The sequence below is a fragment of the Micromonospora sp. NPDC004551 genome, assembly GCF_040609975.1.
GTDB lineage: Bacteria > Actinomycetota > Actinomycetes > Mycobacteriales > Micromonosporaceae > Micromonospora.
Window position 1 is genome coordinate 110,230 of record NZ_JBEXLM010000015.1, and the last position, 48,958, is coordinate 159,187.

The following is a 48,958-nucleotide window of genomic DNA, read 5'->3' on the forward strand; positions in this document are numbered from 1 at the left end:
CTGCGGGCCGCCGGGGCGTACGGGGTGGCCGTGGTCGGTGCGCTGTCCGGCAGCCCCGACCCCGCCCGCACCACGGCCGAGCTGATCGCGGCGCTTACGTGCTGACCCGGCCGGACGTCGCCATCGTGGGGGCGGGACCGGTCGGGCTGGCGATCGCGTGGCGCTGTGCGTCGTGGGGGCTGCGCGTGACCGTCCACGATCCCGCTCCCGGCTCCGGGGCCTCGCACGTCGCCGCCGGGATGCTCTCCCCGGTCGCCGAGGCGTACTTCGGCGAGCACGAGCTGACCGGCCTGCTGGCCGAGTCCGCCGCCCGCTGGCCCCGCTTCGCCGCCGACCTGGCCGAGCCGGCCGGCGCCGACGTCGGATACCGCGCCGACGGGACCCTGGTGGTCGGGCTCACCGCCGACGACGTGGCCGAGGCGCGGCGGCTCTGGTCGTACCAGCAGGGTCTGGGACTGCCGATCACGCCGCTGCGCCCCTCGGAGCTGCGGGATCGCGAGCCGGCGCTGTCCCCACGGGTGCGCGGCGGCGCGGTCGCCCCCGGCGACCACCAGGTCGACCCTCGCCGGCTGGTCCCCGCGCTGCGGGCGGCGGCCGAGCGGGCCGGCGCGGTGCTGCGCCCGGACCGGGTCGGCGCGCTGTCCGAGGTGGACGCCGCGGTCACGGTGGTCGCGGCCGGCTGCGGCGCCGCCGCGCTGACCGGGCTGCCGGTCCGGCCCGTCAAGGGTCAGGTGCTCCGGCTCCGCGCGCCCGGTCGCGGCACGCCGGACTTCCGGCACGTGATCCGGGGGTACGCCGACGGCGAATCGATCTATCTGGTGCCCCGGGACAGCGGCGAGGTGGTGGTCGGGGCGACCGTCGAGGAGCGCGCCGACACCGAGGTGGCCGCCGGTGCGGTGCTCCGGCTGCTCCGCGCCGCCGTGGACCTGGTGCCGGAACTGGCCGAGTACGACCTGGTCGAGGCGACCGCCGGGCTGCGCCCCGGCACCCCGGACAACGCGCCGATCATCGGGCCGCTGCCCGGCCGCCCCGGCGTGCTCGTCGCCACCGGGCACCACCGGCACGGCATCGTGCTCACCCCGGTCACCGCGGACCTGGTCACCGAGCTGATCGTCACGGGCGAGGCGGATCCGCTGCTCGCCCCCTTCACCCCCGACCGGTTCGGGAAGGAGCCCAGGTGGAACTGATCGTCAACGGCGCGGGACGGGAGCTCCCCGGCGGCTCGACCGTCGCCGACGTGGTCCGCGCGGTCACCACTCAGGAGCGCGGCCTGGCGGTCGCGGTGAACGGCGAGGTGGTGCCGCGCGGCGGCTGGCCGGCGACCGTGCTGCGCGACGGCGACCGGGTCGAGGTGCTCAGCGCCGCGCAGGGCGGGTGAGCCGGATGGCCTTCGAGATCGGCGGCGTCGGCTTCAACTCCCGGCTCATCCTCGGCACCGGCGGCGCGGCCAACCTGCACGTGCTGGAGCAGGCCATCCGCGCCTCCGGCACCGAGCTGGTCACCCTGGCGCTGCGCCGGGTGGACACCGCGACGGGCGCCGCCGGCGGACTGCTCGACCTGCTGGACCGCTGCGGCGTACGGCTGCTGCCGAACACGGCCGGCTGCCACACCGCGTCCGAGGCCGCGAAGGTGGCGCACCTGGCCCGGGAGGCGTTCGGCACCGACTGGGTGAAGCTGGAGGTGATCGGCGACGAGCGCACGCTGCTGCCCGACGGGGTGGAGCTGCTGCGCGCCGCCGAGGAACTGGTGGCCGACGGGTTCACCGTGCTGCCGTACACCTCGGACGATCCGATCCTGGCCCGCCGGCTGGCCGACGTGGGCTGCGCGGCCGTCATGCCGGCCGGCGCGCCGATCGGCTCCGGGCTGGGGGTGAGCAACCCGCACCACATCCGGCTGATCCGGCAGGGCGTGGACGTGCCGGTGATCCTCGACGCCGGCATCGGCACCGCCTCCGACGCCGCGCTCGCCATGGAGCTGGGCTGCGACGCCGTGCTGCTGGCCAGCGCGGTCACCCGGGCCGCCGACCCGGTGGCGATGGCCACCGCCATGCGGCACGCGGTGCGGGCGGGGCGGCTGGCGTACGGCGCGGGGCGGATCGCCCGCCGCTTCCACGCCCTCGCCTCCACTCCCGACGAGGGAAGGCCCGACCTGTGACGGCACGCGCTTCCGCCGGTCTCGGGGCGCACCCGTCCGCCATCTCGGGCGGTGCCGTGCCGTCGGGCGTGGTCCTGCTGACCGACCGGTGGCAGGCGCGGCGCCCCCTGACCGAGGTCGTCGAGGCGGTCGTGGCCGGGGGAGTGCGCTGGGTGGTGCTGCGGGAGAAGGACCTGTCCCGGGCCGACCGGGCCGCTCTGGCCGCCGAGCTGCGCGCGATCCTCGCCGACGCCGGCGGCCGGCTGATCGTCGCCGGGCCCGACCCGCTCGACGGCGACGCCGTCCACCTGCCGGCCGCCGGCCCGTACCCGCCGCCGGCCGCCGGACTGGTCGGCCGCTCCTGCCATGACGCCACCGAGCTGGCCCGACTGACCACGGAGGACTACGTGACCCTGTCGCCGGTCTTCCCGACGCGGACCAAACCCGGCTACGGGCCACCCCTGCACCCGGCCGGGCTCCGCGAGCTGATCGCCACCAGCCCCGTGCCGGTGCTCGCCCTCGGCGGCATCGAGACTCCGGCGCAGGTCCGGGAGTGCATCGGGGCCGGCGCCGCCGGAGCGGCCGTGCTCGGCGCACTCATGCGCGCCGACGATCCCGCCGACGTGGCCGCCGCACTCACGGCCGCCCACGGCGCAGCTCGTCGCGCCGGCCATGCCGCGGTCCACCGAGCGGCGGATCTGGCCGGTCGCGAGGCGGTTCACCCAGGGGCTGGTCGGGCCGGTCACGGGGCGGCCCGACCAGCCACCACCCCGGCGGCAGCCTCCCGCCCCAACCAAGGAAATTAAGTGACCCCGAAGACAACACTCACGATCGCCGGATCCGATTCCGGCGGCGGCGCCGGCATCCAGGCCGACCTCAAGGTCTTCGCCGCCCTCGGCGCCTACGGCACCAGCGTGATCACCGCGGTCACCGCGCAGAACACCCGGGGCGTGGACACCGTCCTGCCCCTGCCGCCGCAGACCGTGCGCGACCAGCTCGACAGCGTGCTGGGCGACTTCGACGTACGCGCCGTGAAGACCGGCATGCTCGGCACCCCGGCGGTCGCCGAGGCGGTGGCCGGGGCGGCGGAGGCGGGCCGGCTGCCTCACCTGGTCGTCGACCCGGTGCTGGTCGCCACGAGCGGGCACCGGCTCGGCGTGGTGTCGGCGGTCGAGCGGCTCCTCCCGTACGCCGAGGTGGCGACGCCGAACTGCGCGGAGGCCGCGGCCCTCACCGGACGCCCGGTGACCACGGTCGAGGAGATGGTCGCGGCGGCCGAGGCGCTGGCCGCCGCCGGCCCGGCGCACGTCGTGGTGACTGGCGGCGACGTCGACGCGGCCGGCGAGTCGGTGGACGTGCTGGCCGGCGGCGGCGCGACCACGCTGCTGCGCGCGCCCCGGGTGCCGACCCGGCACAACCACGGCACCGGCTGCTCGTTCTCGGCGGCCATCGCCGTCCGGTTGGCGGCCGGCGACCCGGTGCCGGTCGCGGTGGCCGCCGCCAAGGAGTACGTGACCCGCGCGCTGACCGGCGCGCGGCACTGGAAGTTGGGCGCGGGACGCGGCCCGCTGGACCACTTCGGCTGGTCCGCTTGAGCGACAGGGAGGCTGTCATGCACGCACGTCGCAAGGTCTACGTCGAGGGGTCACGGCCGGACCTCCGGGTGCCGTTCGCCGAGGTGGAACTGACCGGGGGCAACCCTCCGGTCCGGCTCTACGACACGTCGGGCCCGGGCTCGGAGCCGGAGGTGGGGCTGCCGCCGCTGCGCGGACCGTGGATCGCGGAGCGCGGGGACGTGGCTCCGGTGCGGGGCGCCGGCACGCCGCTGGCGGGGAGCCGTCCGACTCAGCTCGCCTACGCCCGGGCCGGAGTGGTCACGCCGGAGATGGAGTTCGTGGCGATCCGGGAGGGGGTCGCGCCGGAGTTCGTCCGGGACGAGATCGCGGCCGGGCGGGCCGTGCTGCCGCTCAACGTCAACCACCCGGAGTGCGAGCCGGCGATCATCGGCAAGGCGTTCCTGGTGAAGGTCAACGCCAACATCGGCACCTCGGCGGTGACCTCCTCCGTCGCCGAGGAGGTGGAGAAGCTGACCTGGGCCACCCGGTGGGGCGCGGACACCGTCATGGACCTGTCCACCGGGAAGCGGATCCACGAGACCCGCGAGGCGATCGTGCGGAACTCGCCGGTGCCGATCGGCACCGTGCCGATCTACCAGGCGCTGGAGAAGGTGGGCGGCGACCCGGTGAAGCTGAGCTGGGAGGTGTTCCGGGAGACCGTTGTCGAGCAGGCCGAGCAGGGCGTCGACTACATGACCGTGCACGCCGGGGTGCGGCTGCCGTACGTGCCCCTCGCCGTGGACCGGGTGACCGGCATCGTCTCCCGCGGCGGCTCGATCATGGCGGCCTGGTGCCTGGCGCACCACGAGGAGAACTTCCTCTACACCCACTTCGAGGAGCTGTGCGCGCTGCTCGCCCGGTACGACGTGACGTTCTCGCTCGGGGACGGGCTGCGGCCCGGCTCGATCGCGGACGCCAACGACGAGGCGCAGTTCGCGGAGCTGCGCACCCTCGGCGAGCTGACGAGGATCGCCTGGGCGCACGACGTGCAGGTGATGATCGAGGGCCCCGGCCACGTGCCGATGCACAAGATCAAGGAGAACGTGGACCTCCAGCAGGAGTGGTGCCACGAGGCCCCGTTCTACACGCTCGGCCCGCTGACCACGGACATCGCGCCCGCGTACGACCACATCACCTCGGCCATCGGCGCCGCGATGATCGGCATGTTCGGCACCGCGATGCTCTGCTACGTCACCCCGAAGGAGCACCTCGGGCTGCCCGACCGGGACGACGTGAAGGCGGGCGTGATCGCGTACAAGATCGCGGCGCACGCGGCCGACCTGGCGAAGGGGCACCCCGGTGCGCAGGCCTGGGACGACGCGCTCTCCAAGGCGCGGTTCGAGTTCCGCTGGGAGGACCAGTTCAACCTGGCGCTGGACCCGGAGACCGCCCGCTCGTACCACGACGCGACGCTGCCGGCCGAGCCGGCGAAGACCGCGCACTTCTGCTCGATGTGCGGGCCGAAGTTCTGCTCCATGAAGATCACCCAGGAGCTGAAGGAGTACGCGGCGCGCGGCATGAAGGACAAGTCCGAGGAGTTCGTGGCCGGCGGGTCCCGGGTCTACCTTCCGCTGGCCTGAGCCTCACCGGCCCTGCGGGGTCCGCGGGTCGCCGGCTCGGGCGTAGCGCCCGGTGCCGGGCTCCGGGGTCCGCCCGCTTGAGCGCTCGCCCGGGGCCGGGCCGCTGGTCGGCTCGCCCCCGGGCAGGGCTCAGTCGCGGTGGTGCCGGCCGGTACGCAGCGACCGGGCGTCGTCCGCGTCGTCGTCGGAGGCGAGGCCGGCGACCCAGTCGACGTACTCCTCGTCCTTCGCGGCGAGCGGCTCGGACTCGCGGTCGACCTCACCCGGCTCGCCGCCCTTGCCCCGGTTGCGCCGGAACAGGCCGCGCCGGGCCTTCGACTTCCCGCCGGTCGCCTCGGGGGTCGGGTCGGCCCCGGACCGGTCGGCGTGCCGGCCGGGTTCGCTGCCGGCCACCTCGGCTGCCGGACCGTCCCAGAGGATCGGACGGGTGGCCTCCCGGGCCCGATCGGTGCCGCCGGTGGACTCCTGGAGCCGCCCGATGGGTGCGGTGGTCTCCGGGGCGCGGCCGGTGCTGCTGATGGCCCCCGGGGTGCGGTCGGTGCTGCCGTTGCTCTCCGGGGTGCGGCCGGTGGCCGGCGGGTCGGCGGGGCGGGCGTTGGCGAGGGCGTCCCAGCCGGTGCTCCGGCCCAGGTCGGGCAGGGCCCGGTGCCGGGGACGCGGGGCCGGATCGGGCCGGGTGGTGCCGGCGGTGCCGGTGCCGCCGGGAGCCCCGGGGGTGGCGGTGCCGTCGGGGGTGCCGTCCCGGCCGGCGGCCGGGGCACCAGGTGCGGCCGGCTCGGTGCCGCGCGGCGCGACGGGCCAGTTCGCGGCGGGGGCGACCGGCCAGGCCGGCCGGACGTTGCCGGGGGTCGCGTCCTCGAACATCGGGATGCGCGGCCGGGGCGACGTCGGGGGCGAGGGTAGCTCGGCGGGCGCCGGCTCCGGGTCGAAGAAGAAGTTCCGCCGCTCGCCGGCGCCCGGCCTGCTGCCGCCGCCCGGAACGGCCCCGGCCGGCGCCTGCGGCGCGTCCGTGGACCCTGCCTCACGGGCCGGATCCGCGCTGGTCGACGCCGTCCCGGCGGCGGCGGTCTCCGGGGCGGCCGGCGTGGTGCCGGCCCGCTCGGAGATGCGGTCCGGCGTGGTGTCGGCCGGCGCGAAGGTGCGATCGGCTGTGGTGTCGGCCCGCTGGGAGGTGCGGTCGGCCGTGGTGCCGTTCCGTTCGGAGATGCGGTCCGTCGTGGTGCCGGCTTTCTCGGAGGTGCCGCCAGGGGTGCTCTCGGCCGGCTCGGAGGCGCGGTCCCGCTTGCTTGCGGTCCGGTCGCTGGTCCGGTCCGGGGTGGTGGTTGCCGGCCCGGCCGTGGTGTCCGGTGTGGTCGCGGTCGGCCCGGCGGTGCTGTCCGACGTGGTGGTGGTCGGCTCGGTGGCAGCGCGGTCCGGGGTGGTCCGGCTGGTGCGCGGCTTGCGGGTGCGCTTGGCGCGGCCGGTCCCCGCCGGAGCGGATGCGCCGGCGGCCTCCGCGGCCGGGGTGCCCGCGACGGTGGCGTCGTCCACGGAGGGGGTCGTCGGTGCGGCGTCATCGGCGGAGCGGGGCGCGGGCGTCGTGGCCCGGCTGCGCTTGGATCGCGTCGTCCGCGTCGGGGTCGCCTCCGTCCCAGACTCGGTGGTGGAGGCTGCGGCCACCTCGCGTTCGGCCGCGGACACCGGGGCCGCACCGTCCGGCAGGTCGGCCGCCGGGTTCGGCGACACGGACGGCGCTCCGGTCCGGCCAGGTGTCCTCGTGGCCTCGGCGTGCGCTGCGGTGGGGTGCGCCGGCTCCGCCGTCGGAGCGGGACGCGTTGCCGGCTCGGCCGGCGGTGTCGGGCGGCCGGCGGCGAGCACGTCGATGGCGGAGGTCCGCCGGCCCGGAGGCGGCGACCCGGGGAGCTGGCCGAGGCTGGTGTCGTCGGCCGACCGGTCCCGGCGCGCCACGTCCGGACCCTGGTCCGGGGCGGATGCCGGTTCGTGATTGTCCGACGCCAGCTCGTGGGCCACGCCCGGCGTCATCTCGGCCGGCGCGGGCCGAACCTCCGGCTCCGCGGCCAGGTGCCGCGCCGTGGCCTCGCCCCCCACGGAACCCGGCTGGGCAGCCGGCCGGTCGGCATCGCGCGCGTCCGGGACCGGGCCGGTCATGGCGCCGGCGACGGTGGGGGCCGCCTCGACGACCGGCGGCACGTCGCGCGGGCCCGACCCGTACGCAGGGGTCGGTTCGTCCCGGTCGGCCGGCTGCGCGGCGGCGGGGCGATCGATGGACCGGCGGGTGAGCCCGGCCGGCACGGGCGCCGGGGTGACCCCGCCGGCCGCCGGCCAGTCCCAGTGCGCGGGGCTCGGCGCCCCCGCGGCGCGCGTGGTCACCGGGTCGGCGGGAGCCCTGTCGGCTGCGTCGTGGACCTCGGGCGACGGCGGCAGCGGCTGGAGGATGTCGGTCGGTTCGATGGCGTCGGGCCGGTCGGCCGTGGTCACCGGCCGGGGCAGCACCGTGGTGGCGGTCGAGCCGAGCGCTCCGGCGGCGACCGCGATCAGCGCGCCGTAGTAGGGCGCGAGCTGGTAGCGGTCGGCCGCGGTGCCGGGCCCGGCGGTCAGGTAGGCGAACGCCAGCAGGACCGGGCCGGCCGCCCCGGCCGCGCCGCCGACCAGCGGCAGGTGGCCGGCCCGGCGAGCCAGCGCGCCGACCGCCGCGCCGGCCAGCAGGGCCAGCGTGGGCAGCAGCAGCATGGCCAGGCGCTGGGCCGCGGCCGGGTCCAGCCAGGACGGTTCGAGGACGCCGAGGCGTACGGTCGGCAGGGTGCCGCTGGAGGCGACCGACGGCGCGACCGAGACCAGGGCGAGCAGCCAGACGGCCGTCGCGGTGAGCACGATGTTCCACCCGAACGGCGGCTTGAGCAGCACGGCGATCGCCGTGCCCGCTCCGACCACGGCGCCGAGGATGGCGCAGATGCCGACCGCCCACACCGGGTCGACGGTGCCGCCCAGCTCCGCGGCCCGGGCCGGCTGCATGGAGAGCGGGGCGACCACGATCGCGCCCAGTCCGCTGAGGCCGGCGATGGAGAGCACCTCGGTGGTGCCGGCCGGGGAGGCGCCCCGGCGGGTGAGTCGGTCGGTGAGGACGGCCCCGGCGACCGTGGCGACCGCGGCGAACCAGCCGACCCAGGCGAGCTGGGCGGGCCACCGGTTGACCGAGTCGTCGACGAACGCGCCGTCGAGGCGTACGACGCCGAAGCCGTACGCGATGCCGAGCTGGCCGGCCCCGGCCAGCACGCTCACCCCGAGCGCCGTGAGCAGCAGCCTGCCCCACGTCCGAAAGGCCATGTCGGGCACGTTACGGGCCGGTGCGGCCGGCCGCTACTTACTCGCCGAGGTTGGTGTCGGCCTGGTTACTTCAGTTCGACCAGCCGGGCCAGGTACGTGGTGTCACCGACGTTGGTCAGCATGTGCACGGCACCGGGGTCGCGGTAGACCACCCCGCCGGTGGGCTCGTCGGCGTCGATGGTCGTGCCGTCGATCGTCTGCACCACGTTCTTCGCGCCCTCGATCGCCACCACCAGGTACGGGTGGTCGTGCCGGTGCAGTGGCTGCCGCTCGCCCGGCTCCAGGCGGATGTGCCAGACGCGTACCTTGTCGTTCTCGAACACGATCTCCTGGCCCACCGGGCCGAGTTCGAGGTCGGCGGAGAGTTCGGTCATCGTGGTCCGTCCAGTTGGGGGAGCACCTCGGCGGCGATGAGCTCCACGTGGTCGAGGTCGTCGAAGTCGATCAGCCGCAGGTGGACCCGGGTGGCTCCGATCGCGGCGAACTCGCCGAGCCGGTCGACGAGCTGGGCGGGGGAGCCGACCACCGGGTCCTCCGGCGGGAGCGCGCTCTTGACGTGCAGCGGCGCGGCCCGGCGCTGCGCGTCCGCGTCGGTACGCCCGATCGCCACCACGATCCCGGCGGAGAGCACGAGCGGCGCGCGCCCGGAATCGGTGCGCCCGGTCCGGTCGCACGCCTCGCGGACCCGCTCGTAGGCGGCGGCCGTCTCGGCGACGGTCTTGAACGGCATGTTGAACTCGTCGGCGTACCGGGCGGCGAGCTCCGGAGTGCGCTTCGGGCCCCGGCCGCCGACGATGACCGGCGGGCCGGGCTGCTGCACCGGCTTGGGCAGCGCGGGCGCGTCGACGAGCCGGTAGTGGTCCCCGGTGAAGCTGTAGGTCTCGCCGAGTGGGGTGCGCCACAGCCCGGTGACGATCTCCAGCTGCTCGGCCAGCCGGTCGAACCGCTCGGTCACCGCCGGGAACGGGATGCCGTAGGCGGTGTGCTCGCGCTCGAACCAGCCGGCGCCGATGCCCAGCTCGACCCGGCCCCCGCTCATCTGGTCGACCTGGGCGACCATCACGGCCAGCGGCCCGGGCAGCCGGAAGGTGGCGGAGGTGACCAGGGTGCCGAGCCGGATCCGGGAGGTCTCCCGGGCCAGCGCGGCGAGCGTCAGCCAGGCGTCGGTGGGGCCGGGCAGCGCGGGCTCGTCGCCCATCGCGCGGTAGTGGTCGGCCCGGAAGAAGCCCTCGAAGCCGGTCTCCTCGACCAGCCGGGCGAACCGGAGCTGGTCGTCGTAGCTCGCCCCGCGGTGCGGCTCGGTGAAGACGGACACCCGCATGGTCAGCGACCTCCCGCCACGACGCCGCCGGTGGCGTCGCGCTCCATCAGCAGTTCGTGCAGCTCGGCGCTGATCCGGGCCACCTCGGCCAGGTGCGCGTGGCGGCCCAGGGTGCGGGGCCGCGGCACGGCCACCTCGACCACCTCGCGGATCCGGCCGGGGCGCGGGCTGAGCACGACGACCCGGTCGGCGAGCAGCACCGCCTCGTCGATCGAGTGGGTGACGAAGACGATGGTCGCCTTCGTCTCCATGTGCACCCGCTGGAGCTCGCCGGAGAGCTCCTCCCGGGTGAGCGCGTCGAGCGCGGAGAAGGGCTCGTCCATGAGCATCACCCGGGGCTCGCCGATCAGCGACCGGCAGAGCGAGACCCGCTGCTGCATGCCGCCGGAGAGCTCGTGCGGGAGACGCTTCTCGAAGCCGCCCAGCCCGGCCATCTCCAGCAGCTCGCGGGCCCGGTCGCGGTGCTTGGCCCGGCTCCAGCCGAAGATCTCCACGGGCAGCAGGACGTTGTCCAGCACCGTGCGCCAGGGCAGCAGCGCGGGCCGCTGGAACAGCATGGCAATGTCCCGGCGGGGCTTCGTGATCGGCGTGCCGGCCACGGTGATCTCGCCGTCGGTGACCGGGAGCAGGCCGGCGATCATGCGGAGCAGGGTGGACTTGCCGCACCCGGAGCGGCCGAGGACGGCGACGAACTCGCCCTCCGCGACGTCGAGGTCGATGCCGCGCAGCGCCTCGACGCGGCCCGAACGGCCGTCGAAGGTGCGCGACACCCCGGACAGTCGGATCATCTCCCGCCGGCTCCCTTCCAAGGTCGCGATCGCGAGCCGGGCTAGCGTAGCGGGCCGGGCTCCCTATAGCACCATCCAGGGTGGACGTCAGTCTCCTTTCCGTCAGGCAACTTCGTTTCCGTTCCGCAACCCGGACGCCCACTCGCCGTCATCGGCCTTCTCGTACGCTGTTGCGCGCGAAGAGTCCCCTCACGACGGTCCCGTCGGCTGCCCCCTCCTGCCGACACCGTCGGACCCACGACCCGACCGGGCGAACATGTCCTGGTCGGAAAGGACATGGTGCACTGATGAGAAGGCTGACCCGTACGGTCGCCGCCGCGGCGCTGGCCACCGCCCTCGCCCTCGTCGGCGGTTGCAGCAGCGACTCGGACAAGTCGGACGACGCCAAGACCGGCAACGGTGCGGCACTGGAGAAGGTGACCTACCTCACCTCGTTCGGCAACTTCGGCCGTGACTCCTACGCCTGGGTGGCGAAGGAGAAGGGCTTCTTCAAGGAGGCCGGCTTCGACGTCGACATCAAGCCCGGGCAGGGCACCGGTTCGGTCATCCAGACCATCACCGGCGGCCAGGCCGACTTCGGCCCGATCGACCTGACCGGCGGCATCCTCCAGCTCGGCAACGGCCAGGCCAAGGACTTCGTCGCGGTGGCGGCGATCCAGCAGCGCACCATGGCCGCCATCGTGTCCGTCGAGGGCAAGAACATCGCCACCCCGAAGGACCTCGAGGGCAAGAAGCTCGCGGACACCCCCACCTCCGTCGTGCGCAACCTCTTCCCGACGTACGCCCGGCTGGCCGGCATCGACGCCAGCAAGGTGACCTGGGTCAACGGTGAGGCGCAGGGCCTCATCGGCATGCTCGGCTCCGGCGCGGTCGACGGCATCGGCCAGTTCGTGGTCGGCCAGCCCACCGTCGAGGCGGTGGCCAAGAAGAAGCCCGTCCTGCTGCCCTACAGCAACGTGATGCAGGACCTCTACGGCAACGCGCTGATCACCTCCACCAAGATCGCCAAGGAGAAGCCGGAGATGGTCAAGCGCTTCACCGCAGCGCTGCTCAAGGGCCTCGAATACTCGCTGGCCCACCCGGACGAGGCGGGCGAGATCCTGAAGAAGAACGTGCCGGCAGCCAACCCGGCCGCGTCCTCCGCCGAGCTCCAGCTGATGGCCGCGTACGTCCGCTCCAGCAACTCCGGCACCGCGATCGGCACGCTGGACAGCGGCCGGGTCGCCAAGAGCATCGCGCTGCTCCAGGGTGCGGGTGCGCTCAAGCAGAACCTCACCCCCGACCAGATCATCGATTTCAACCTCGCGCCGAAGGCCTGACCGGCCGGCTCGGGCAACGGGGGTGCGGCCCGCCGGGACACCCGGTGGGGCGCACCCCCTTCGCGTGCCGGTCGTCGTGCCGGCCGAGAGAGGAGGACACGTTGACGCAGTTGACCGGGACCCGGGCCGAGGCGCCGGCGCCGGCGGAGCCCACCGCCGCCCCGCGCCGGCTCCCCGTACGCCCGGCGGCGGTGGGCCTGCCGGCGCTCGGACTCGTCATCGCGGTGGCCGTCTGGTGGCTGGTCACGTCGGGCCTGCACCTGGTCCACCCGGCCGCGCTGCCGCCGCCGCAGGCGGTGTGGCGCTCGCTGGTCGGCACCACCGAGGTGCTGCTGCCGGCGCTGGGCATCACCACCTGGATGACCCTGCTCGGCTTCCTGCTCTCGACGCTCGCCGGGGTGCTCATCGGGATGGCGCTGGCCGCGTCCAGCCGGGTGGAGCGGATGTTCGCCCCGCTGCTGGTGGCGGTCAACGCGGTGCCGAAGATCGCCTTCGGTCCGCTGCTGGTGGTCGCCGTGGGCTGGGGCCAGAAGCCCATCCTGACCATGGTGTTCCTGCTCTGCTTCTTCCCGATCGTGCTGTCCACGGCGACCGGGCTGACCACCACCCCCGCGGACCTGGCCGAGCTGGGCCGCTCGCTGAACGCGTCCTGGTGGCAGGCGTTCCGGAAGGTGCGCCTCCCGGCCGCGCTGCCGCAGATCTTCGTGGGGCTGAAGGTGGCCATGCCGCTGGCCGCCATCGGTGCGGTGATCGGGGAGTTCTATTCGGACCGGCCGGGGCTGGGCTTCCAGATCCTCCAGTACAACGGCGTGGGTGACACCGCGACGGCGTGGGCGGCCATCGTGCTGGTGGCGGTGATGAGCATCCTGCTCTACTCGGCCCTCAGCCTGGTCGAGCGCCTCGCCCTGCCGTGGGTGCGGGCCACCACCTCCGCCCGCTGACCCCGTCGCCCCGGCCGGAAGCGGGCGCTTCCGGCCGGGGCCCACGGCGGCTAGCCCGCCAGGCGCCAGCGCCCGCCTCGGGCGACGAGCGTGGTCAGCGCCTGCGGCATGAGGCCGGAGTGGTTGTCCGGGGTCATCCGGATCGGCCCGGAGAGGCCGTCGAGCTGTGCGGTCTCCAGGACCTCGCGCAGGGCGCCCCGGTCGACCCGGCCCGGCTCGCCGCCGGCCCGCAGTTCGGCGTCGGCGATGAGCTGCACGGCGTCCGCGGCGAACGAGGAGTAGCCGTTGTAGCCGCCGAACCGGGCGGTGTATTCCTGGAACCACTGCCGCCGGGCGGCCTTGGCCGGGGTGGTGGCGATGACGTCGTCGATCACCATGGTCTGGGTGAAGATCAGCGTGGCCTGCTCGGTGGACCGGGCGGAGGCGCCCAGGAAGAGGTCACCGGCCGCCGAGGCGTCGAAGAAGAGGGGTTTCGTGTAGCGGCTCTGCCGGGCGGTGGAGGCCGCCAGCGCCGCCTGCTCGGGCGGGGTCCAGACGATCAGCGCGTCGGGCTTCTTGGCGACCAGGCTGTCGATCTGGGTGCTGACCTCGGTGTCGGTGGTCCGCACCGATTCCGCGCGGGACAGCTTGATGCCGGCCTTGGTGAACTCGCCGTTCAACGCGGCGAGCCCCTCCTTGCCGTACTTGTCGTCGCTGTGCAGGACGGCCACCTTGCGGATGTTGCGCCGGGTCAGCTCGCTGGTGAGTGCGGCGGCGCTGTCGGCCGCATTCGGCGCCAGCTTGAAGACATAGCGGCGATCGGCGACCGGTTCGGTGACCTCCCCGGAGGAGGCGAGCGCGATGGTGGGAATGCGCTTCTCGCCGATGGTGCGGACGGCACCGATCGCACATTCGTTGCAGCCGCCCATGATGATGGCGCTCACCGACGAGTCACCGCTGAAATCGTTGATGTTCCGCAACGATTCGGCGGCGTCGGAGCGGTTGTCCTTCACCTTCAGTTCGATCTTCCGGCCACCGAGTGCGCCGGAGGAGTTCAACTGCTCGACCTTCAGTTCCAGGGCCCGCTGGTACACCTTGCCGATCGACGCGGAGGCGCCGGACAGTTCGAGGTCCGCCGCGATCACGATCGGGCTGGTGTCCTGCGGCTCCTCGCCGATCCCGCAGCCGGTGAGCGTGGCGGCCAGCATGGCCGATGCGAGCACCGCGATGCTCGCGGAGCGGATGGGGCTCAACTCAGTCCTCCAGGTGCGGCGCGGGCCGAACGCCCGATCACCGCCGCTTGTCCGTCCTCAGTGGAGGTACGGGATTCGTGTGCCGTACGGTGTGCGCGAAGCCTGCAAAACCTTGCCAATGCCGGGCCCTGTGGTCAAGCGCGGATGTCGGGAGCGGTTTCGGGACAGCTGTCCCACATGTTGGGGACACGGAACGTTAACCAACAATTACTGCGCAGATACGTCCGGCCACTCTGGAGTTACATGCCCTGTTCAGAGGGCTGGAGAAAAGAAGGTATTAGGTGATCGGATCACGGGTTGCGTCGGCCCCGACCGTTTCCTGCCTCACTGCCGCTTCCCAAACGCGATCTCGTCTGATGAAATTCCGGCCGTGCCGCGCGTGGCGCTGGCCGCTGCACCAGGCACGGGTGGGCGGGTCAAGCGTGGAAGAAACGACGGAGGCGATGTCGTGAGCACCGGACCTACGACCCTGCCCGAGAGCCCCGACGCCGATCAGCGGAACCGGCGACGGCGACTGCCTCGGCTGCGTGACGCGCGGATCCGTTCCAAGCTTGCGCTCATTCTCGTCGTTCCGGTGGCGGCTGTCATCGCACTGGCAACAATCCGACTCGTCTCGGTCGGCGAGGGCGCGTACGAGGCCAACCGGATGCGGTCGCTGACCGCGCTGTCGATCGACGTCTCGGCGCTCACCCAGGACCTGCACAAGGAGCGGATGGCCGCGGCCTCCTTCCTGGCCGCGCCGAACCAGAAGCCGGACGCCTACAACCTGCGGGTCCGCAGCACCGACGAGCGCATCGCGGCCTACCGGGACGAGCAGCGGCGGCTGGGCGACGTCCCGGCCTCGGTGCGCGACCGCCTCGACGTGATCGACGACCACCTGGAGACGCTCAACGGCACCCGCCAGGAGGTGCTGGACCGGCAGCAGATGCCCGTCTCCGAGGCGAGCCTGCGCTACGGCATCATCCTCGACGACCTCGTCGCGTACGGCGACACGCTGGCCCAGCAGCCGGGCGCGGAGGGTCTCGCCGACGCCCGTCGTGCGGTGGCCGCCTTCGCCCACGCCAAGGCGGAGGTCGCCGAGGAGGAGGCGGTCGCCTACACCGCGCTCTCCACCGGCCGGATCGACGAGGAGCAGTTCTCGTCCTTCGTGGCCACCCTGACCGGCCAGCAGGAGGCCCTGCTGTCCTTCTCCCGGGCAGCCGAGCCGGCCCAGCGGTCCCTGGTGGACCGCACCGTCTCCGGTGACGCCGTGCAGCTCGGCGACCGGGTCGCCAACGACATCTCCCGCTCGGTCGGGCAGGCCCCGCTGGTCACCCGGGACGAGGCCGCCGCGGCCGTCGGCGCGGTCGGCGACCTGATGCGGTGGGCCGAGATCCAGCTCCAGAACCAGCTGCTCGCCGACGTCGACGCGGTGCGCGCCGACGTCATCCGGCAGGCCGTCGTGGAGAGCCTGCTCGTGCTGCTCACCCTGGCCATCGCGGTGACGCTGGCCGTGGTGCTGGCCCGCTCGCTCAACGACTCGCTGCGCCGGCTGCGCGAGGGCGCGCTGGCGGTGGCGAACCACGACCTGCCCGACGCGGTGAGCCGGCTCCAGAACGTCAACGCCATCGGCGACGGCGGTGTGGACGAGATCGTCCAGCAGGTCCGGGACCCGATCAAGCTGACCAACCGCGACGAGGTCGGCCAGGTGGCGTCGGCCTTCAACGTGGTCCACCGGGAGGCGGTCCGGGTGGCGGCCGAGCAGGCCGCACTGCGCACCAGCGTCTCGGCGATGTTCCTCAACCTGGCCCGCCGTTCGCAGAGCCTGGTCGACCGGATGATCGGCGAGCTGGACGCGATCGAGCGCGGCGAGGAGGACCCGAAGCGGCTGGCCCAGCTCTTCGAGCTGGACCACCTGGCCACCCGGATGCGCCGCAACGACGAGAACCTGCTGGTGCTGGCCGGGGCCGACTCGGCCGTGCCGCGCCGAGACGACGCGCTCCTCGTCGACGTGCTGCGGGCCGCACAGTCCGAGGTGGAGCTCTACAACCGGATCGAGTTCGGCACCGTCGACACCGACATCTCGGTCGCCGCGCACGCCGTCAACGACGTGGTCCGCCTGGTCGCCGAGCTGCTCGACAACGCCACCCGGTTCTCGCCGCCGAACACCATCGTGGTGGCCGACGGCCGCCGGATCCGCGACTACGTGCTGATCCAGGTCGAGGACCGCGGCCTCGGGCTCAGCGACGAACAGCTCGACTCGCTGAACCGCCGGCTGGCGGCCCCGCCCACGGTCGATGTGGCCGCGTTCCGGCTCATGGGCCTGGCCGTGGTCAGCCGGCTCGCCTCCCGCTACGGGATCCGCGTCGAGCTGCGTCGCAACGTCGAGGGTGGCACGGTCGCCCAGGTCACCCTGCCGAACGCCACCGTGGTGCTGCCGGCGAACCGGGGCCAGGCCCCGCTGACCCGCCCGCGCCAGCCGCTCGCCGTCGAGCAGGCTCCGCTCAGCCAGGTCGGCGCCGCCGACGCGCTGGCCGGCGCCGGCCGGGCCGGCACGGCCACCCTGGCCGACCAGTGGCGCAGCACCGCCACCCCGCCGCCCGCCCGCTGGCAGGCGCCCGCCGAGGCCCGTGACACCGCCCCGCCCGTGCAGTTCGGCGGCGCGACCGGCGCGCTGCCCACCGTGCCGGCGCCCGCGGCGGTCCCCTCGGCGCCGCCCGTCTCCGCCGCCCCTGCCCCGGTGTCCGGCGCCGGTTGGTCGACGGGTGGGCCGACCCACGCGCACCCCACCCTCGATCCGCTGCCCCACCGGACCCCGGGTGGTGAGGCGGCGAGCGCCGCTCCGGCCCCGGTGGCGCCGCCGGCCTACCAGCCGGTCGCCCCGGCGGTCGAGCCCGCACCGGCGGCCCCCGTGGTGGCCCGGCCGGCCCGGCGGGCCGAGGCGCCGATCTTCCGGGAGATGGAGGCGGTCTGGTTCCGCTCGCACGGCGACGACGAGACCACCATCTTCACCCGCCCCCAGTTCGACGACGAGCCGGCGCAGCCCGCCGCCACGGCGCAGCCCGCGGCGCAGCCCGTCGCCCAGTCGCCGCTCCCGCCGCTGCCGACCCGCACCCCGGGCGCCCAGGCGGCGGGGCTGACCACGCCACCGCCGTACACCCCGCCGGTGGTTCCGTCCGCGCCGCCCGCCGCGGCCGTACCCCCGCCGGCCCCGACGCCGCCGGCGATCGACCCGGAGGCCTGGCGCACGGCGGCCGACGAGGGATGGTCGCGGGCCAGCCGGGCCGCGGAGCCCAGCAACGCCGGCACCACCCGTTCCGGCCTGCCCAAGCGGGTGCCGCAGGCCCAGCTCGTGCCCGGCGGCATCGAGCCGAAGGGCAGCCGGGCCAGCGCCCGGCGCACCCCGGACGAAGTACGCGGCCTGCTGTCGGCCTACCACCGCGGTGTGCAGCGGGGTCGGACGGCCGGCGCGGATCTGAACAGCACCTCGACCAAGGAGACGAACCGATGAACAGGCCAGCGGCCATGCAGGACATGGGTTGGCTGCTCACCAACTTCGCCGACAGCGTGGCGGGCATCGCCCACGTGGTGGCGGTGTCCGCGGACGGGCTGCTGCTCGCCTCCTCCCGCGATCTACCGGGGGACCGGGCCGACCAGCTCGCCGCGATCACCTCCGGTGTGGTGAGCCTGACCGAGGGTGCCGCCCGGATGTTCAGCGCCGGCGGGGTGCTCCAGACCGTCATCGAGATGGACAGCGGCTACCTCTTCCTCATGTCGATCAGCGACGGCTCGTCGATGGCCGTGCTGGCCGCGCGGAGCTGCGACGTCGGCCAGGTGGGCTACGAGATGGCGCTGCTGGTGGAACGGGTCGGCCAGGCGCTGGTGCCGCTGCCGAGGGACGCCGTCCGGCCCTGACCGGCAGTCCGTGACCAGGTGATCCGGAGCCCGCCGGGCTCCGTACGAGGGGAGGTGATCGCGAGATGGAACCACGACGGGACCCGCGTGGCGCGCTGGTGCGGCCCTACGCGGTCACCCGTGGCCGCACCGAGCCGTTGCAGAACATCGCGCTCGAGGCGGTGCTGTCGTGCACGCCCACCCAGTCGGCCGAGGCGCGGTTCGCCGGCCACGACAAGTACCGCATCGCCTCGGTCTGTGAGGGCCGGGCACAGTCGCTGGCGGAGATCGCCGCTTACACCCGGATGCCGCTGGGCGTCACCCGGGTGCTGGTCGCCGACATGGTGGCCGAGGGCCTGCTGACGCTACACACTGCCGCTCCCGCGACGGGGTTCGCGGCGCGGATGAACCTGCTTGGAAGGGTGCTAAGTGGACTTCGCGAACTATGACCCCGCCGGGGCGAACCGCAGCCGGGAGATCATCTCCGCGAAGATCGTCATCGCGGGCGGCTTCGGCGTGGGCAAGACCACCCTGGTCGGCGCGATCTCCGAGATCCAGCCGCTGACCACCGAGGCGCTCATGACGGCGGCCGGTGTCGGCATCGACGACCCGTCGAAGGTGCCCGGCAAGGAGACCACCACGGTCGCCATGGACTTCGGCCGGATCACCATGGCCGAGGACCTGATCCTCTATCTCTTCGGCACGCCGGGCCAGACCCGCTTCTGGTTCATGTGGGACGAGATCATCCGCGGTGCGGTGGGCGCGGCCGTCCTGGTGGACACCCGCCGGATCACCGACGCCTTCGCGCCGCTGGACTACTTCGAGAACCGCAACCTGCCGTACGTGGTGGCGCTGAACCGGTTCGACGACGCGCCGCAGTACGAGCTGGAGGAGGTCCGCGAGGCGCTGGCGATCTCGCCGGACGTGCCGCTGGTGATGTGCGACGCCCGGCGGCGCGAGTCGGTCAAGCAGGTGCTGGTGACCGTGGTCGAGCACGCCATGCTCCGGCTCCAGGCCGAGCACGGCTTCGCGGCCCCGGTCGGCTGAACCCTCCGCCCGGCGGCGGGTCAGTCGACCCGCAGCCGGTAGCCGCGCTTGACCACGGTCTGCACCACGCGGGGGGCGTCGAGCCCGACCCGCAGGCGGGCGACCGCCATCTCCACCGCGTGCTCGTCCGCGCCCCGAGGCAGGGTACGCAGCAGGGCGGTCCGGGAGAGTACCTTCCCCGGCGCGGCCGCGAGCGCCCGCAGCACCGCCATCGGGGCCGGCGCGAGCGGCCGCAGCTCGCCGTCCACCACCGCGGCGTGGCCGCGCAGGGTCAGCAGGTGCCCGCCGGCCTTCACGGTCACCGTCCGGCGGGGCAGCTCGTCGACGATCGTCCGGACCAGGGCGCCGAGCCGGGCCCGGTTCGGCGCGCTCACCGGCACCCCCCGCCGCACCAGTGGCTCGGCCGTCACCGCGCCGACGCAACTGGCCAGCACGTCCCCGCGCAGCGCCGCCAGCACCGTCTCGGTCCGGTCACCGGCCGCCCGGAGCAGCGCCTCGGCGGCCGGCGCGGAGGTGAACGTGACGGCGTCGACCATCCGCCCGGCGACCAGGTCGATGAGCCGGTGCAGCGGCGCGGGGTCGGTCGGCGGCGCCCAGCGGTAGACCGGCACCTCGATCACCGTGGCCCCGGCCGACTCCAGCGCCTCGGTGCACTCCGGCTGCCGCTCACCGTGCAGTTGCAGCGCGACGACCTGGCCGGCCACCCCGCGCCGGACCAGATGCTCGACCACCTCGTCGCAGCTCTCCGAGGCCGGTGACCAGTGCTCGCGCAGCCCGGCAGCCCGGATCGCCCCGGTCGCCTTCGGACCGCGGGCCACCACGTACGCCCGGGACAGCACACCGCGTAGCGGCTCGGCCAGCCCCCAGCCCTCGGCCGCCTCCAGCCAGCCGCGCATCCCGATCCCGGTGTTGGCCATCAGCACGTCCGGCGGGCGCTCCAAGCAGGCGCGGGTGGCCTCGCGCAGGTCGGTGTCGTCGGCCAGCGGCACGATCCGCAGCGCCGGGGCGAGCACCACGCGCGCGCCGCGGCGCTGGAGCAGCGCGGCCAGCTCGTCGCGCCGCCGGTCGGCGGTGACCCCGATGGTGAAGCCCGCCAGTTCCTCCCGCATCTACTCCTCCTGTCGCAACCGCACCTCGACCAGGCCGTCCCGGCAGCGCACCTCGTGCCGCCGCAGCGCCACGCCGGGGAGGTCCAGGCACCGTCCGGTGGTCAGGTCGTAGACCTGCTTGTGCAGCGGGGAGGCGAGCGTCGGCAGGCCGCCGCGGCTGCCCACGATGCCCCGGGACATCACCTGCGCGCCGCCCACCGGGTCGAGGTTGTCGACCGCGTACAGCTCGCCGCCGGTGCGGAAGAGGGCCACCTGCACCCCGTCGACCAGGGCGGCCACGCCCCGGTCCGGGTCCAGCCGGTCGAGCGGGCAGACGGCCGTCCAGGCCAGCATCGTGGGGGCGCTCATCGCCGTACCTCCGGGAGGCCCAGCGCGACCGGCCGCCGGCGGCCGTCGGCGTCCCGGGCGGGCACCGGCTGGCCGCGCTCCACCGTGAACGTGATGGACGGGTCGGGCACGTCGGGGGCGTTGACGAAGGAGGTGAAGCGGCGCAGCCGCTCCGGGTCCTCCAGCACGTCCCGCCACTCGTCGGAATATCCGGCGACGTGCCGGGCCATGGCGGCGTCGAGGTCGGCGCAGAGGCCGAGCGAGTCGTCCACGAGCACCGACCGGAGGTGGTCCAGGCCGCCGTCCATGGCCTCGATCCAGGCGGCGGTGCGCTGCAACCGGTCCGCCGTGCGGATGTAGTAGATCAGGAACCGGTCGATCAGCCGGATCAGCGCCTCCGTCGACAGGTCGGTGGCGAACAGGTCGGCGTGACGCGGCCGGAAGCCGCCGTTGCCGCCGACGTAGAGGTTCCAGCCGGTCTCGGTGGCGATGACGCCGAAGTCCTTGCTCCGGGCCTCGGCGCACTCCCGAGCGCAGCCGGAGACCGCCGACTTCAGCTTGTGCGGGGCGCGCAGCCCCCGGTAGCGCAGCTCCAGCGCCACGGCCAACCCGACCGAGTCCTGCACGCCGTAACGGCACCAGGTCTCGCCGACGCAGGACTTGACCGTGCGCAGCGCCTTGCCGTACGCGTGGCCGGACTCGAAGCCGGCGTCCACCAGCCGGCGCCAGATCTGCGGGAGCTGCTCGACCCGGGCGCCGAACAGGTCGATCCGCTGCCCGCCGGTGATCTTGGTGTAGAGGCGGAAGTCGCGGGCCACCTCGCCGATCACGATCAGCTTCTCCGGGGTGATCTCGCCGCCCGGGATCCGGGGCACCACCGAGTAGCTGCCGTCGCGTTGCAGGTTGGCCAGGAAGTGGTCGTTGGTGTCCTGGAGGGACGCCCGCTCGCCGTCGAGCACGTGCCCGGTGCCGAGCGAGGCGAGGATCGAGGCCACCACCGGCTTGCAGATGTCACAGCCGCGCCCGCGCCCGTGCTCGGCGATGAGCTGGGAGAAGGTGCGGATGCCCCGGACCCGGACGAGGTCGAACAGCTCCTGCCGGCCGGCGTCGAAGTGCTCGCAGAGCGCGCGGGACTGCGCCACCCCGGCGGCGTCGAGGAGCTGCTTGAGCATCGGTACGCAGGAACCGCAGCTCGTGCCGGCCCGGGTGCACGCCTTGAGCGCCGGCACGTCGGTGGCCCCGCCGGCGATGGCCGTGTCCAGGTCGGCCCGGGTCACCGCGTTGCACGAGCAGACCTGCGCGGCGGCCGGCAGCGCGCCGGCCCCGGCGCCCGCACCGCCCGCCGGGGCCAGCAGCGCCAGCGGGGGAGCGGGCAGCGGCCCGCCGACACTCGCCCGCAGCGTGGGGTACGCGCTCGCGTCGCCCACCAGCACGCCGCCGAGCAGCGTCGTCGCGTCGTCGGAGAGGACCAGCTTCGCGTACGCCCGGGTGGCCGGATCGGTGAAGGTGACGTCGAGGCAGCCGGGGGTGACGCCGTGCGCGTCGCCGAACGAGGCCACGTCGACCCCGAGCAGCTTGAGCTTGGTGGCGGTGTCCGCGCCGGGGAAGGTGGCCGCCCCGCCGAGCAGCCGGTCGGCGACCACCTCGGCGGTCGCGTAGCCGGGGGCCACCAGGCCGTGGCAGGTGCCCTCCACGGCGGCGCACTCGCCGACCGCCCAGATCCGCTCGTCAGCCGTCTGGCAGCCGGCGTCGACCAGCACCCCGCCGCGCGGCCCGAGTGGCAGACCGGCCGCGCGGGCCAGCTCGTCCCGGGGCCGGATGCCGGCCGCCACCACGACCAGGTCCGCCTCGACGGTGCGGCCGTCGGCGAGTTCCAGCGCGCCGACGGCCCCGTCCGGGCCGGGGCGCAGCGCGCTGGTGGCCACCCCGAGGTACGTCGTGACGCCCAGCTCCTCGACGTAGCGGCGGAGCATCGCCCCGCCCGCCTCGTCCACCTGCACCGGCATGAGCCGGGGCGCGAACTCCACCACGCTGGTGGAAAGGCCCAGCAGGCGCAGCGCGTTCGCCGCCTCCAAGCCGAGCAGCCCGCCCCCGATCACGGCCCCGGTGCGCCGGCCCCCGGCGTGCGCCCGGATCGCCGCCAGGTCGTCCAGCGTGCGATAGACGAAGACCCCCGGCAGGTCGGTGCCGCCGATCGGGGGCACGAACGCGGCCGAGCCGGTGGCCAGCACCAGCGCGTCGTACGGGTGCTCGCCGGCCGCGGTCCGCACCACCCGCCGCGCCCGGTCGACGGTCAGCGCCGGCTCGCCCAGCCGCAGCTCCACCCCGTCGTCGGGGGTGTGCAGGTTCAGCTCCTCGGCGCTCGTACCGTCGAAGAAGGCGGAGAGCCGCACCCGGTCGTACGCCGGCCGCCGCTCCTCGCCGAGCACCGTGACCCGCCAGCGCCGCTCCTGATCCCGGGCCCGCAACGCCTCGACGAAGCGCTGCCCGACCATGCCGTTGCCGACGACCACCAGCCTGCCGCCGCTCATCGCCTCACCTCCACGCGGTCCATCCCCGCTCTCGGTTCCTGCTGTCCCGGCGCCGGATCCACCTCGGCGAGCCACCCGGCGATGCCGGCCACCGCGTCCCGGCAGCCGCCGCACCCGGTGGCCGCGCGGGTCGCCGCGGACAGCTCCGCGACGGTCCGGGCACCGGCGCGCCAGCACGCCACCAGCGCGCCCTTGCTCACGTCGTTGCACTGGCACACCGTGGCCGCGTCCGGCATCAGCGCCGGGGACGCGGCGGGGGCGGCCGGTGCGGCGCCGAACGCCCGCCCGAGCAGCAGCGAGCGCCGGTCCGCCGGCACCGGCGCGCCCCGGTCGAAGAGCTGCACCACGGTGCCGACCGCCGGGTTGTCGCCGAGCAGGATCGCCCCGGTCAGCCGCTCGTCGCGGATCCGCAGCCGGGCGTACGTGCCCCGGGCCGGGTCGGCGAAGGTCAGCTCCTCGACCGGCCCGCCCCCGTCCGGCGTGCCGGCCGCGTCGCCCATCGCGGCGAGGTCGATCCCGGCCGCCTTGAGCCGGGTCACCACCGGCCGGGGCCGGTAGCGGACCAGCGGGTCGCCGCCGGTCAGCACCTCGGCCACCACCCGGGCCTGCGCCCACGCCGGGGCGACCAGCCCGGTCAGCGTCCCGTCGTGCTGGGCGCAGTCGCCGATGGCCGAGATCCGCCGGTCGCTGGTACGCATCCGGTCGTCCACCACCACCCCCCGCTCCACGGCCAGCCCGGCGGCGGCCGCCAGCGCGGTGTCCGGGCGTACGCCGCAGGAGAGGACCAGCAGGTCGGCCGCGAGCGAGTCGCCGTCGCCGAGGTCGAGGCGGACGCCGTCCGCGTCGGCGGCCACCCCGGTCGCCGTGACCGCCAGCCGGGTGCGTACCCCGAGCCCGGCGAGGGTGCCGGCGAGGACCGCTCCGGCCGGCTCGTCGAGCTGCCGTTCCATGAGGTGGCCGACGGGGTGCACCACGGTCACGTCGAGGCCCCGGGCGGCGAGCCCGCGGGCCGCCTCCAGCCCGAGCAGCCCGCCGCCGAGCACCAGCGCCCGGCGGGCGCCCCGGGCGGCGGCGAGGATGCGCCGGCAGTCGTCCAGGGTGCGGAACGGGACGACCCGGTCGGGCAGCGGGTCGAGCCCGGGCAGCGGCGGCACGAGGGCGCGGCTGCCGGTGGCCAGGACCAGGTGGTCGTAGCGGTGCCGGTCGCCGTCGGCGGTGCGTACCTCCCGGGCGGCCCGGTCGATCGCGGTGACCGCGGTGCCGGTGCGCACGTCCGCGCCCTGCCCGGCGACCTCGACCAGCTCCACGTCCGGCTCGTCGATCTTCCCGGCGAGCAGCGTGGAGAGCAGGATCCGGTTGTACGCCCGGTGCGGCTCGGCCCCGAGCACGGTCACCTTCCGGTCCCCGCCCCGGGCGTGCAGCTCGGCGGCGAGGCGGGCGCCCGCCATGCCGTAGCCCACGATCACGATGCGCGCGGTCATGCCTTCTCCACCCGTACGGCGCAGATCTTGAACTCGGGCATCCCGGAGACCGGGTCGACGGCGTCGTTGGTGACCGAGTTCGCCCGCGCGGCGCCGGGCCAGTGGAACGGCGCGAAGACCGTGTCCGGCCGGATCGCCGGGCTGAGCCGGGCCGGCGCGCGCAGCTCACCCCGGCGGGACACCACCCGGACCTCCTCGCCCTCGGCCACGCCGAGCCGGCCGGCCAGGTCGGGGTGCAGCTCGACGAAGCCACCGGGGGCGGCCCGGCGCAACGCGGCGACCCGCCGGGTCTGCGCGCCGGACTGGTAGTGGGCGAGCACCCGGCCGGTGGTGAAGTGCAGCGGGTAGTCGGCGCAGACCGGCTCGGCGGCCGGCCGGTGGGTCACGGCCCGGAACCGGGCCCGGCCGTCCGGGGTGGGGAACCGGTCGGCGAAGAGGCGCGGGGTGTCCGGTCCGTTCTCGTCGGGGCAGGGCCAGAAGACGCCGGTGCCGGTGTCGATCCGGTCCCAGCTGACCCCGGCGTAGTCGGCCGGCCCGCCGGCCGAGGCCCGGCGCAGCTCCTCGAACACCGCCGCCGGGTCGGTGGGAAACGCGCCGGGCGCGCCGAGGCGGGTGGCGAGGGCGGCGAGGACCGCGAGGTCGGTGCGGACGCCGGAGGGTGGTTCGCGCAGCGCGCGGCGGCGCAGCACCCGGCCCTCCAGGTTGGTCATCGTGCCGTCCTCCTCGGCCCACTGGGCGACGGGCAGCACCACGTCGGCCAGCTCGGCGGTCTCGGAGCGGAGGAAATCCGCCGCCACCAGCAGGTCCAGGTCGCGCAGCCGGGACTCGACCCGGGCCGCGCGGGGCGCCGACACCACCGGGTTCGAGCCGAAAACCAGCAGCGCCCGGGGGCCGTGGGCGGTGCCGAGCGAGTCGAGGAGCTGATAGGCCGGTACGCCCGGTCCGGGCAGCGCCGCGGGGTCGACGCCCCACACCCCGGCCACGTGCTCGCGGGCCGCCGGGTCGTCGATCCGCCGGTAGCCGGGGAGCTGGTCGGCCTTCTGCCCGTGCTCCCGGCCGCCCTGCCCGTTGCCCTGCCCGGTGAGGCAGCCGTAGCCGGAGCCGGGGCGGCCGGGCAGGCCCAGGGCGAGCGCCAGGTTGATGAACGCGGTGACCGTGTCGACGCCCTTGGCGTGCTGCTCCGCGCCGCGGGCGGTGAGGATGATCGCCCGGTCCACGGTGGCCAGGGCGCGGGCGGTCGCCTCCAGGTCGGCCACCGGCACCCCGGAGAGCCGTTCCGCCTCGGCCGGCCAGCAGCCCGCCACGGTGCGCCGGACCTCGTCGAAGCCGGTGGTCCGGCCGGCCACGTACGCCCGGTCGAGCCAGCCCTCGGTGAGCGCGATGTGCAGCAGCGCGTTGGCCACGGCCAGGTCGGTGCCGGGCAGCGGTTGCAGGTGCAGGTCGGCCTGGCGGGCGGTGGCGGTGAGCCGGGGGTCGACAACGATCAGCCGACCGCCCCGCTCGCGCTGGTCGGCGAGGTGGCGCATGAGCGGCGGCATCGTCTCGGCCGGGTTCGCACCGACCAGCAGCAGGGTGTCGGCCCGGCCCAGGTCGGCGAGGGGGAAGGGGAGCCCCCGGTCGACGCCGAAGGCCCGCAGCCCGGCCGCCGCGGCCGAGGACATGCACCAGCGTCCGTTGTAGTCGATGTGCCGGGTGCCCAGCGCCACGCGGGCGAACTTGCCCAGCGCGTACGCCTTCTCGTTGGTCAGCCCGCCGCCGCCGAAGACCGCCACCGCGTCCCGACCGTGCCGCTCCTGGATCGCCCGCAGCCCGGTGGCGACCCGGTCTAGCGCCTCGTCCCAGGTGGCCGGGCGCAGCTCACCGCCGGGCCGGTCGCGCAGCAGTGGAGTGGTCAGCCGGTCCGGGTGGTCGAGCAGCTCGGCGGCGGTCCAGCCCTTCTGGCAGAGGCCGCCGCGGTTGGTGGGGAAGTCCCGGGGCGCGACCTCGACGCGCTCCCCGTTCTCGCGGAGCACGATGCCGCACTGGAGGGCGCAGTACGGACAGTGCGTGACCGCCTCCCGGGGTCGTGCCCCCGGTTGCGTCGCCAGGCGTGCACCGTCTGTCATGTCGGAAAAGCGTGCCGTCAGGCGGTTTCCGGTCCGGGTCCCTTCTGTTTCGGTCCTGTCAAGAGCACCTCACACCGCACGGGAGTGACGGGCCGGTCGGCAAGGCTTAGAATATGGGACAATGATCTCGAATATTGGGAGGCACGCGATGAGTGTGGCGGACGCGTTCGACGCGGTGGCGGGCAGCTACGACGCGGCCCGGCGCCGGCTGGTGCCCTGCTTCGACGCCTTCTACGCCACTGCGGTCGAGGTGGCCGCCCCACCGCTGCGGGCGGCGCTCGCCGCGGGGCGTACCCCCGAGGTGCTGGACCTGGGTGCGGGCACCGGCCTGCTCTCCCTGCTGCTCGCCGCGGCGGTCCCCGGCGTCCGGCTGACCCTTGTCGACGGTGCGCCCGGCATGCTCGCGGTGGCCACCGGTCACCTGACCGCCCGCCGGGTGCCCCACCGCACCGTGCTCACCGACCTGGCAGATCCCCTGCCCGCCGGCCGCTACGACGCGGTGGTCTCCGCGCTGGCCATCCACCACCTGGACGACGGCGGCAAGCAGGCGCTCTACCGTCGGGTGGCCGGTGCGCTGGCGCCCGGTGGTGTCTTCGTCAACGCCGAGCAGGTGGCCGGCCCGACCCCGGCCCTGGACCGGCGCTACGACGAGGTCTGGACGGCCCGGATCACCGAACTGGGCTCGGACGCCGCGGAGATCGCCGGGGCCCGGGAGCGGATGCGCCACGACCGGCCCGCGCCGGTGGCCGACCAGTGCCGGTGGCTCACCGAGGCCGGCCTGGTCGACGTCGACTGCTTCTTCAAGGAGTGGCGTTTCGCGGTGTTCGGAGGCCGCCGTCCCTGAGCGTGCCGGGTGTCCGGTTCGATGACGGGTGCGAGCGGGGATGACTGGCGGTCATACCCATGGGTAATCTGTCCGGCATGACCGCCAAGGTGACACTGTCGTTCTCCGACGAGACGATCGAGGAGGCGCGCCGGTTCGCCAAGCGGGAGGGCCTCTCCCTCTCCGCCTGGATGGACCAGGCCGCCCGGGAGAAGGCGCTGCGCGAGGTCTTCACCGCGCACGCCGAGGCGGTCGCCCGCGCCGGCCTGGACCTGGAGTCCGCCGCGCTGGCCGACGCGCAGGAGGCCGCGCTGGTGGACGACGCGCTGTTCGGCGGTGGACGCCCGCGTGTTGCGTAGGGGAGAGGTCTGGCGCATCTCCGGCGCCCGGGAACGGCTCGGCCTGGTCATCAGCTCCGACGTCTACAACTCCACCGCCGTGCCGATCGTGATCGTGGTCGAGGTGGTCGAGGAATCGCTGCTGCGCGACTCGCCCCTGGCCGTGTCCATGGGCGGCTACGTGGTGATGCCCGACCGGCTCTCCTCGCCCATGAAGAAGTGGTTCACGGAGTGCGTGGACGTCGCCGACACCGAGACCATGCAGCGGGTCGGCCGCGCGCTGCGCATCCTCCAGGAGATCTGAACGCTTCACCGCCGCCCGCCGGCGGACGTGCGATATCCGTTTCCCCACCGACCCGCGACGGGCACGGCCGGGAAACGGCCCGTTCCTAACGTCCTCCTCGTCATCGACGAGGAGGAGACGCCGTGAGCACGCTCGCTTCCGCCACCCTGGCCCCGGCCGACGCCGGCCGGCCGGGGCGGATCACCGAATGGCGCCCGGAGGACCCGGAGTTCTGGGCCACGACCGGGGCGCCGGTCGCCCGCCGCAACCTGTACGTCTCGATCTTCGCCGAGCACGTGGGCTTCTCCGTGTGGAGCCTCTGGTCGGTCATGGTGCTCTTCCTGGGCCCCGAGTACGGCATCGACCCGGCCGGGAAGTTCCTGCTCACCGCGGTGCCGGCGGCGCTGGGCGCGGTGCTGCGGCTGCCGTACACCCTGGCGGTGGCCCGGTTCGGCGGACGGAACTGGACCATCGTGAGCGCGCTGCTGCTGCTGGTGCCGGCCGTGCCCATGGCGGTGCTGATCGAGCCCGGCGTGCCGTACGCCACACTCATGGTGCTGGCCTGCCTGACCGGCGTGGGTGGCGGCAACTTCGCCTCCTCCATGGCGAACATCAACCTGTTCTTCCCTGAGCGGCTGAAGGGCCGGGCGCTCGGGCTCAACGCCGGCGGCGGGAACCTCGGCGTGCCGGCCGTGCAGCTCGTCGGGCTGGCGGTGCTGGCCACCGCCGGGGCCGCGTACCCCCGGCTGGTGCCCGCGGTCTACCTGCCGCTGATCGTGCTCGCGGCGCTGGCCGCGGCGCGCGGGCTGGACAATCTCCCTGGGGTGCGCAACGAGCCCGGCGCGCTGCGCACGGCGGCCCGCGACCCGCACACCTGGGTGATGTCCCTGCTCTACGTCGGCACCTTCGGCTCGTTCATCGGCTTCGGCTTCGCCTTCGGCCAGGTGCTCCAGCTCCAGTTCCACGACCGGTTCCCGACCCCGGTCGACGCCGCCTGGCTGACCTTCCTGGGGCCGCTCATCGGGTCGCTGGTCCGGCCGTTCGGCGGCCAGCTCGCCGACCGGCTCGGCGGGGCCCGCGTCACCTTCGCGAACTTCGTGGCCATGGCCGCCGGCGCCGCGCTGGTGCTGTACGCCGCCCGGGACCGGTCCTTCCCGCTCTACCTGACCGGGTTCCTGGCGCTCTTCGTCTTCTCCGGGATCGGCAACGGGTCGACGTACAAGATGATTCCGGCGATCTTCCGGGCCCGGGCCGCCGCCGAGGCGGAGCTGACCGGGGACCGGGAGACCGCCGAGCGGCGGGCCCGGCGGCTCTCCGGAGCGCTCATCGGCATCGCCGGGGCGGTCGGCGCCTCGGGCGGCGTGCTGGTGAACGTGGCGTTCCGGCAGTCGTTCCTTGCCTCCGGGACCGCTGACGCCGCCTACCTGGCCTTCATCGGCTGGTACGCGGTCTGTTTCCTGGTGACCTGGGCGGTGTATCTGCGGCCGGGGCCGCGTAAACTGGCCGGCGTGTGACCTCCGCCATGGGAAAGGCGCAGGCCACGCGGGGTGACACCCCGTTTTGACCTGCCGCCGGGCGGCCGGGTATCGTTGCCTGCTGTTGTACGACATTCTTAGGCGTGCCGCATCAGGTACGCTTGGTCGTTCGTGCGCGCCTGGTCACCTCGGCGCGCGACCCCAGACCGACGACGAGACAAGGTAGACCTGTGCGTACGTACAGCCCGAAGCCGGGTGAGATCGAGCGTCAGTGGCACGTCATCGACGCCTCTGATGTCGTGCTGGGCCGCCTCGCGACCCACGCCGCCACGCTGCTGCGTGGTAAGCACAAGCCGACTTTCGCGCCGCACGTCGACACGGGCGACTTCGTCGTCATCGTGAACGCGGGCAAGGTCGCGCTGACCGGCAACAAGCGCCAGACCAAGATCGCTTACCGCCACTCCGGCTACCCGGGTGGTCTGAAGCAGGTCGGCTACGACGAGCTGCTGACCAAGCGGCCCGAGCGGGCCATCGAGCTGGCCGTGAAGGGCATGCTCCCGCACAACAAGCTGGGCCGCCAGATTCTCAAGAAGCTGAAGGTCTACGCCGGTGCCGAGCACCCGCACGGCGCGCAGCAGCCGGTGCCGTTCGAGATCAAGCAGATCGCGCAGTGAGCGCGGGCGAAGGAAGCAGCATGACCGACATCACCGCCACCGAGGTCGCCCCCGAGGCCACCGAGGCGCCGGCGCCCGTCGCGCGCGCGCCTCGTGGCGACCGCCCGATCCAGACCGTGGGTCGGCGCAAGGAGGCCATCGTCCGGGTCCGCATCGTCCCGGGCAGCGGCAAGATCACCTGCAACGGCCGCGACCTCGAGGCCTACTTCCCGAGCAAGGTGCACCAGCAGCTCATCAAGGACCCGCTGGTCACCGCCGAGAAGCCCGAGGCCTTCGACGTGATCGCCAACCTGCGGGGCGGCGGCACCACCGGCCAGGCCGGCGCGCTGCGGCTCGCCATCGCCCGGGCGCTGATCGTCAGCGAGCCCGACGACCGCCCGGCGCTGAAGAAGGCCGGCTTCCTGACCCGTGACGCCCGGGTCAAGGAGAGCAAGAAGTACGGCCTCAAGAAGGCCCGTAAGGCTCCCCAGTACTCGAAGCGCTGATCACCACCAGCGCCTTGTACTTCTGACGGACGGCCGGGTCCGCCTCCCACTCCGGGAGGTGGCCCGGCCGTTCCGCTTTCTCCTCTCATCGGCAGTTTCATCGGAGGTTGGCGGGTATGGGTCGGTTGTTCGGCACGGACGGGGTACGCGGGCGGGCGAACGCGGATCTCACCCCGGAGTTGGCGCTCGCGGTCGCGGTGGCCGCCGCCCACACGCTGGCCGAGACCGACAAGAGCCATCCCCCGCTCGCCGTGGTCGGCCGGGACACCCGGGCCAGCGGCGAGATGCTGGAGGCCGCCGTGGTCGCCGGCCTGACCAGCGCCGGCGCCAACGTGGTCCGGGTCGGCGTGCTGCCCACCCCCGCGGTGGCGTTCCTGACCGCCGAGGCCAAGGCCGACCTGGGCGTCATGCTCTCCGCCTCGCACAACCCGATGCCGGACAACGGCATCAAGCTCTTCGCCGCCGGCGGGCACAAGCTGCCCGACGAGATCGAGATGCGGATCGAGGCCGCCGTCGAGGCGAACGCCACCACCGCCTGGGAGCGCCCGATCGGCGCCGGGGTCGGCCGCGTGCACGACCTGCTCGACGGCGCCGACCACTACGTCCAGCACCTGGTCGGCACCGTGCCGCACCGGCTGGACGGCATCAAGGTCGTGGTCGACTGCGCCAACGGCGCGGCCGCCGAGGTCGCCCCGGTGGCGTACCGGGAGGCCGGCGCCGAGGTGATCGCCATCTACGCCGAGCCGGACGGCCTGAACATCAACGACGAGTGCGGCTCCAACCACATCGAGGCGCTCCGCGCCGCCGTGGTCGAGCACGGCGCGCACCTCGGCATCGCCCACGACGGTGACGCCGACCGCTGCGTCGCGGTCACGGCCGACGGCGAGGAGGTCGACGGCGACCAGGTCATGGCGATCCTCGCCCTGGCCATGCGGGAGGCCGGCGAGCTGACCCGGGACACCCTGGTCGCCACCGTGATGAGCAACCTCGGCCTGCGGCTGGCCATGTCCGCGCAGGGCATCCGGCTGGTCGAGACCAAGGTCGGCGACCGGTACGTGCTGGAGGAGCTGCGCGCCTCCGGCCTGGCGCTCGGCGGCGAGCAGAGCGGACACATCGTGATGCCGGCCTACGCGACCACCGGCGACGGTGTGCTCACCGGCCTGCACCTCATGTCGCGCATGGCCGCCACCGGCAAGTCCCTCGCCGACCTGGCCGCCGTGGTCACCAAGCTGCCCCAGGTGCTGATCAACGTGCCGGTCGGCGACCGCACCGTCGGCGCCGCCGCGCCGGCCGTCCGGGCCGAGGTGGACCGGGCCGAGGCCGAGCTGGGCGAGACCGGCCGCGTGCTGCTCCGCCCGTCGGGCACCGAGCCGCTGGTGCGCGTCATGGTCGAGGCCGCCACCGAGGCGACCGCCCGCTCGGTGGCCGAGCGCATCGCCGAGCAGGTCCGCAGCGCCAGCCCGGTCGCCTGACCCGGCCGCTCGCGCGGCCGTCCGGGTTCAGAGGCGCAGCGTGCTGGCCCGGGCGTACGTGGTGGAGGGATCCTCACCGTCGGTGAGGTCGACGTCCTCCACCACCAGGCCGTCGCCGAGCCGGATCAGCCGGTCACAGCGGGCGGCGACGGCCCGCTCGTGGGTCGCCAGCAGGATCGTCATCCCGTGCCGATCGCGGAGGTCGAGCAGCAGATCGAGGATCTGGGCGCCGGTGGCCGAGTCCAGGTTGCCGGTGGGCTCGTCGGCGAGCAGCAGGCCGGGCGAGCCCATCAGCGCCCGGGCGATCGCCACCCGCTGCTGCTGGCCGCCGGACAGCTGCGCCGGCAGCGCCCGTTCCCGGCCGGCCAGGCCGACGGCGTCGAGCAGCTCCCGGGCCCGGTTCACGTGATCGGCGCGGCCCCGGCGCGGCAGGACCGGCGCGATCACGTTGTCCAGCACGGTGAGCGCGGGCAGCAGGTGGTAGCGCTGGAAGACGAACCCGACGCGCTGCCGGTAGCGGGCGAGCGCGGCCCGCCGCAGGCCGGTCACGTCCACCCCGTCGACCGTCACGGTGCCGTCGTCGGCCTGCTCGATCGCGCCGATCAGGTGCAGCAGCGTGGACTTGCCCGAACCGCTCGGCCCGGTCAGCGCCACCACCGAGCCGGCGGTGATCTCCAGCGCGACCCCGCCGACGGCGGTGATCCGCTCCGCGCCGGCCCCGAACCGTTTCACCAGGCCCGCGGCCTCGACGCGGCTACCGGCGGTGCTCTCGTCCATGGCTCTCACTCCTCTGCCAGCAGTCGTGCGGTGGGTAGCCGGCGCAGTAACGCGGCCGGCGCCAGCGCCGCGCCGGCGGTGAGCAGCACGCCGCCCGTCGCCGTCAGCGCGGCGACCAGCACCAGCGCGCCCGGGACGTCCCCGACCAGCCAGGCCGCCCCGCCCGTGCCCAGCCCGGCGCCGGCGAGGGCGCCGAGCCCGCCGAGCAGCAGCCCTTCGTAGCCGACCAGCCGGCCGAGCGCGAGGTCGGTCCAGCCGGTGGCGCGCAGGGTGGCCAGCTCGGCCGCCCGGTCCCGGATGTTGAGGTAGAGCACGTCGGCGACCGCGGCGGCGCCGAGCAGCACGGTCGCGCCGGCGGCCAGCGCGTCGGCGCCGCGCACGCTCAACGCGACCGTGTCACCGAGCAGGGTCCCGACGATCGCGCCCCGGAACGCGTACCCGACGGCGGCCACCAGGGTCAGCGCCGCCACGCCGATGGCCAGGGCGCCGGCACCGAGCAGGGTCCGCCCGGGGGTGCGTACCAGGTTGGCCAGGGCCAGCCCGAACAGGGTGCGGGGCCGGCGTATCCAACGGGCGGTGGCGACCTGCGGGCGGAGCGCGGCGGCCGGGTGGGCGCGCGCCGCCCGCAGCGCCGGCGCCAGGCCGGCGGCCAGCGCGAGCAGCAGCGCCACCGGTACGGCGAGCGACGCCCGCCGCCAGTCGACGCCGATGCCGAGGGCGGCGCCGAGCGGTATGGCGAGCCCGAGCGACAGCAGTCCGGCGGCGAGGCCGAGCAGCGCGACCTCGCCGAGGATGAGTGCCCCGATCCGACGGGCCGGCCACCCGAGGCAGGCCAGCACCGCCAGCTCGGAGCGGCGGTCCCGGACGGCGGCGGAGACGGCGTTGCCGAGAAAGAGCACGCAGACCACCAGCACCAGTAGGAACAGCACGACGCTCTTGCGGTCCACCGCCTGGACGATGGCCGAGGCGACACCCAGCGCCGACCAGTTCTCGGTCAGCCGCAGGTCGGGGCGGCCGAACGTGCCGCCCGGCAGCTCCACGGTCTGCGGGGCGGCGGACGAGCCCAGCGTGATGTCGACCTCCAGGCCGGTCGCCCGGTTGATCTGCTCGGCGATCAGCCGGACCCGCTCCGCGGCGTGCTCGCTGTATCCGTCCACACCGGCGACCCGGACCCGGATCGCGCTGATCGGCGCGCTGCGTTGCGGGCTGTTGCCGCCCTCCAGCAGCTTCGGCACGCTGGCGAGATTGGTGAGCACCAGCGGCGGCACGGAGAGGTAGCCGGCCGGATTGCCGCTCGGCTCCAGGGGCCGGCCGCCGAGCGCGGCACGGCTGCGTTCGTCCGCGCCCTCGGCGCGCGGTGCCTCGTACGTCTCCAGCGGGGCCGTTCCCACGTCGCCGAAGCCGGCCAGCTTCTCCGGGTCGAACACCCCGACGGCCTGCCACTGGTGGTACTGCGTGGCCACGCCACCGTCCTTCCCGCCGAGGGCCCGGAGCGGCCGGGAGCCGGTGTCCTCGGCCAGCCAGGGCCGGGGCAGGAAGTTGAGGGTGGCCTTGTCGCCGTACACCTCGGGGTCCGCGGGCGGCACCGCGTCGGCCCGCAGGGTGCCGTCCGGCAGCTCGCGGTATGTCACCGGCCCCGCCTGGATGACCCGCTGAAGCTGGCCGCGGCAGCAGGTGTCCCCGCCAACTCCCTTCGTCAGCTGGGCGCGGTAGGCGGCGCCCGCGTCGACCTCGGCGGAGCCGGCCGGGATCCCGGTGGCGCGACCCAGGTTCTGCTCGAGTTCGATCGCCGGCACGGTGGCCGGCCGGGCCGTGGGCAGCCGGGTGAGCCGGGCGCGCACCGTGCTGTCGAAGAAGGGACGGTTGGTGACGAGCGCCGGCGCGGTACGGGTGAGCACGGTGCCGCCGCGGCGCTCGGCCACCGGGTCGTCCGCCCGGACCGGCCGCCCGCTGACCACCGCGGAGTTCAGCCCCACGAGCCGGTTCTCGGCGGCGGGGTCGATGGCGGCGATCAGCAGCGGCACGGTCAGCTGGTAGGTGAGCACCAGGCGGTCGGTGGCGGTGGGGCCGGTGTCCGGCGTGAGCAGGCCGTTGGCCGTCTCGAACCGGCCGTCCGGCAGCAGCCGCACCGAGTCCAGGCTCCACACCGTCCGCTCGGAGAGGGTTGCCGGGTTCGCCTGCAGGCCGCCGAACATCGGATCGCAGATCGGGCGGCTCCCTCCGCCCGGGAGCACCTCCCGCGGGACGGGCCCGCACACGTGATCCCACGCGTACGACCGGCCGTCGGTGTACGGCGTCGCCTGCTCGGACAGGTCGCCGTCGTAGCGGGGGTAGATGAGGCGGTGCTTCGTCACGTACACATAGCGCGGCTTGGCCGGCGCCGTGGAGAGGCCGCGTTCGGCGACGAAGGTGGGGTCGACGCGGATCACCTGCCGGTCCAGGCTCCGGTCGACGGCGCCGGTGACGTCGAACGACAGGGGCACCGGTGCGGTGGAGTGGCCCAGCATCGCGATGGGTGCGGCCACGTCGACGCCGTCCACCGCCTTGACCTGCTCGTACTGGGCCGTGGTGATGCCACCGAAGAGGCCGGAGAGGTAGTTGGGGCGGACCAGCCGCCGCTCGATCTCCAGCGGAGTGCGCGTCCCCTTCGGACGGACCAGGATCTGGTAGGCCGCCTCGGTGTTCCGCTCGACGGTGCCGGTGACGTCCAGCCGGGAGGTCGTGGTGGCGCCGGTCAGGACCGTGAAGCCGGTGGTCGCCACCAGTACGCCGACAAGCAGCGCCACCGACCGTCCCGCACGGCCACGAAGCTGCCCCCAGATGACGTGGAACATTCGCGCCTCCCCGTGTGCTGAACTCACACTGTGCGCGATACATTGTGACAATGCAAGGCCCTCCGGGGCGCCTGTCAGGAACCGGATCGGAGGAGACGGTGGCGATACAGCACGCGGTCCTGGCCCTGCTGGCCCGCGGTCCCAGCTACGGCTACGAGCTCAAGGGCGCCTTCGAGGGGGCGGTCGGCCCCCAGTGGGGCCCGCTCAACATCGGGCACCTCTACCAGATCCTCGACCGACTGTCCCGGGACGGGCTGGTGGTCGCCGAGCGGCATCCCCAGCCGGTGAAGCCGGACCGGGTGGTCTACGAGATCACCCAGGCCGGCCGGACCGAGCTGGACCGCTGGCTCGCCGAACCCAGCCCGCGCAGCGGCGGCTTCCGGGACGACTTCTTCCTGAAGGTGACGGCCGCCGCCCGGTCCGGCGAGGCCACCACCGTCCGCACCGTGCTGGCCAACCAGCGCGGCCACCTCATGCGGGAGTTGCGCAACCTCGACGGGTTGCGGCGCCGCTCCGAGGACCCGGTGGTCCGGCTGCTGCTCTCCGCCGCCGCCCGGCACGTCGAGGCGGACCTCGCCTTCGTCGACGACGCCGAGTCGGCGCTGCTCGCCGACGGGGGCGCCGTGCTCCGGGCCCTGGCCGCGGACCGGCCGGGCCCGGCGACGCCGGCAGCGGACGCCGGCCCGGCACGTTCCGCGGGCTGACCGCTGGGTCAGCTGTGTGCCACCCGGCGCAGGAACCGGTCGGCCAGGTCGAGGATCTGGTCGGGGCCGAGCTCCAGCGCCGGGCCCGCCACGGTCACCTCGGTCAGCGCCAGGCCGGGCACCTCGGTGTCCCGCCAGCCGCCGGCGAACCACGCCTTCTCCTCCTCGGCGAGCGCGAGGTTGGCGTCGTTGAGGTCGTCCGCCGGATGCGGCAGCCAGAGCCGGAACTGGTGGGTGTGTGGGGGCGCCGGATGGATCCGGGCGCCCGGCAGGGTGGCCAGGGCCTCGGCCACCACCTTCGCGTGCGCCACGTAACCGGGCAGCCGGGGCAGCTCCCGGTCGAGGCCGGCGAGCGCCGCGAGCGCGGCCGGCCACTGCTGGAACAGGGTGCCCCCGTAGCGGTGCCGCCAGGCACGGGCGTACCGGACCAGCTCGTCGTCGCCGGCCAGGGCCGCGCCGGAGTGACCGCCCAGGGACTTGTAGAACGAGACCTACGTGCTGTCGGCCAGGGCTGCGATCTCGGCCGCCGAGTGCCCCAGGTGGACGGTGGACTCCCAGAGCCGGGCCCCGTCCAGGTGCACCCGGACGCCCCGCTCCCGAGCCGCGCCGACCACCGCGACCAGCTCGTCCCAGGTCGGCAGGACGAACCCGGCGTCCCGCAGCGGCAGTTCCAGGAAGAGCGTGCCGATCGGCTCGTCGAGCTCGGCCACCTCCTCGGCCGTCGGGTTGCGCGGCGCCGCCGTGGTCCGCACCGCCCGCAGCCCACCGAGCACCGCGTACGCGTCGCGCTCGTGCATGAGCGGGTGGCTGAGGGGGTGCAGGCCGACGCCGTCGCGACCGGTCAGCTCGGCGCCGTGGCGCATGGCTACCTGCTGGGCCATGGTGCCGGTGGGGAAGAAGGCCGCCGCCTCCACGCCGAGCAGGTCGGCGACCCGCCGTTCGAGCTGCTCCACCGCCCCGCCCTCGGCGTAGAAGTCGGGCAGCAGGTCATCGGGGACGGCCGCCCCGAGCGCCGCGAGCTGCTCCCGCACCGAGGCCGGCCGCACGCCGGAGAGCACCGTGTCGCAGTCGCGCTGGGCGGCGAGCCGGCGCATCCGGTCCGCGTACGCGTCGGTCATGCCCTCCTTGAGCCGGCGCAGCCGGGTGACCGCCTCGGTGAGCACCTCGGGCCGCTTGCAGAACGCGAACCGGACCAGCCGCCGGCCCGCCTCCGCGTCGTCGTAGAAGACCTGGGTCGGCACCGCCACCACACCGCAGCGCTCCGGCAGCGCGCGGCAGAAGTCCACCCCGTCCCGCCCTCCGAGCGGGGTGACGTCGGCGGTGACGAAGTAGGTGCCCTCCGGCGCGAGCACCCCGAACCCGGCGTCGGCGAGCCCGGCGACGAGCAGGTCCCGCCGCCGCTGCATCCCGTCCCGGAAGTCGGCGAAGTAGGCGTCCGGCAGGCCGAGCGCCACCGCCACGGCCGGTTGCAGCGGACCGGCGTTGACGAAGGTGAGGAACTGCTTCACCCGCAGCACCGCGGCGACCAGCGGCGCGGGGCCGCTCACCCAGCCGACCTTCCAGCCGGTGCACGAGAACGTCTTGCCCGCCGAGGAGATGCGCAGCGTCCGCTCGCGCATGCCGGGGAGCGTCGCCAGCGGCAGGTGCGGACCGGCGGCGTCGGTGAACACCAGGTGCTCGTAGACCTCGTCGGTGACCGCGTACGCGCCGTGCTCCTGGCACAGCTCGGCGACCAGGGCCAGCTCGTCGGCGGTGAACACCTTGCCGGTCGGGTTGTGCGGCGTGTTCAGCAGCACCAGCCGCGTACGCGGCCCGAACGCGGCGCGCAGCTCCGCCGGGTCGAAGGCGTACCGGCCGTCGGCGCCGGGGCGCAGCGTCACCGGGCGGCGGACCGCGCCGGCCAGGGCGATCGAGGCCGCGTACGAGTCGTAGTACGGCTCGAAGCAGACCACCTCGTCGCCCGGCTCGGAGAGGGCGAGGATGCTCGCCGCGATCGCCTCGGTGGCGCCGGCGGTCACCACGATCTCGCCGTCCGGGTCGTACTCCAGGCCCCAGAACCGGCGTTGGTGCGCCGCGACGGCCGCCCGCAGCGCCGGGATGCCCGGACCCGGTGGGTACTGGTTGTGGCCGGAGCGCAGCGCCTCGGCGGCCGCGGCGAGCATCTCCGGCGGGCCGTCGGTGTCGGGGAAGCCCTGCCCGAGGTTGACCGCGCCGGTGCGCACGGCCAGCGCGGACATCTCGGCGAAGATCGTGGTGCCGAACGGCCGCATCCGGGCCACCAGCGGATCGGTCGTCGTCACGCCGGCCAGCCTACGGCCCGGCGCCGACGTTGCACGACCGCCGCCTACCGGGTGCCGCCGTCACCAGCCGAAGCAGGTGGCGCCGTACTCGCCCGAGTCCCGGGACACGACCTTCCCGTCGATGATGATCCGGCAGCTCGCCGTGCCCGAACCCGTGGGCGTCGCGATGACCTGCACCCGTTCCCGGTCGTTGGCGGTGAGCGCCATCCGCCACGGCGCGGGCACCCCGTCGATCTGGAAGAAGTCGGCGTTGGCGTCGTAGAACTGCACGTCGACGGCGCCCGTGCCGGTCACCTCGTAGACCACGCTGAACCGGCCGGGCCCGCCGGACGGGGTGGCGACGGGGGCCGGCGGCGCGTCGTCCGTGGGCTCCCCGGCGAGGCCGCCGTCCGGTTCGTCGAATTCGGGGTCGGAGGGCTGCCCGGAGGTGGTCGAGTCGTCGACGAAGCTGCCGAGCACGCCGAGGCCGACGCAGCCGCAGACGGCGAGCACCAGGGCGATGACCACGGTCACCACGACGGCCGCGGCCCGCCCGCCCGCCGACCGTCGCGGTGGCGCCGACCCGGGATACGCGTACGGCGGCGGGTAACCGGCCGGGGGCCAGCCCGGCCCGGGAGGGCCGCCGGGCCAGGGCGGCGCGGGCACGGTGCCCGGGTGGTTCGGGTCGACGGGCGGCGGGAACCTCGGACCGGCCCAGCCGGGCGGACCCGGCACCGGCTCCGGAGCGGCCCAGCCGGTCGGGGCCGGCGGTGTTCCCGGGGTCGTCCCGGTGGCGTCCGGCGCGGACGGCCCGGGTGGCGGGGACGCGGCCGGCCCGTCCGGCGCGGCGGAGCCGGGCGGAGCCCAGGGGGCCGGGGTCCACTGCGCGGGGGCCCAGGGGGCGGGTGGCGCCCACGGCTGCGGGGCGGCGAGCGGGTCCGGCGGGGTCCAGGTCGGGGGGCCCGGAGCGGTCGGGTCGCTCGGGACGCCGCTGTTCGCCGGTTCGGGGGTGGGGGTCGTCTCGGACATCGGCTCAGCTCGCAGGGGACGGCGCGGACGATCGCGGCACGGGCGGGGTCGGGAGGCGTCACCCCGACGGAGCCCTCAATGTACGGCCCGGCGACCAGACCCGCGGGTACGCGCGCGGAGGGGCCGGCCGCAACCGTCCGCCGTCGATGCGTCGCCCCGATCTCTGGACGCCGCCCCGTCTGCGAGGTTTGTCCAATCCTCGCTATCCGCTCACCGGTTCGCTCAAATTCAGTGATCGTTTACCCGGCTTCCGAGCACGCGCGGTGAGCGAAACTGGGTTAGGCTGCGGACCATGTGTGGAATCGTGGGTTACGCCGGTGCGCGCCCGGCGCTCGGCATCGTGCTGGACGGACTGCGGCGGCTGGAGTACCGCGGCTACGACTCGGCGGGCGTCGCCGTCGTCTGTGACGACGAGCTGCTGATCGAGAAGAAGGCCGGCAAGCTGGCCAACCTGGAGAAGGTTCTCGCCGAGCGCGCCGCCGCCGACCCGGAGTCCTGCGCCGCCAGCCCGATCGGCATCGGCGACGGGACCACCAGCATCGGCCACACCCGGTGGGCCACCCACGGCGGCCCGACCGACCGCAACGCCCACCCGCACCTCTCCCCGGACGGCCGGGTCGCCGTGATCCACAACGGCATCATCGAGAACTTCGCGAAGCTCCGCGCCGAGCTGGAGGCCGACGGGGTCGAGTTCACCAGCGACACCGACACCGAGTGCGCCGCGCACCTGCTCGCCCGTTCGCTGGCCGACCTGCGCTCGGCCGGCGAGGTCGACAGCCCGCAGCTGCTCGCCTCCGCCATGCGGCTGGTCTGCCAGCGGCTGGAGGGCGCCTTCACCCTGCTGGCGGTCGACGCCGGCATCCCCGGCGCGGTGGTCGGCGCCCGGCGCAACTCGCCCCTGGTGGTCGGCCGGGGCGACGGCGAGAACTACCTGGCCAGCGACGTGGCCGCGTTCATCGAGCACACCCGCGACGCGGTCGAGCTGGGCCAGGACCAGATCGTCCTGATCACGCCGGAGAGCATCGAGATCACCGACTTCGCCGGCCAGCCCGCGACCGGCAAGGACTTCCACATCGACTGGGACTCGTCGGCCGCCGAGAAGGGTGGCTACGACTGGTTCATGCTCAAGGAGATCGAGGAGCAGCCGCAGGCGATCGCCGACACGCTGCTCGGCCGGCTCACCGAGAGCGGCGAGATCGCCCTCGACGAGGTCCGCCTCAGCGAGCAGGACCTGCGCGACGTCGACAAGATCTTCATCGTGGCCTGCGGCACCGCCTACCACTCCGGTCTGGTCGCCAAGTACGCCATCGAGCACTGGACCCGGATCCCCTGTGAGGTGGAGCTGGCCAGCGAGTTCCGCTACCGCGACCCGGTGCTCGACCGGTCCACGCTGATCGTGGTGATCTCGCAGTCCGGCGAGACCATGGACACTCTGATGGCGCTGCGCCACGCCAAGGACCAGAAGGCGCGCGTGCTGGCCATCTGCAACACCAACGGTTCGACCATCCCGCGCGAGTCCGACGCCGTGCTCTACACCCACGGCGGTCCGGAGATCGCGGTCGCCTCCACCAAGGCGTTCCTCACCCAGCTCGTCGCCTGCTACCTGATCGGCCTGCACCTGGCCCAGGTGCGCGGCATCAAGTTCGCCGACGAGGTGGGCGCGGTCGTGGCCCAGCTCCAGGAGATGCCGGCCAAGCTGCGCGAGCTGCTCGACCGGATCGAGCCGGTCCGCGAGCTGGCCCGCGACCTGAAGTCGGAGCCGACCGTGCTGTTCATCGGCCGGCACGTCGGCTACCCGGTGGCCCTCGAAGGCGCGCTGAAGCTCAAGGAGCTGGCGTACATGCACGCCGAGGGCTTCGCCGCCGGTGAGCTGAAGCACGGCCCGATCGCGCTCATCGACAAGGGCACCCCGGTCATCTGCATCGTGCCGTCGCCGGTCGGCCGCGGCATGCTGCACGACAAGGTCGTCTCCAACATCCAGGAGGTGCGCGCCCGGGGCGCCCGCACCATCGTGATCGCGGAGGAGGGCGACGAGGCGGTCGTCCGCTACGCCGACCACCTGATCTACGTGCCGCGCACGCCGACGCTGCTGGCGCCGCTGGTGACCACCGTGCCGCTCCAGGTGCTCGCCGCCGAGATCGCCGCCGCTCGCGGGCACGACGTCGACCAGCCCCGGAACCTGGCCAAGTCGGTCACCGTCGAGTAGTCGACCCGGTCGCGGCCCCTCCGTCCCACGGCGGAGGGCCGCGCCGTCTCCGGCCCGCGTGCGGTCATCGGCCCAGCACGATCCGGGCCATCCCGTCCAGCGCGGGGTTGCCGGGATCCCAGTAGCCGGCGTGCCCGTGCCGCCCACTGGGAAAGCGCCGGCCGCCGAAGCCGGGGGCGCTCGGGTCGGCGCCGAACCAGAGCCGGTCGTCGTGCGGATCGAGCAGCGCCGCCGCCGGGCCGAGCGGCGTGCCGGCCAGCAGCGCCCGGCGGGCCAGCTCCTCGGGCGGCCGGGCCAGCCGGATCACGTCGTCCGGCGCGGTGGCGGCCCAGACCTGGCCGGGCGGCATCCGCAGCTCGGCCGCGTGGTCGACGCCCACCCCGGGGGAGCCGACGAAGACCAGGGCATCGGCGCTCAGCCCGTGGTCACGGGCTGCGGTGCCGACGACCACCGAGCCGTAGCTGTGCCCCAGCACGGTCTGCCGGGCGGATGGCCCGTCGTGCGAGGCGCGCAGCCCTTCCTGGAAGCGGTGCAGGGCCGGCCCGGCGTCCCCGGCCTGCCGGTCGCGCGCCGCCTCGGGCAGGAAGTCCGGCGCGTCGTAGTCCAGCCAGAGCACGGCCGCCGCCTCCGTGCCGGGCTCCAGCGCCGCGCACCGGTCCAGCACCCGCGCGGCCCGGCCCAGCTCGCCGGGGGCGTCGGCGAGATCCGCGGTCATCCCCGGCACGTACGTCAGCACGGCGCCGGCCCGGTCCGGGTTGCCGAGCGCCACCACCGCCCGCCCGTCCCCGGCCGGGTCCAGCCCCAGCAGGTACGCCCGCGGCGCCCCGGGCGTGGCCAGCCGCTCGCCCAGCCCGTCGAGGCCGCGCAGCGCCGCGTCCACCGCGCCGAGCCGGGCCAGCCGGGCCAGTTCGAGCGGCCCGGCCGGCAGGGGGCGCAGCAGCCCGGCCCGCCGCTCCACCAGCTCCGCCCGCCACCGGGTCAGCAGCAGCCGGTTGGCCTGGTCGCGGGCCGCCGCCGGCACCCCGTCGAGGCGGCCGACCCGCTCCGGCTCGTGGCCGACCAGCCACCGGCGCTCGGCCGAGGTGAGACCGGCCCACCACCTGCTCACCTCGACCGGCCCCGCCCCGGGCGCCGGTCGCCGGCCCGGCGGAACGCTCACCCAGCCGGTCACCGCAGCCGTGGCCAGCTCGGCCAGCCGACCGCCCGCCTCCCGGTCCGCCGCGTCGGCCAGCGCCAGCGCGCCCCGGATCTCGGCGCCCACCTGCGCCATCGCCGGACCGACCTGGGCGGCGGGCCGGGGGCGGGCCGGGTCGGGTCGGACCGCCCCGGCCCGGTCGACCAGCAGGCCCCCCGCGTCGGCGTGGGCCACGGCGGCGCCGAGCCGGGCCCTGGCGGCGCCCACCCGGGCGGCGAACTCGGCGAGCACCTGGTCGACCTCGATGAGCGCGGGCAGCACGTCGGTCAGCGCGGTGCGCAGTTCCCCGATCCGCCCCTGCGCCGTGCCCGAGGCCGCCCCCGACCAGCCGGTCCGCAGGGCGCCGATCCGAGTGCTCAGCCCGTCGGCCCGGCGCCGGACCGGGCCGATCAGCCCCCGCCAGGCCGCACCCGCCGCGGCCCAGGCCCCCGGGTCGGCCCGCCAGAGCTGCGCGTAGCCGATCGGCAGCGCCTCCGCGGCCGGCTCCCGCCGCCCGGCGGGTGTGCGCCCTCGTCCCGCCGGCCCGCCAGGAGGGCCACCGGCCTGCGGTGCGGCGGGTGTGGGTCGGCGGGACCACGTTGCCGGGCCACCGGCCGGCCGTGCGGCACCTCCGCCCGCGGCGCGGTGTGGTCCCGCCACCGGGCCACCCGCCGTCCGGCCGCCGCGTCCCGGGGAACCGGCCGCCATCCTCATCGGGGGATCCCGGCGAGCCGGCGGGCGGCCCGCTCGTCCACGGCCTCGTAGCCGTGGGGGGCGGTCCGGACCGCCTCGGCGGTGGCCGCCACCCGGGCGGCGAGCGAGCCGCACCAGCGCTGCACCGCCGCCTCCAGCTCGGCCAGCGCCACCCCGGACCGCCAGCCGTCGGCCGGCACCACCAGCCCCGGCTCGGCGGCCGGCACCCGGGCCACCCGGTAGGCGTCGTCGGCCAGCTCCCGGGCCACCCCACGCAACAGCTCCGGCTCGACGCGCAACGGCTCCGCGCCCATCGGCGACCTCCCTGCAATCCGGCGGACGGACAGCGGGGACGCTACGGCCGGGCGGACCACCCGCGCCGGCCCTGTGGACAACGGGTGGTGCGGCGTACCCCGGGTTTTCCACAGGCGTTGTCCACGGCCGGTCCGCGGCCCGGAGCGCCGGTAGGGTGAGGCCGTGATCGTGGCTGTCGGCATCGACGTCGTGCTGGTGGACCGGTTCGCCCGGTCCCTGGCGCGCACCCCGTCGCTCGCCGAGCGGCTCTTCACGGATGCGGAGCGGTTGACCCGCTCCGGCAACCCGCGCTCGCCGGAGTCCCTGGCGGCCCGGTTCGCGGCCAAGGAGGCGGTGGCCAAGGCGCTCGGCGCGCCGGCCGGGCTCAACTGGCACGACTGTGCGGTCGCCTCCGATCCGGACGGCCGCCCCTGGCTGACCGTGTCCGGCACGGTGGCCGCCGCGGCGGCCGAGCGCGGGATCAACCACTGGCACCTGTCGTTGTCGCACGACGGCGGGATCGCGTCGGCCATGGTGGTCGCGGAACGGTGAGCCGACCCGGCGGGCCGGTCGGCCGGTCCGGGACGAACGGGACGAACGGACGGGACGGGGTGGCATGAGACCGGTGTGGCGGGTCGCGGACGTACGCGCGGCGGAGGCGGGCCTGATGGCCACCCTGCCGCCCGGAGCACTGATGCAGCGGGCCGCCGCCGGGCTGGCCCGCCGCTGTGCGCTGCTGCTCGGCGACCGGGGCGGCGTCTACGGCGCCCGGGTGCTGCTGCTGGTCGGCTCCGGCGACAACGGCGGCGACGCCCTCTACGCGGGCGCGCACCTGGCCCGCCGGGGCGCGGCGGTCGCCGCCCTGCTGCTCACCCCGGGCCGGGCGCACGCCGAGGGGCTGGCCGCGCTGCGCGCCGCCGGCGGGCGCGTCGTCGACCGGCCGCCGGCCGTGGTGGACCTGGTGCTCGACGGGATCGTCGGGATCGGCGGCACCGGCGGGCTGCGGGAGACCGCCTACCAGCTCGCCGCGAGCCTGGCCGAGCGGATGGGGCGGGACGGCACGCGCGCCACGGTGGTCGCGGTCGACGTGCCGAGCGGCGTCGCGGTGGACACCGGGAACGTGCCGCTCACGGCCTCCGGCCGGCCCTGCGCGGTCCGCGCCGACGTGACGGTGGCCTTCGGCGCGCTGAAGCCGGCCCTGGTGGTCGGCCCGGCCGCGCCCCTCGCCGGGCACGTCGAGCTGGTCGACATCGGGCTGGGGCCGTGGCTGCGCGGCACCCCGGCGTTGCGTGTCACCGAGTGGTCCGACCTGGTCGACTGGTGGCCCCGGCTCGGCCCGTCCGCGCAGAAGTACAGCCGGGGCGTGGTCGGGGTGGCGACCGGCTCGGCCACCTATCCGGGGGCGGCCGTGCTGTCGGTGAGCGGCGCGCTGGCCGGCCCCACCGGCATGGTCCGCTACGCGGGCTCCGCCCGCGCGGAGGTCCTGCACCAGCACCCGTCGGTGATCGCCACCGACCGGGTCGCCGACTCCGGCCGGGTGCAGGCCTGGGTCTGCGGCTCCGGGCTGGGCACCGGTGAGGGGGCCGCCGCCGAACTGCGCGCGGTGCTCGCCGCGCCGGTGCCGGCGGTGCTCGACGCCGACGCGCTCACCCTGCTGGTCGACGGCAAGCTGGCGGACCGGCTGCGCGGGCGGGACGCGCCGATCGTGGTGACCCCGCACGACCGCGAGTACGCCCGGCTGTGCGGCGAGACCCCGGGGGCGGACCGGGTGGGGGCGGCGCTGCGGCTGGCCGCCTGGATGAACGCGGTGGTGCTGCTCAAGGGCGATCGCACGATCATCGGCACCCCGGACGGCCGGGCCTACGTCAACCCCACCGGCACCCCGGTGCTCGCCACCGGGGGCACCGGGGACGTGCTGGCCGGGCTGCTCGGCTCGCTGCTCGCCGCCGGGCTGGCCCCGGAGCGGGCGGCCGCCGCGGCGGCGTACCTGCACGGGCTGGCCGGCCGGGAGGCGGCGCGTGGCGGTCCGGTGACCGCACCCGACGTGGCGACCGCGCTCCGTCCGGTGCTGGCCCGCCTGCCGTGACGAGACGGCGGCCGGGGGCCGCCGACCGACCGGTCGCGCGGCTCGCGGCCATGGTGATCACCGGCGGAAGTAGGCTGAGGGCATGTGGCAGTCGGAGGTGCGCGTCGATCTGGACGCGATCCGGGACAACGTGGCCCGGCTCAGGTCGGGCACCAGCGCCGAGCTGATGGCGGTGGTCAAGGCCGACGGATACGGCCACGGCATGGTGCCGGCGGCCAACGCGGCGCTCGACGCCGGTGCCGACTGGCTCGGCGTCTGCACCCTCGACGAGGCGCTTCTGCTGCGCCAGGCGGGTGTCACCGCGCCCGTGCTCGCCTGGCTGCTCGACCCGGGGCTGCCGCTGCACGACGGCGTCGCCGTCGGTGTCGACCTGGGGTGCGCCAGTCTCACCCAGCTCGACGAGATGATCGAGGCGGGCCGGCGGGCGGAGCGTCCGGCCCGGCTGCACCTCAAGATCGACACCGGGCTGTCCCGCGGCGGGGCCACCGTCGCCGACTGGCCAGCGCTGCTGGAGGCCGCCGCCAAGGCCCAGGCCGACGGCCTGGTCGAGGTGGTCGGGGTGTGGAGCCACTTCGTCTATGCGGACTCACCCGGCCACCCCACCACCGACCGGCAGCTGGCGGTGTTCCACGAGGGGCTGGAGATGGTGGAACGGGCCGGGTTGCGGCCCCGCTACCGGCACCTGGCCAACTCGGCGGCCACGCTGACCCGACGGGACACCCACTTCGACCTGGTCCGTCCCGGCCTGGCCGTCTACGGCCTCTCGCCGATCGAGGGCGAGCGGTTCGGGCTGCGCCCGGCGATGACGGCCCGGGCCCGGGTGATGCTGACCAAGCGGGTGCCGGCCGGCACCGGCGTCTCGTACGGGCACACCTACCTGACGGAGCAGGAGGCGAACCTGGCGGTCGTGCCGCTCGGCTACGCCGACGGGGTGCCCCGGCACGCCTCGAACACCGGGCCGGTGCAGCTCGGCGGCAAGCGGCGGACCATCTCGGGGCGGGTCTGCATGGACCAGTTCGTCGTCGACTGCGGCGAGGACGAGGTGGCCGCCGGTGACGTGGCCACGCTCTTCGGCAGCGGGGCCGACGGCGAGCCCACGGCCGACGACTGGGCCGAGGCGGTCGGCACCATCAACTACGAGATCGTGACCCGGTTCGGCGGCGTCCGGGTGCCGCGGGTCTACGACGGCGAGCGGCCGTGAGCGCGAGGACGCGCGTTCCGGGGCGGCTCGCGTGGGACGCGGCCGAGCCGGAATGCGCGCACGAGTCGGGGTTGCGAGCCCCGCAGTCGCGAACCGAGGCGGCCGTGAGCGTGAGGAGTGAGTCGGGGTTGCGAGCCCCGCAGTCGCGAACCGAGGCGGCACAGTGAGTCAGCGGTTCAGGATTCCGCGGCCGCGGACCGCCGCCGGCCGGGCCGCCGGGGTGGTCGGCGCCGCGCTCGGTGTGGCCGCCGCCGGGCTCGCCGCGGGCGTGGTCAGCGAGCGGGTCCTCGTCCGTCGCCTCAAGCTCGACCCCGCGGACCCGCACGCCGGCGAGGTCTTCGGCGAGCAGCGGTACGACGCGGCGTACCAACTGGAGATGCCGGACGGCACGGACATCCACGTGGAGGTGGTCGAGCCGGCCCGCCCGGTCGCCGGGCATCCCACCGTGGTGCTGGTGCACGGCTTCTGCCTGGACATGGGGACGTTCCACTTCCAGCGCAAGCTGCTCGCCGAGCGCGGCGACTACCGGGTCGTCGCCTACGACCAGCCCGGGCACGGCCGATCCGGGAAGCTGGAGAGCGGCGACTACGACCTGGCCACGCTGGGTCGCACCCTGCGCCGGGTGATCGACGAGGTGGCCCCGGAGGGTCCGCTCGTGCTGGTCGGCCACTCGATGGGCGGCATGACGATCATGGCGCTGGCCGAGCTGTACCCGGAGCTGTTCGGCGACCGGGTGGTCGGCACGGTGCTGATGGCCACCTCGGGCGGGCTGCTCGCGGAGACCAAGCTGGTGGCGCCCGCGCTGCTCGGCCGGGTCGGCGCGCCGGTCATCTACATGATGAGCAACGCCACCCGGTACGGCGGCACGGTGATCGACAAGGCTCGCAAGTCGACCTCCAACGTGGCCTGGCTGCTCACCCGCAAGTACGGCTTCGGCACCCCGAAGCCCAGTCCGGCCCTGGTGTCCTACGTCGAGACGATGAACTCCCGCACCTCGGCCGACACGGTCACCCGCTACCTGCGCACCCTGGCCACCCACTCCCGGTTCCCGGCGTTGGCCGCGCTGGCCGGCACACCGGTGCTGGTGATCGTCGGCGACAAGGACATGATCACGCCGGTGACCCACTCAGAGGAGATCGTCCGGCGGCTGCCGCACGCCGAGTTCGTGAAGATCCACGACAGCGGGCACGTGGTGATGCTGGAGCACGCCGACGAGGTCAACGCGGCGCTGGAGAGGTTCCTGGAATCGCTGTGAGCGCGAGGAGTGAGCCGGGGTTGCGAGCCCCGCAGTCGCGAGCCGAGGTGGCCCTGTGAGCGCGAGGAGTGAGCCGGGGTTGCGAGCCCCGCAGTCGCGAGCCGAGGTGGCCCTGTGAGCGCGAGGAGTGAGCCGGGGTTGCGAGCCCC

General features: G+C 74.9%; 41 protein-coding genes and 2 pseudogenes (1 of these 43 cut by a window edge). 26 read left to right on the plus strand and 17 right to left on the minus strand.

The genetic code is table 11. From position 1 onward, the window contains the following. The 7 genes in view from ABZW14_RS19310 to thiC are tightly spaced (at most 41 nt apart) and all read left to right on the plus strand, a layout consistent with a single transcriptional unit that may run on beyond the window. Positions 1-105, plus strand: the 3' portion of a protein-coding gene (locus tag ABZW14_RS19310) for a thiamine phosphate synthase (RefSeq protein WP_355347971.1). The gene continues 522 nt to the left of window position 1, outside the view; the window shows 105 of its 627 coding nt (coding positions 523-627); its start codon lies off the left edge, out of view; the stop codon is at positions 103-105. Continuing rightward, positions 99-1,187 carry a glycine oxidase ThiO gene (thiO, locus tag ABZW14_RS19315; protein ID WP_355347974.1) on the plus strand — a complete coding sequence of 363 codons (1,089 nt, stop codon included), beginning with the start codon at positions 99-101 and terminating at the stop codon, positions 1,185-1,187. The genes ABZW14_RS19310 and thiO overlap by 7 nt, the downstream gene beginning before the upstream one ends. Next, on the plus strand, positions 1,178-1,378 hold the full coding sequence (thiS, locus tag ABZW14_RS19320; RefSeq protein WP_355347977.1) for a sulfur carrier protein ThiS: 201 nt from the start codon (positions 1,178-1,180) through the stop codon (positions 1,376-1,378). Before thiO ends, thiS begins: the two co-directional genes overlap by 10 nt. Next, entirely contained in the window at positions 1,375-2,154 is a 780-nt protein-coding gene (locus ABZW14_RS19325; protein ID WP_355347980.1) for a thiazole synthase, read from the plus strand. Before thiS ends, ABZW14_RS19325 begins: the two co-directional genes overlap by 4 nt. Before the next feature lie 41 nt (positions 2,155-2,195). Then, positions 2,196-2,939, plus strand: a complete 744-nt coding sequence (locus ABZW14_RS19330) for a thiamine phosphate synthase (RefSeq protein ID WP_355348121.1) — start codon at positions 2,196-2,198, stop codon at positions 2,937-2,939. Beyond that, on the plus strand, positions 2,940-3,728 hold the full coding sequence (gene thiD, locus ABZW14_RS19335; RefSeq protein WP_355347983.1) for a bifunctional hydroxymethylpyrimidine kinase/phosphomethylpyrimidine kinase: 789 nt from the start codon (positions 2,940-2,942) through the stop codon (positions 3,726-3,728). 17 nt (positions 3,729-3,745) lie between these two features. Continuing rightward, the gene (gene thiC / locus ABZW14_RS19340; RefSeq protein WP_355347986.1) at positions 3,746-5,329 is read left to right on the plus strand and encodes a phosphomethylpyrimidine synthase ThiC; all 1,584 of its coding nucleotides are present in this window, start codon (positions 3,746-3,748) and stop codon (positions 5,327-5,329) included. A 129-nt stretch (positions 5,330-5,458) separates the two neighbouring features. On the opposite strand, the gene ABZW14_RS19345 is transcribed toward thiC, so the two are convergent. The 4 genes from ABZW14_RS19345 to ABZW14_RS19360 all read right to left on the minus strand — a co-directional run bounded on the left by ABZW14_RS19345 (position 5,459) and on the right by ABZW14_RS19360 (position 10,762). Continuing rightward, positions 5,459-8,653, minus strand: coding sequence for a hypothetical protein (locus tag ABZW14_RS19345; protein ID WP_355347989.1), 3,195 nt, complete (start codon positions 8,651-8,653; stop codon positions 5,459-5,461). 65 nt (positions 8,654-8,718) lie between these two features. Continuing rightward, positions 8,719-9,027, minus strand: coding sequence for a cupin (locus ABZW14_RS19350; protein WP_355347992.1), 309 nt, complete (start codon positions 9,025-9,027; stop codon positions 8,719-8,721). Next, entirely contained in the window at positions 9,024-9,974 is a 951-nt protein-coding gene (locus ABZW14_RS19355; RefSeq protein WP_355347995.1) for an LLM class F420-dependent oxidoreductase, read from the minus strand. The genes ABZW14_RS19350 and ABZW14_RS19355 overlap by 4 nt, the downstream gene beginning before the upstream one ends. A 2-nt stretch (positions 9,975-9,976) precedes the next feature. Next, positions 9,977-10,762 (minus strand): ABC transporter ATP-binding protein, encoded by a 786-nt coding sequence (locus ABZW14_RS19360; RefSeq protein WP_355347998.1) that lies wholly within the window; start codon positions 10,760-10,762, stop codon positions 9,977-9,979. A gap of 287 nt (positions 10,763-11,049) precedes the next feature. Between ABZW14_RS19360 and ABZW14_RS19365 the strand changes: the two genes are divergently transcribed. Together ABZW14_RS19365 and ABZW14_RS19370 are read left to right on the plus strand one after the other, a co-directional pair. Continuing rightward, the gene (locus ABZW14_RS19365) at positions 11,050-12,081 is read left to right on the plus strand and encodes an ABC transporter substrate-binding protein (RefSeq protein ID WP_355348001.1); all 1,032 of its coding nucleotides are present in this window, start codon (positions 11,050-11,052) and stop codon (positions 12,079-12,081) included. Positions 12,082-12,191: 110 nt separating this feature from the next. Continuing rightward, positions 12,192-13,022: an ABC transporter permease gene (locus ABZW14_RS19370; RefSeq protein ID WP_355348124.1), complete on the plus strand. Its 831-nt coding sequence runs from the start codon at positions 12,192-12,194 to the stop codon at positions 13,020-13,022. 50 nt (positions 13,023-13,072) lie between these two features. Here ABZW14_RS19370 and ABZW14_RS19375 read toward each other — a convergent pair whose 3' ends face one another. Next, positions 13,073-14,254 (minus strand): ABC transporter substrate-binding protein, encoded by a 1,182-nt coding sequence (locus tag ABZW14_RS19375; protein WP_355348004.1) that lies wholly within the window; start codon positions 14,252-14,254, stop codon positions 13,073-13,075. A gap of 448 nt (positions 14,255-14,702) precedes the next feature. Here ABZW14_RS19375 and ABZW14_RS19380 point away from each other — a divergent pair, with 448 nt between their 5' ends. From ABZW14_RS19380 to ABZW14_RS19395, 4 genes are all read left to right on the plus strand, one after another. Further along, on the plus strand, positions 14,703-17,744 hold the full coding sequence (locus ABZW14_RS19380; protein WP_355348007.1) for a sensor histidine kinase: 3,042 nt from the start codon (positions 14,703-14,705) through the stop codon (positions 17,742-17,744). Beyond that, positions 17,741-18,148, plus strand: coding sequence for a roadblock/LC7 domain-containing protein (locus ABZW14_RS19385; protein WP_091262735.1), 408 nt, complete (start codon positions 17,741-17,743; stop codon positions 18,146-18,148). The genes ABZW14_RS19380 and ABZW14_RS19385 overlap by 4 nt, the downstream gene beginning before the upstream one ends. 65 nt (positions 18,149-18,213) lie before the next feature. Continuing rightward, a complete protein-coding gene (locus ABZW14_RS19390; protein ID WP_091262733.1) occupies positions 18,214-18,576 on the plus strand; it encodes a DUF742 domain-containing protein in 363 nt (120 codons plus the stop codon). Then, positions 18,557-19,174, plus strand: a complete 618-nt coding sequence (locus ABZW14_RS19395; protein WP_151463698.1) for an ATP/GTP-binding protein — start codon at positions 18,557-18,559, stop codon at positions 19,172-19,174. The genes ABZW14_RS19390 and ABZW14_RS19395 overlap by 20 nt, the downstream gene beginning before the upstream one ends. A gap of 20 nt (positions 19,175-19,194) precedes the next feature. Here the strand turns inward: ABZW14_RS19395 and ABZW14_RS19400 are convergent, their stop codons facing one another. Genes ABZW14_RS19400 through ABZW14_RS19420 form a run of 5 tightly spaced genes read right to left on the minus strand, consistent with a single transcriptional unit; the run spans position 19,195 to position 26,727 of the window. Then, entirely contained in the window at positions 19,195-20,283 is a 1,089-nt protein-coding gene (locus ABZW14_RS19400; RefSeq protein WP_355348011.1) for a uroporphyrinogen-III synthase, read from the minus strand. Further along, positions 20,284-20,631: a nitrite reductase small subunit NirD gene (gene nirD / locus ABZW14_RS19405; protein ID WP_189195451.1), complete on the minus strand. Its 348-nt coding sequence runs from the start codon at positions 20,629-20,631 to the stop codon at positions 20,284-20,286. It abuts the gene before it with no gap. Continuing rightward, entirely contained in the window at positions 20,628-23,141 is a 2,514-nt protein-coding gene (nirB, locus tag ABZW14_RS19410) for a nitrite reductase large subunit NirB (RefSeq protein ID WP_355348014.1), read from the minus strand. Before nirB ends, nirD begins: the two co-directional genes overlap by 4 nt. Further along, positions 23,138-24,622, minus strand: coding sequence for an FAD-dependent oxidoreductase (locus tag ABZW14_RS19415; protein ID WP_355348017.1), 1,485 nt, complete (start codon positions 24,620-24,622; stop codon positions 23,138-23,140). Before ABZW14_RS19415 ends, nirB begins: the two co-directional genes overlap by 4 nt. Further along, the gene (locus ABZW14_RS19420) at positions 24,619-26,727 is read right to left on the minus strand and encodes a molybdopterin oxidoreductase family protein (protein ID WP_355348020.1); all 2,109 of its coding nucleotides are present in this window, start codon (positions 26,725-26,727) and stop codon (positions 24,619-24,621) included. The genes ABZW14_RS19415 and ABZW14_RS19420 overlap by 4 nt, the downstream gene beginning before the upstream one ends. A gap of 148 nt (positions 26,728-26,875) precedes the next feature. Here ABZW14_RS19420 and ABZW14_RS19425 point away from each other — a divergent pair, with 148 nt between their 5' ends. The 7 genes from ABZW14_RS19425 (at position 26,876) to glmM (ending at position 32,277) form a co-directional block, all read left to right on the plus strand. Continuing rightward, positions 26,876-27,571, plus strand: coding sequence for a class I SAM-dependent methyltransferase (locus ABZW14_RS19425; RefSeq protein ID WP_355348023.1), 696 nt, complete (start codon positions 26,876-26,878; stop codon positions 27,569-27,571). Between the two features lie 77 nt (positions 27,572-27,648). Further along, positions 27,649-27,909 carry a DUF6364 family protein gene (locus ABZW14_RS19430; RefSeq protein WP_355348026.1) on the plus strand — a complete coding sequence of 87 codons (261 nt, stop codon included), beginning with the start codon at positions 27,649-27,651 and terminating at the stop codon, positions 27,907-27,909. Next, positions 27,887-28,192, plus strand: a complete 306-nt coding sequence (locus ABZW14_RS19435) for a hypothetical protein (RefSeq protein ID WP_355348029.1) — start codon at positions 27,887-27,889, stop codon at positions 28,190-28,192. Before ABZW14_RS19430 ends, ABZW14_RS19435 begins: the two co-directional genes overlap by 23 nt. 122 nt (positions 28,193-28,314) lie before the next feature. Then, positions 28,315-29,685, plus strand: coding sequence for a nitrate/nitrite transporter (locus ABZW14_RS19440; RefSeq protein WP_355348032.1), 1,371 nt, complete (start codon positions 28,315-28,317; stop codon positions 29,683-29,685). 191 nt (positions 29,686-29,876) lie between these two features. Then, positions 29,877-30,320: a 50S ribosomal protein L13 gene (gene rplM, locus ABZW14_RS19445; RefSeq protein WP_091262713.1), complete on the plus strand. Its 444-nt coding sequence runs from the start codon at positions 29,877-29,879 to the stop codon at positions 30,318-30,320. A gap of 20 nt (positions 30,321-30,340) precedes the next feature. Then, on the plus strand, positions 30,341-30,805 hold the full coding sequence (rpsI, locus tag ABZW14_RS19450) for a 30S ribosomal protein S9 (protein ID WP_088991922.1): 465 nt from the start codon (positions 30,341-30,343) through the stop codon (positions 30,803-30,805). A gap of 116 nt (positions 30,806-30,921) precedes the next feature. Further along, positions 30,922-32,277, plus strand: coding sequence for a phosphoglucosamine mutase (glmM, locus tag ABZW14_RS19455; protein ID WP_355348035.1), 1,356 nt, complete (start codon positions 30,922-30,924; stop codon positions 32,275-32,277). A gap of 27 nt (positions 32,278-32,304) precedes the next feature. Here glmM and ABZW14_RS19460 read toward each other — a convergent pair whose 3' ends face one another. Both ABZW14_RS19460 and ABZW14_RS19465 read right to left on the minus strand, forming a co-directional pair. Continuing rightward, positions 32,305-33,054 carry an ABC transporter ATP-binding protein gene (locus ABZW14_RS19460; RefSeq protein ID WP_355348038.1) on the minus strand — a complete coding sequence of 250 codons (750 nt, stop codon included), beginning with the start codon at positions 33,052-33,054 and terminating at the stop codon, positions 32,305-32,307. Positions 33,055-33,059: 5 nt separating this feature from the next. After that, positions 33,060-35,888, minus strand: a complete 2,829-nt coding sequence (locus ABZW14_RS19465; protein WP_355348041.1) for an FtsX-like permease family protein — start codon at positions 35,886-35,888, stop codon at positions 33,060-33,062. A gap of 98 nt (positions 35,889-35,986) precedes the next feature. Here ABZW14_RS19465 and ABZW14_RS19470 point away from each other — a divergent pair, with 98 nt between their 5' ends. Beyond that, a complete protein-coding gene (locus ABZW14_RS19470; protein WP_355348044.1) occupies positions 35,987-36,592 on the plus strand; it encodes a PadR family transcriptional regulator in 606 nt (201 codons plus the stop codon). Positions 36,593-36,600: 8 nt separating this feature from the next. On the opposite strand, the pseudogene ABZW14_RS19475 reads toward ABZW14_RS19470, so the two are convergent. From ABZW14_RS19475 to ABZW14_RS19485, 3 genes and pseudogenes are all read right to left on the minus strand, one after another. Further along, a pseudogene (locus tag ABZW14_RS19475) lies at positions 36,601-37,710 on the minus strand (beta-eliminating lyase-related protein). 9 nt (positions 37,711-37,719) lie between these two features. Next, positions 37,720-38,892, minus strand: a pseudogene (locus ABZW14_RS19480) (pyridoxal phosphate-dependent aminotransferase); the annotation flags it as partial. A 60-nt stretch (positions 38,893-38,952) separates the two neighbouring features. After that, complete coding sequence (locus tag ABZW14_RS19485; RefSeq protein WP_355348047.1) at positions 38,953-39,900, minus strand: MmpS family transport accessory protein; 948 nt, start codon at positions 39,898-39,900, stop codon at positions 38,953-38,955. A gap of 292 nt (positions 39,901-40,192) precedes the next feature. Here ABZW14_RS19485 and glmS point away from each other — a divergent pair, with 292 nt between their 5' ends. Beyond that, positions 40,193-42,106 (plus strand): glutamine--fructose-6-phosphate transaminase (isomerizing), encoded by a 1,914-nt coding sequence (gene glmS / locus ABZW14_RS19490; RefSeq protein WP_355348050.1) that lies wholly within the window; start codon positions 40,193-40,195, stop codon positions 42,104-42,106. 64 nt (positions 42,107-42,170) lie between these two features. On the opposite strand, the gene ABZW14_RS19495 is transcribed toward glmS, so the two are convergent. Both ABZW14_RS19495 and ABZW14_RS19500 read right to left on the minus strand, forming a co-directional pair. Next, a complete protein-coding gene (locus tag ABZW14_RS19495) occupies positions 42,171-43,940 on the minus strand; it encodes an alpha/beta hydrolase (RefSeq protein WP_355348052.1) in 1,770 nt (589 codons plus the stop codon). A 50-nt stretch (positions 43,941-43,990) separates the two neighbouring features. Next, positions 43,991-44,287 carry a type VII secretion target gene (locus tag ABZW14_RS19500; RefSeq protein WP_355348055.1) on the minus strand — a complete coding sequence of 99 codons (297 nt, stop codon included), beginning with the start codon at positions 44,285-44,287 and terminating at the stop codon, positions 43,991-43,993. 163 nt (positions 44,288-44,450) lie between these two features. Here ABZW14_RS19500 and ABZW14_RS19505 point away from each other — a divergent pair, with 163 nt between their 5' ends. From ABZW14_RS19505 to ABZW14_RS19520, 4 genes are all read left to right on the plus strand, one after another. Then, a complete protein-coding gene (locus tag ABZW14_RS19505) occupies positions 44,451-44,819 on the plus strand; it encodes a holo-ACP synthase (RefSeq protein WP_355348058.1) in 369 nt (122 codons plus the stop codon). Between the two features lie 64 nt (positions 44,820-44,883). Further along, positions 44,884-46,353 carry an NAD(P)H-hydrate dehydratase gene (locus ABZW14_RS19510; RefSeq protein ID WP_355348061.1) on the plus strand — a complete coding sequence of 490 codons (1,470 nt, stop codon included), beginning with the start codon at positions 44,884-44,886 and terminating at the stop codon, positions 46,351-46,353. Between the two features lie 82 nt (positions 46,354-46,435). Next, a complete protein-coding gene (gene alr, locus ABZW14_RS19515; RefSeq protein WP_355348064.1) occupies positions 46,436-47,554 on the plus strand; it encodes an alanine racemase in 1,119 nt (372 codons plus the stop codon). Positions 47,555-47,717: 163 nt separating this feature from the next. Beyond that, entirely contained in the window at positions 47,718-48,809 is a 1,092-nt protein-coding gene (locus ABZW14_RS19520) for an alpha/beta hydrolase (RefSeq protein ID WP_355348067.1), read from the plus strand. Positions 48,810-48,958: the final 149 nt, after the last annotated feature.

What these genes read in the sequence shown, in the direction of transcription:
- ABZW14_RS19510 (WP_355348061.1), top strand. Translation starts at nt 44,884, where the DNA reads ATGAGACCGGTGTGGCGGGTCGCGGACGTACGCGCGGCGGAGGCGGGC.
- ABZW14_RS19425 (WP_355348023.1), top strand. Translation starts at nt 26,876, where the DNA reads ATGAGTGTGGCGGACGCGTTCGACGCGGTGGCGGGCAGCTACGACGCG.
- ABZW14_RS19500 (WP_355348055.1), bottom strand. Translation starts at nt 44,287, where the DNA reads ATGGGCGCGGAGCCGTTGCGCGTCGAGCCGGAGCTGTTGCGTGGGGTG.
- nirD (WP_189195451.1), bottom strand. Translation starts at nt 20,631, where the DNA reads ATGAGCGCCCCCACGATGCTGGCCTGGACGGCCGTCTGCCCGCTCGAC.
- ABZW14_RS19345 (WP_355347989.1), bottom strand. Translation starts at nt 8,653, where the DNA reads ATGGCCTTTCGGACGTGGGGCAGGCTGCTGCTCACGGCGCTCGGGGTG.
- ABZW14_RS19350 (WP_355347992.1), bottom strand. Translation starts at nt 9,027, where the DNA reads ATGACCGAACTCTCCGCCGACCTCGAACTCGGCCCGGTGGGCCAGGAG.
- ABZW14_RS19420 (WP_355348020.1), bottom strand. Translation starts at nt 26,727, where the DNA reads ATGACAGACGGTGCACGCCTGGCGACGCAACCGGGGGCACGACCCCGG.
- ABZW14_RS19430 (WP_355348026.1), top strand. Translation starts at nt 27,649, where the DNA reads ATGACCGCCAAGGTGACACTGTCGTTCTCCGACGAGACGATCGAGGAG.
- alr (WP_355348064.1), top strand. Translation starts at nt 46,436, where the DNA reads ATGTGGCAGTCGGAGGTGCGCGTCGATCTGGACGCGATCCGGGACAAC.
- glmM (WP_355348035.1), top strand. Translation starts at nt 30,922, where the DNA reads ATGGGTCGGTTGTTCGGCACGGACGGGGTACGCGGGCGGGCGAACGCG.
- ABZW14_RS19485 (WP_355348047.1), bottom strand. Translation starts at nt 39,900, where the DNA reads ATGTCCGAGACGACCCCCACCCCCGAACCGGCGAACAGCGGCGTCCCG.
- ABZW14_RS19390 (WP_091262733.1), top strand. Translation starts at nt 18,214, where the DNA reads ATGGAACCACGACGGGACCCGCGTGGCGCGCTGGTGCGGCCCTACGCG.
- ABZW14_RS19415 (WP_355348017.1), bottom strand. Translation starts at nt 24,622, where the DNA reads ATGACCGCGCGCATCGTGATCGTGGGCTACGGCATGGCGGGCGCCCGC.
- rpsI (WP_088991922.1), top strand. Translation starts at nt 30,341, where the DNA reads ATGACCGACATCACCGCCACCGAGGTCGCCCCCGAGGCCACCGAGGCG.
- nirB (WP_355348014.1), bottom strand. Translation starts at nt 23,141, where the DNA reads ATGAGCGGCGGCAGGCTGGTGGTCGTCGGCAACGGCATGGTCGGGCAG.
- ABZW14_RS19465 (WP_355348041.1), bottom strand. Translation starts at nt 35,888, where the DNA reads ATGTTCCACGTCATCTGGGGGCAGCTTCGTGGCCGTGCGGGACGGTCG.
- thiC (WP_355347986.1), top strand. Translation starts at nt 3,746, where the DNA reads ATGCACGCACGTCGCAAGGTCTACGTCGAGGGGTCACGGCCGGACCTC.
- ABZW14_RS19400 (WP_355348011.1), bottom strand. Translation starts at nt 20,283, where the DNA reads ATGCGGGAGGAACTGGCGGGCTTCACCATCGGGGTCACCGCCGACCGG.
- ABZW14_RS19365 (WP_355348001.1), top strand. Translation starts at nt 11,050, where the DNA reads ATGAGAAGGCTGACCCGTACGGTCGCCGCCGCGGCGCTGGCCACCGCC.
- ABZW14_RS19360 (WP_355347998.1), bottom strand. Translation starts at nt 10,762, where the DNA reads ATGATCCGACTGTCCGGGGTGTCGCGCACCTTCGACGGCCGTTCGGGC.
- glmS (WP_355348050.1), top strand. Translation starts at nt 40,193, where the DNA reads ATGTGTGGAATCGTGGGTTACGCCGGTGCGCGCCCGGCGCTCGGCATC.
- ABZW14_RS19385 (WP_091262735.1), top strand. Translation starts at nt 17,741, where the DNA reads ATGAACAGGCCAGCGGCCATGCAGGACATGGGTTGGCTGCTCACCAAC.
- ABZW14_RS19355 (WP_355347995.1), bottom strand. Translation starts at nt 9,974, where the DNA reads ATGCGGGTGTCCGTCTTCACCGAGCCGCACCGCGGGGCGAGCTACGAC.
- ABZW14_RS19460 (WP_355348038.1), bottom strand. Translation starts at nt 33,054, where the DNA reads ATGGACGAGAGCACCGCCGGTAGCCGCGTCGAGGCCGCGGGCCTGGTG.